Source organism: Chloroflexota bacterium, assembly GCA_026710945.1.
Lineage (GTDB): Bacteria > Chloroflexota > UBA11872 > VXOZ01 > VXOZ01 > VXOZ01.
The window spans coordinates 1-44,352 of the sequence record JAPOQA010000019.1; the positions used below are offsets into that span (position 1 = coordinate 1).

Annotated in this window: 29 protein-coding genes, 1 tRNA gene and 1 rRNA gene; 16 read left to right on the top strand and 15 right to left on the bottom strand. The window is 58.7% G+C overall.

The genetic code is table 11. The annotated features are described in order from the left end of the window. Positions 1–422 precede the first annotated feature (422 nt). The 3 genes from OXE05_03415 (at position 423) to OXE05_03425 (ending at position 6,067) form a co-directional block, all read left to right on the top strand. Positions 423–1,475 (top strand): NAD(P)-dependent glycerol-3-phosphate dehydrogenase, encoded by a 1,053-nt coding sequence (locus OXE05_03415; protein ID MCY4436365.1) that lies wholly within the window; start codon positions 423–425, stop codon positions 1,473–1,475. A 229-nt stretch (positions 1,476–1,704) separates the two neighbouring features. Next, positions 1,705–3,264, top strand: coding sequence for a polysulfide reductase NrfD (nrfD, locus tag OXE05_03420; protein ID MCY4436366.1), 1,560 nt, complete (start codon positions 1,705–1,707; stop codon positions 3,262–3,264). 19 nt (positions 3,265–3,283) lie between these two features. Further along, positions 3,284–6,067 (top strand): molybdopterin-dependent oxidoreductase, encoded by a 2,784-nt coding sequence (locus tag OXE05_03425; GenBank protein ID MCY4436367.1) that lies wholly within the window; start codon positions 3,284–3,286, stop codon positions 6,065–6,067. Between the two features lie 160 nt (positions 6,068–6,227). Here the strand turns inward: OXE05_03425 and OXE05_03430 are convergent, their stop codons facing one another. After that, positions 6,228–6,941: a cytochrome c biogenesis protein CcdA gene (locus OXE05_03430; GenBank protein MCY4436368.1), complete on the bottom strand. Its 714-nt coding sequence runs from the start codon at positions 6,939–6,941 to the stop codon at positions 6,228–6,230. A gap of 433 nt (positions 6,942–7,374) precedes the next feature. Further along, positions 7,375–8,817, bottom strand: coding sequence for an extracellular solute-binding protein (locus OXE05_03435; protein MCY4436369.1), 1,443 nt, complete (start codon positions 8,815–8,817; stop codon positions 7,375–7,377). 387 nt (positions 8,818–9,204) lie between these two features. Between OXE05_03435 and OXE05_03440 the strand changes: the two genes are divergently transcribed. Next, positions 9,205–10,557: a S8 family serine peptidase gene (locus OXE05_03440; GenBank protein MCY4436370.1), complete on the top strand. Its 1,353-nt coding sequence runs from the start codon at positions 9,205–9,207 to the stop codon at positions 10,555–10,557. A gap of 158 nt (positions 10,558–10,715) precedes the next feature. Here OXE05_03440 and OXE05_03445 read toward each other — a convergent pair whose 3' ends face one another. The 10 genes from OXE05_03445 to OXE05_03490 form a co-directional block, all read right to left on the bottom strand. Then, on the bottom strand, positions 10,716–12,152 hold the full coding sequence (locus tag OXE05_03445) for an extracellular solute-binding protein (GenBank protein MCY4436371.1): 1,437 nt from the start codon (positions 12,150–12,152) through the stop codon (positions 10,716–10,718). A 254-nt stretch (positions 12,153–12,406) separates the two neighbouring features. Beyond that, positions 12,407–13,567: a M14 family zinc carboxypeptidase gene (locus OXE05_03450; protein MCY4436372.1), complete on the bottom strand. Its 1,161-nt coding sequence runs from the start codon at positions 13,565–13,567 to the stop codon at positions 12,407–12,409. Between the two features lie 219 nt (positions 13,568–13,786). Next, positions 13,787–15,121: a type III glutamate--ammonia ligase gene (gene glnT / locus OXE05_03455; GenBank protein ID MCY4436373.1), complete on the bottom strand. Its 1,335-nt coding sequence runs from the start codon at positions 15,119–15,121 to the stop codon at positions 13,787–13,789. A gap of 152 nt (positions 15,122–15,273) precedes the next feature. After that, positions 15,274–16,539: an FAD-dependent oxidoreductase gene (locus tag OXE05_03460; GenBank protein ID MCY4436374.1), complete on the bottom strand. Its 1,266-nt coding sequence runs from the start codon at positions 16,537–16,539 to the stop codon at positions 15,274–15,276. Continuing rightward, entirely contained in the window at positions 16,536–17,210 is a 675-nt protein-coding gene (locus OXE05_03465) for a hypothetical protein (protein ID MCY4436375.1), read from the bottom strand. Before OXE05_03465 ends, OXE05_03460 begins: the two co-directional genes overlap by 4 nt. Before the next feature lie 8 nt (positions 17,211–17,218). Then, entirely contained in the window at positions 17,219–19,993 is a 2,775-nt protein-coding gene (locus OXE05_03470) for a 2Fe-2S iron-sulfur cluster-binding protein (protein ID MCY4436376.1), read from the bottom strand. Then, the gene (locus tag OXE05_03475; GenBank protein MCY4436377.1) at positions 19,990–20,250 is read right to left on the bottom strand and encodes a sarcosine oxidase subunit delta; all 261 of its coding nucleotides are present in this window, start codon (positions 20,248–20,250) and stop codon (positions 19,990–19,992) included. The genes OXE05_03470 and OXE05_03475 overlap by 4 nt, the downstream gene beginning before the upstream one ends. Before the next feature lie 157 nt (positions 20,251–20,407). Continuing rightward, positions 20,408–21,757, bottom strand: a complete 1,350-nt coding sequence (locus OXE05_03480) for an FMN-binding glutamate synthase family protein (protein ID MCY4436378.1) — start codon at positions 21,755–21,757, stop codon at positions 20,408–20,410. Between the two features lie 234 nt (positions 21,758–21,991). Beyond that, a complete protein-coding gene (locus OXE05_03485) occupies positions 21,992–22,705 on the bottom strand; it encodes a glutamate synthase (GenBank protein MCY4436379.1) in 714 nt (237 codons plus the stop codon). After that, a complete protein-coding gene (locus OXE05_03490; protein MCY4436380.1) occupies positions 22,690–23,601 on the bottom strand; it encodes a glutamine phosphoribosylpyrophosphate amidotransferase in 912 nt (303 codons plus the stop codon). Before OXE05_03490 ends, OXE05_03485 begins: the two co-directional genes overlap by 16 nt. A gap of 390 nt (positions 23,602–23,991) precedes the next feature. Here OXE05_03490 and OXE05_03495 point away from each other — a divergent pair, with 390 nt between their 5' ends. The 6 genes from OXE05_03495 to OXE05_03520 all read left to right on the top strand — a co-directional run bounded on the left by OXE05_03495 (position 23,992) and on the right by OXE05_03520 (position 32,783). Next, positions 23,992–24,822, top strand: a complete 831-nt coding sequence (locus OXE05_03495) for a methyltransferase domain-containing protein (GenBank protein MCY4436381.1) — start codon at positions 23,992–23,994, stop codon at positions 24,820–24,822. Positions 24,823–24,997: 175 nt separating this feature from the next. Beyond that, a complete protein-coding gene (locus tag OXE05_03500; GenBank protein MCY4436382.1) occupies positions 24,998–26,419 on the top strand; it encodes an extracellular solute-binding protein in 1,422 nt (473 codons plus the stop codon). Between the two features lie 306 nt (positions 26,420–26,725). Next, on the top strand, positions 26,726–27,679 hold the full coding sequence (locus OXE05_03505; protein ID MCY4436383.1) for an NAD(P)/FAD-dependent oxidoreductase: 954 nt from the start codon (positions 26,726–26,728) through the stop codon (positions 27,677–27,679). 62 nt (positions 27,680–27,741) lie between these two features. Next, positions 27,742–28,257 (top strand): hypothetical protein, encoded by a 516-nt coding sequence (locus OXE05_03510; protein MCY4436384.1) that lies wholly within the window; start codon positions 27,742–27,744, stop codon positions 28,255–28,257. Positions 28,258–28,502: 245 nt separating this feature from the next. Next, complete coding sequence (locus tag OXE05_03515) at positions 28,503–30,866, top strand: DUF3604 domain-containing protein (protein ID MCY4436385.1); 2,364 nt, start codon at positions 28,503–28,505, stop codon at positions 30,864–30,866. Between the two features lie 333 nt (positions 30,867–31,199). Then, positions 31,200–32,783 carry a PrsW family glutamic-type intramembrane protease gene (locus tag OXE05_03520; GenBank protein ID MCY4436386.1) on the top strand — a complete coding sequence of 528 codons (1,584 nt, stop codon included), beginning with the start codon at positions 31,200–31,202 and terminating at the stop codon, positions 32,781–32,783. Positions 32,784–32,815: 32 nt separating this feature from the next. On the opposite strand, the gene OXE05_03525 is transcribed toward OXE05_03520, so the two are convergent. The 3 genes from OXE05_03525 to OXE05_03535 all read right to left on the bottom strand — a co-directional run bounded on the left by OXE05_03525 (position 32,816) and on the right by OXE05_03535 (position 36,344). Next, positions 32,816–33,631: a TlyA family RNA methyltransferase gene (locus OXE05_03525; GenBank protein MCY4436387.1), complete on the bottom strand. Its 816-nt coding sequence runs from the start codon at positions 33,629–33,631 to the stop codon at positions 32,816–32,818. 1,037 nt (positions 33,632–34,668) lie between these two features. Further along, entirely contained in the window at positions 34,669–35,139 is a 471-nt protein-coding gene (locus OXE05_03530; GenBank protein ID MCY4436388.1) for a RidA family protein, read from the bottom strand. A gap of 152 nt (positions 35,140–35,291) precedes the next feature. Continuing rightward, complete coding sequence (locus OXE05_03535) at positions 35,292–36,344, bottom strand: Gfo/Idh/MocA family oxidoreductase (protein MCY4436389.1); 1,053 nt, start codon at positions 36,342–36,344, stop codon at positions 35,292–35,294. An 80-nt stretch (positions 36,345–36,424) separates the two neighbouring features. On the opposite strand from OXE05_03535, the gene OXE05_03540 reads away from it, so the two are divergent. The 6 genes from OXE05_03540 to OXE05_03565 form a co-directional block, all read left to right on the top strand. Then, positions 36,425–36,500, top strand: a tRNA-Ala gene (locus OXE05_03540). Between the two features lie 487 nt (positions 36,501–36,987). Further along, complete coding sequence (locus OXE05_03545; GenBank protein MCY4436390.1) at positions 36,988–37,356, top strand: hypothetical protein; 369 nt, start codon at positions 36,988–36,990, stop codon at positions 37,354–37,356. Positions 37,357–37,367: 11 nt separating this feature from the next. After that, entirely contained in the window at positions 37,368–38,402 is a 1,035-nt protein-coding gene (locus OXE05_03550) for a hypothetical protein (GenBank protein MCY4436391.1), read from the top strand. A gap of 109 nt (positions 38,403–38,511) precedes the next feature. Continuing rightward, a complete protein-coding gene (locus tag OXE05_03555; protein MCY4436392.1) occupies positions 38,512–39,555 on the top strand; it encodes a Gfo/Idh/MocA family oxidoreductase in 1,044 nt (347 codons plus the stop codon). Between the two features lie 580 nt (positions 39,556–40,135). Beyond that, positions 40,136–41,818, top strand: coding sequence for a von Willebrand factor type A domain-containing protein (locus tag OXE05_03560; protein ID MCY4436393.1), 1,683 nt, complete (start codon positions 40,136–40,138; stop codon positions 41,816–41,818). A 420-nt stretch (positions 41,819–42,238) separates the two neighbouring features. Further along, positions 42,239–44,352, top strand: a 23S ribosomal RNA gene (locus OXE05_03565); the annotation flags it as partial.

Sequence of the window (44,352 nt, forward strand, 5' to 3'; positions counted from 1 at the left end):
CCAATGTAAGCGCGAACCTCGTTAACAAGCCGTAGCGCGGGGGCTTGTCCCCCGCTTTTTGGCACGAGTAGCGCAGGATTGCAACCTGCGGCCGTCGCATGTTTGCGAGCCAAAGTAAGCGCGAACCTCGTTAACAAGCCGTAGCGCGGGGGCTTGTCCCCCGCTTTGTGGCACGAGTAGGGCAGGTTTGCAACCTGCGGCCGTCACATGTTTTCGTGCCAAAGTAAGCGCGAACCTCGTTAACAAGCCGTAGCGCGGGGGCTTGTCCCCCGCTTTGTGGCACAAGTGGTTAGACAGTATTTTGGATAAGGCGCTTTGAGGCCAGTATTGCCGTGTAACACGTGTAGATACGTCGGATATGTGCGGCTACGCGTGTGTCAGTTTGCCTCAGTCTGCTGGCAGAAGAGTGTGAGAGGCTTAGTATGACGAAAAGCGCCCATCGGCAAGTTGAAAGCGCGATCACCGTTGTCGGCACAGGCATGTGGGGCACCACGCTGGCCGTGCAACTCGCCCTTGGAAACCGCGCCGTCCGCTGGCTGGCTCGCACTGATGATGAGGCGAAGCAACTGCGGGATTGCGGAGAAAACCGGCGTTTCCTGCCGGGAATTCCCATACCGCCTGCCGTGGACATCACCGGCGACCCCCTGGCGGCGTTGCCGGGGAGCGAGATTGTCCTGCTTGTGGTGCCTTCGGAAGCAATGCGCCGGAACCTGCGTTGGATTGCGCCGGGCGTAACGGCCGACTCTCTCCTAGTTTCGGCGACAAAGGGTCTTGAGACCGCAGCCGGCAAGACGATGTCCGCGTTGATCCGGGAAGAACTACCGGAGCTTGCTCCAGGTGGCGTGTTAGCGCTTTCGGGTCCCAATCTTGCCCGCGAGATTGCCAGAGGCCAGCCCGCTGCCGCCGTGCTTGCGGGCACGGATGCCGAATTGACTCGCAGGGCGCGGGAGAGGCTTATGCTGCCGCGCTTTCGCATCTATACGAGCACTGATGTCATTGGTGTCGAGCTGGGCGGAGCGCTCAAGAATGTCATGGCGATCGTAGCCGGTATCTGCGATGGGTTGGGCCTTGGTGACAACGCGAAGGCGGCACTGTTGACACGCGGCGTTGCGGAGATGACGCGGCTTGGCGTGGCGATGGGCGCGCAGCCGCTCACATTTGCCGGACTGGCAGGGCTCGGCGATCTCATGGCGACGTGCGCCAGCCGGCAGAGTCGCAACCGGCACGTTGGCGAACAATTGGCGCAGGGCAAGTCGCTCGATGAAATCCTCGATTCGATGGACAACGTAGCTGAAGGTGTGCCGACCACCCGTGCCGCCGTGCGGTTGGCGCGCAGTCTCGACGTGGAATTGCCGATTACGGAGCTGCTGCATGAAGTGCTCAAAGGCGGCACCACGGTGGCCCAGGCAACGGTGGAACTCCTGGAACGCGCGCCGCGTGACGAACTTGATAGCGCCAGTCTTGAATCCCTTTGAATCCAGTTGCATTGGCGGAGAAGGATAGGACATAGTGCATTTGAAGCTGAGACCGTTCAATGGAATTTCCCACCAAAGCCTGAGGGCTTGCCCTGGCAATTTGAATCCACCCGCTGCGGGGAGAGAGTTTTGTAGGCCGAACTGTGCAGGCTTTCCAAATTGGTAGCCCGGCAGGCTCTGTTGTATAATTGGGCACCAGAATGACTCCTTTACGTGCACAGGAACCGCTATGAGATTTGGCTTTCTAATCGACAACCGCAAGTGTATTGGTTGTCATGCATGTACGGTTGCGTGTAAGTCCGAGCATGACGTGCCGTTAGGCGTCTACCGCACCTGGGTGAAGTACGTCGAGACAGGCCAGTTTCCTGATAACCGCCGCCACTTCACGGTGCTCCGCTGCAATCACTGCGATGATGCTCCCTGCATCCCGTCTTGTCCGGTCACGGCGCTGTATCGCCGCGAGCAAGATGGCATCGTCGATTTCGATCCCGAGCGGTGTATTGGCTGTAAGGCGTGCCTGCAGGCATGTCCGTATGATGCGCTGCATATCGATCCTGATACGCATACCGCCGCGAAGTGCAACTTCTGCGCGCATCGCGTTGAGGTTGGGTTGGAACCGTCGTGCCAGGTGGTTTGTCCCACCCAGGCCATTGTATCGGGAGACTTGGACGATCCGACGAGCTACATCTCCAAGCTAATCTCACGCGAGCCGGTGCAGGTGCGCAAGCCCGAGAAAGGCACGGTACCGAAGCTCTTCTATATCGATGCCGACGAAAGCAGCCTGACCCCTTCGGCCGCGACTCCGGTCAAGGATTACGGCATGTGGAGTGAAATGCCGAATGCCAACGGCAACGGCCAGAACCCGAACATGCTCCAGGACAGTGAGTTCTTGCTCCAGGACCTGGTGGCAAAGTCGGCTAAAACGGTGTACGACGTTGATCACCCGACGCCCTGGGGATGGAAAGTGAGCGCGTACATTTGGACGAAATCAATCGCCGCAGGCGCATTCTTGCTGCCCGCTGCGGGCCTTGCGCTGGGCCTGGTAGCTGACAACCCGCTGCTGGCGTGGGGCGGCCCAATTCTGGCCTTGATATTCCTCGCAATTACGGCCGGCTTACTGGTTTGGGACCTTCAGCGCCCCGACCGTTTCTATACCATTCTCATTCGCCCGCAATGGCGATCTTGGGTTGCCATCGGCACGTACATCTTGCTGTTCTTTGCCGTAGTTGTAGGTCTAAGCTTACTTGCTGCGCTGGCCGGAGCGGGAGGTCTGATGCAAGTGCTTTGGTGGCCGGGAGGCGTGTTGGCAATCCTCGCTGCCATCTATACGGGCTTTCTCTTTGCGCAGTCGAAAGCGCGCGACCTGTGGTTGAGCCCCGCGTTGCCGGTGCACCTCTTGGTGCAGGCCGCGTTGGCCGGCGCCGCATCACTGGCAATCCTTGGCACAGTAGTCGAGACGACCGTACAAACCGAGGAGTTCTTGCGCACCGTTTTGCTTTGGGGCCTGATTGCCAACCTCTTCATCATCTTGGTTGGCGAGCTGTGGTTGCCGCATGGCACGAGGGATGCTGCCAAGGCCGCGCAAATGATCTTGCGGGGCCAGTACTCGCAGCGCTTCTGGGCCGGTGTGGTCGGTGCTGGGCATGTATTGCCGGTAATACTGCTTATCGCGATCCCATTGGGACTTGCACCGGCTGCAGTGATCGTTGCAGGCGCGTGCGCGCTCGTTGGGTTGCTGCTATTTGAAGACATTTGGGTAAGAGCCGGTCAAGCGCTGCCGCTGAGCTAGCGAGAGGAGCAACCGCGCAATGTCGGTTTTCAAACCACAGTTTCCCGAGTCAGGCCAGCTTGCGAACTACCCTCCGGTAGAGCAGTGGGACGACTGGACTGAATACGACCCGGAAGCCTGGCCTCAGAAAGTCCCGAAGAACTACATGCTGGTCCCGACCGTATGCTTTAACTGCGAGTCCGCGTGCGGCCTGCTGGCGTACATCGACAAAGAAGACATGCGCATTCGCAAATTCGAGGGCAATCCGGCGCATCCCGGCAGTCGCGGCCGCAACTGCGCGAAAGGCCCGGCGACTATCAACCAAGTGCATGATCCGGAGCGCATACTCTATCCCATGAAGCGCACCGGGCCCCGTGGCTCCGGCGAGTGGGAACGGACCACGTGGGATGAAGTGCTCGATTCGCTCGCAGCGCGCATTCGACGCGCACTACAGGAAGACCGGCGCACTGAGGTCATGTATCATGTGGGTCGTCCCGGACACGACGGTTACATGGACCGCGTGCTCCAGGCCTGGGGCGTGGACGGACATAACAGCCATACCAACGTCTGCTCGTCAGGCGCGCGTCTGGGATACACGCTCTGGCAAGGCGCGGACCGACCCTCGCCCGATCACGCCAATTCGCGGTTCATGCTGCTAATAAGCGCTCACCTGGAGACGGGGCACTACTTCAATCCCCATGCCCAGCGGATCATTGAGGGCAAGCTCTCAGGGGCCAAGATAGCCGTCATCGATACGCGGCTTTCAAATACTGCCTCGCGGGCAGACTACTGGCTGTCGTCATGGCCGGGTTCTGAGGCAGCAATGCTGCTTGCCATGGCAAACGTCATCTTGCAGGAAGACGGATACAACCGCGACTTCATGGAGAAATGGCTGAATTGGCACGAGTACATGCGCGCTGAGCATCCTGACGTGGATGCAACATTCGACAATTTTATTGCCGCCATCAAAGAGTTCTATGCCTCGTACACAGCGGAGTTTGCCGAGCAGGAGAGTGGCGTAGACGCTAGCCAGATCGTTGCGGTGGCGCGCGAGATCGCCGCGGCGGGCACAGCTTTTGCCAGCCACGTGTGGCGCAGTGCGGCCTCCGGCAATGAAGGCGGCTGGCAAGTTTCCCGCTGCCTGACTTTTCTCGGCGTGTTGACGGGGAGCATCGGCACGCGCGGCGGCACGTCGCCAAATAGTTGGAATAAGTTCGCGCCGGCGCCTTACATCAAACCCCCGCCGCAGCAGGTATGGAGCGAGCTTTTGTGGCCGAAGGAATTTCCGCTGGCGCACCATGAGATGAGCATTCTATTGCCGCACTTTCTCAAGGAAGGACGCGGCAAGGTGGATACCTACTTTACGCGGGTCTATAACCCGGTGTGGACCAATCCCGATGGGGCCTCGTGGATCGAAATGCTGAGCGACGAAGATAAGGTGGGTGTCCATGCCGCGTTGACGCCGGTGTGGAGCGAGACTGCCTGGTTTGCGGACTACGTGTTGCCCATGGGCAACGGCGCCGAGCGCCACGATCTCATGAGCCAAGAGACTCAAGCCGGGGCTTGGATCGGCTTCCGCCAACCGGTGCTGCGGGTGGCGCGTGAAAAGAGCGGCGATGCCGTCGAGTTTACCTACGAAGCCAATCCCGGTGAGGTGTGGGAAGAGGATGAGTTCTGGATTGAGCTTTCCTGGCGCATCGACCCCGATGGCAGCTTGGGCGTGCGGGAATTCTTCGAGTCTCCATACCGGCCCGGTGAAAAGCTGACGATTAGCGAATACTACCAGTGGATATTCGAGAATAGTGTACCGGGACTGCCGGAGGCTGCGGAAAAAGAGGAGCTTGCGCCCCTGGCGTACATGCGCAAGTACGGCGCATTCGAAGTGAAGCGGGACACCTACGCTGTGCATGAAAACCCGCTGTCCGCAGAGCAGCTTGACGGGGCAGAGGTTGATCCCGTTACCCACCAGGTGCGGAAGAACGGCGAAGTGCTTGGAGTAGAGGTGGATGGCACGGCGGTTGAAGGGTTCCATACGCCTTCCCGCAAGCTGGAGTTCTTCTCCGATACAATGCGCGAGTTCAAGTGGTCGGAATACGCCGTGCCGACCTACATCAGGAGTCACGTGCATCGAGATAACATCGACCACGGCAAGGGTGAATACGTCCTGTTGCCCACGTTCCGTCTGCCGACACTCATCCATACGCGGGCGGGAAATGCCAAGTGGCTGTATGAGATTTCGCACACCAATCCGCTCTGGGTGCACCCAAAGGACGCCGAGCGGCTTGAGTTTGAGACCGGCGACCTTGCCAGAGTAAGTACGGAAGTGGGCTATTTCGTCATACGTGTCTGGGTCACGGAGGGCATACGTCCCGGGATTGTGGCATGTTCACACCACCTGGGGCGCTGGCGACTCTCGAAGGAGAGTGGCGGCGAGCGCTGGTCGACCGCCCACGTGGACTTGAAGCAGGTAAAGGACGGGCAGTGGTTCATGCGGCAAATTGAAGGCGTGAGGCCATTCGAGAGCCCGGACCCGGATTCAGACCGCGTCTGGTGGAAAGATTCCGGCGTGCATCAGAATATGACCTTCCCGGTGCACCCGGACCCGGTGAGCGGCATGCACTGCTGGCACCAGAAGGTGTGTGTCGAAACGGCAGGCGCCGACGATCAATACGGCGATGTCTTTGTGGATACTGATAAGTCTCACCAGGTGTACCTGGAGTGGATGAAGAAGACCCGCCCTGCAGAGGGTACGAATGCGTTGCGCCGGCCGCTGTGGATTCCACGCCCGGTAAAACCGGCGACAGAGGTGTATCGCATGCCGTGATGCGGCTGAGTATTTTGCGGGAGAAATTTGAAAGCGTGGGAACATCGTTCCCACGCTTTTTCGTTCTTGGTCGATGGCGCATGCTCGAGCCGTTTCCGCACCATAGGATGCAGGTTGCAAACCTGCGCTACCGGACTAAGCGGACTCTGTTACCCCATGGCTAGAAAACCGGGATCCACGCAAAGTAGGCATTGAGGAGGGCAAACGTGTTCGTAAATAGCATTACGCCCACCACGATCAGGAAACCGCCGCTGACTACCTCCACGGTATGGCCGTGCCGATTCATCCAGCGTATGGCGGGCACCGCGCGGGAGAGTCCGACCGCGGTAAGCAAGAACGGGATGCCAAGTCCGGCTGAGTAGAGTGCCAGGAGTAATGAGCCTTGCCCCACCGTCTCCCGTGTCGTCGCCAGGGCAATGATGCCGGCGAGGATGGGGCCAATGCAGGGCGTCCAGCCCGCCGCAAAAGTGAGGCCGACAAGCCACGACGTGAGATAGCTGCGCGGGCGGCTGCGGTCGACATAAACACGGCGCTCCTGGTTGAGCCAGCGCACGCGAAAGACTCCGGCAACGTGCAGCCCGAAAATGACGAGAATCACACCTCCGATGTAGCGCAGATAGAAAGTGTACCCCTGTATCGCCCAGCCCACCAGGCCGATGAGTGTCCAAAGCAGCACAAAGATGGTAGAAAAGCCGAGTACGAAAAAGGCCGCGTGGGCGACGGTGCGCATCGTTGCTTGGGCGTCCTGCTCCTCAGATACACTCGTTCCCGCCAAATGACCAATGTAGGCCGGTACAAGCGGCAGTACGCACGGTGAGAGGAACGAGGCAATGCCGGCGCCGAAGGCGACGAGGGCGGTGAGGAGCGGTGTCATCTCGCAGTTGTACTCCTGACTTCACGTGCGTGCTGCTGAATCAGCAATGTTTCAACTCTCGAGCAAGGTCTGATAGCTAGACTCTGCCTTGGCGAAGGCATGAATCGGTAGGGTTTCACCTCTAGAGTGAGTGAGGCAGCGCTTAGGATGCGCAATCTTCTTATGGGCATCGAGCATGGCTGGGCATCACTGAATTGTCTGCGTGCTCTCATCGAATGAAGGTCCCTTGTTAAGTCCAGAATACCTCAGTTTCTCACAGTCGTGTGTATGCTTGCATACGTTTGAGGGTGTAATGGCCTCAATTTGCCCATGCCGGCGCTATGCGCTGCATAGTGAGAAAAACCGGTAACTGCACATGCGTTGTGTGCCTTGCAAGAAAAAGCGAGGAGGGCCACAAGACCCTCCTCGTTGCTATGCCAAGTACAGATGGAATCTACTCTTGGTTTGCGTAGTACTCGTCCAGCACAACCTGTGATTCCTTGCTTGCCGTCTGCATGGCTTCCTCGACGGTGACCTCTTGGGCCCACGCGCGGTTCATATTGCCACGGAACGCGCGCCACCACTCCAGCCACACACCATTGACTTGCCAGTACTGGCCGCGGCCTTCTCTGAGGGGCGCCATGTACGCTTCCACCTCACGCGGCGGTCGACCGCTCTTCTCGAGCAGGCGAGCGTCATCCCAGGTGTTGGTATTGGCCGGCAGACCGTCACGGAGAATAGTGAAGACTCCCACTTGAACTTCATGGTCGATCAAGGGGAATTTCATCACTTCCCAGGCCTCATCGGGCACTTCAGTGCTGCCCCACATTTCCACCACACGTCCACCGCCAGGTACCTTGTTGTTTGCCGGGCCATGGATGTACTCCACGGCGACAATGGGAAGACTCTCTGGATCCGGTGAGCCCCAGGAACCGGACTGGCCCAGGCCGAGATTCATCATGGCCGACCGCTGCCAGGCAAAGGGTCCGTGGTACGATGTTCCTTCAGGTATGGAAGCATTGAATTCCGCGACGGCGTCGGGATCCGGTGCAACACGATTCTTGAATTCCAAGTCCCACAGGAATTGTATAACCGCAATGAATTCCGGTTCGTGCGCGCGGGAACGACGGTAGTCATCGGAGAGGAAATTCGTGCCGTTCTGAAGCAGCATCCCCAGAATGTCGAAAGTGGCCTGCTTATTGTTGAACCAACCCCACACCCTGGGATCTTCGTTTTCGCCGCGGCCCGTAATTTCTGAAGCGATCTCCAGCAGCGTGCCGCCGTCATTCGGGTTCCAGTCGATGCCTTCGGCAGGCAAGCGGTTGATGCCGTAGCGATCGAAATGGTCGGTATTGTAGGCAAGCGCTGCGCCACCGACACCCATGGAGACGCCGTAGACATCCTGCTTCTCGTCCGTAAAGAATTCAGGACCGCGGACCCCCTGGAGCTGAGCAGAATCCCGCTGGACATACTCGGTGATCGCCCGAGCAAACCCTGCGTCACGGTTGCGGGCGAAGAAGACACCGTCGTTGTGGAATACGTCCGGAGCGTCACCGGCGGCCAACTGCGTATTGAGCTGGCTCATGGTGTCGCGGTAGGTGTCGCCTACCCAATCAAGCTCGATGTTGTCGTAGTTTTCGTAGAATCGCGCCACAACGAGATTCTCGTAGAATGGCTCAACGCGAGTAAGGTCGTTGGAGATCCACCTAACCGAAACCGTGACCTTCTCTGCTGGTGCCGGTTCTTCGGCCTTGGTCTCCTCTGCAGCCTGCTCCGGCATTTCGCCGGAATCGGCCGGCATGGCGGTGCCGCACGCTGCCAGCGCGATCGCGCCAAGAACGCCGCCACTGCCTGCGAGCATGCGCCGACGCGTAATACGACTTCGTGCAAATGACATTTCTTTCCCTCTCTTAAACTTTGGTTTCAATCAGTCGGATCGCCAGAGCGGATATTGGGCACATGGCCACCCGCCATGGACACAATCCTGCCAATATCTCTTGTGGAACCCCCCTTTCGAAACAAACAGAGTTGGCGCTCTGCAGAACGCTGATTCTTATACCGATAATGTACTATTCAATACCTTGTCGTCAAGTAGAAAGAAGGATTCCCACCATAAAGGGATTGACAAGGCTATTGAAGAAAGTTATAGTGAATGCAGGTTGAGCCTCTCCAACACCAATCTGTATACACTGAGCGTAAGCCATGTGCCAAGCGCAAATTAAGGATAGAGACTATGGTGCCAGTTAATGACCCACTGTTTGCACAGCAATGGGGATTGCAGCTCATGAGGGCCCCAGACGCCTGGGAAACAACGCGCGGCAGCCCGGACGTGGTGGTGGCTGTCATCGAGAAAGGCATTGACGTCGGGCATCCCGACCTGGAGGGCCAGATTCTGCCGGGATGGGACTTGTGGGAGGATGACGAAAGCCTCGACGACACCTCGCGACCGCGCAAACACAAGGACTCTACCGATCACGGCACCCACATTTGCGGCATTATTGCCGCGCGCGCTGACAACGGTATCGGCATTGCCGGGGTCGCGCCGGAGTGCCGTATTCTCCCCGTGCGGGTCAATACTTACCATGATGGCGAGCTCGCGCGCGGGATCCGATTTGCCGTGGACAACGGCGCGCGGGTCATCAATCTGAGCGACGTGGGCTACATGTACACTACCAAGCACGGCCTGCCCACGATCTACAGCGCCTGGACTCCGCCGCATTCGGAGGAACTGCTGGAGGCCTGCCGGTATGCCCAGCAGCACAATGTGCTTATAGTCAATGCTACCGGCGGCAATCAGGCCCACAATGTCGCTAAGTATCCCGCGCTCTGCCCGGGTGTAGTCAATGTGGCTTCCGCGGACAAGAGCGGCCGCATGGCAGACTTTAGCGACTATGGCGACCTCACGGAGGTCGCGGCGCCGTCCGGCTGGCGTGACTACGACCTTGCGAATGATCCCTCGCGGCGCATTCTGCCGCTGGCGGAAGAATGCGTTATGGCAGCCGCGCTGGGTGCTCATCCCCAAGCGGAATACGGCGTTCTTAGTACGATTTCCGGTGAGCACGGCGGCTACGTAGAGTGGTCGGGCGGCTGCATGGCAATAGGACATGTCTCCGGCCTCGCGGGGCTCGTGTGGTCGCGACATCCCGGCCTTACGGCCGAGCAGGTCAGGATGGTAATACGCAATACCGCAAAGCAGCCGGCCGGTGGCAGCGGCTGGAATCCGTTTATGGGCCACGGCATTATCGATGCCCATGCGGCTGTATCAGTCGACCGCGTGGAGTGTGACCTGGAAATTGCAGCGGTGGAGGTTGCTGAGTTAAATCGAGAGATCGGTCGTGTACAGGTAACTGTGGCGAACAGAGGGGTGATTGACGCACACGACGTGGCACTGATGGTCTTTGATGGGCCGATTGACGAGGGTGGCGGCATGCAACTGGGACATGCACTAGTGCCGACAGTAGTCGGACGCGAGGAAGCGGTGTGTGAGGTGCCCTTCCGAATACCGGAAGGTAAGGACAGCCTGGTGGTCGTCTGCGATCCTCGGGGCCAACTCTCCGAGCGGCAGCGGCAAGAGGGTAGGCTCTGCCTGCAGGCGGATGTACGATTGGCGGCAATGGCACAGAAAGTGCCGATTTAGATTAATGGAGAGAGAGTGATGGCTACAGGCTTCATTTGATGGAGCATGTGTGCCGGCAAGATGGAATTTAGAAGCATACGCGCCGCTTCTCATTGCGAGAAGCGGCGCGTATGACATCTTGCGTATCAATAGACAACCAAACAAAGGCCGCAGCCTCGCTAGCCGTAATACTCGTCCAGCGCCGCTTGCGCCTCCTTGCTGGCTTGTTGCATCGCTTCCTCTACCGTGGCTTCACCGGCCCAGATCGCGCCCTGACCGGTGCGGTAAGCGCCGATCCAGGCGCTCCAGACGCCGTTCACCTGCCAGTAGTAGCCCTTGCCCTCGCGCAGCGTGGCCATGTAGGCCTCGATTTCACGCGGCGGTCGGCCAGACTTCACATAGAGCCGCTCGTCGTCCCAGAAATTCGTATTGGGCGGCAGACCGGACTTGAGTATGGTGAAGGTCGCGATGTTCACCTCGTGGTCTGTCAGGAAGAAGCGCATGAGGTCCCAGGCTTCATCGGGCTGTTGCGAGCTGCCCCAATGCTCCATGACCCGGCCTCCGCTTGGCACCTTGTCGTTCTGGGGACCGCTCAGGAACTTCACGGCCACCACCGGCAAGCTCTCCGGATCGGGACCGCCCCAACGGCCGGACTGACCCATGAGCAGGTTCATCATTGCCGTCCGTTGGAACGCGAACGGCGCGTGATAGGTCTGCCCTTCTGGTATCGCCTCCAGCAGCAGCGCGACGTGCTCGGGATCTGGGGATACCTGCCACTTGAATTCCAGGTTGTGCAGGAATTCCACAACTTCCATGAACTCCGGTTCATGGATGCGCGAGCGACGGTAGTCGTCGCTGAGGAAATTTGTGCCGTTCTGCACGAGCAGGCTCAGCACGTCGCCGGTGATTTGCTTGTTGTTGAAGAAGCCCCAGACCGGGTCCGCCTCGGTGCTGCCGCGCTGGGTGAGCTCTTGCGCTATTTCTAAGAACTCACCGCCATCGGTCGGATTCCAATTGATTCCGCCTTCAGGCAGGCGGTTGACGCCGAACTTATCGAAGTGGGCGGTGTTGTAGGCCGTGGCGACGCCGCCGATGCTGCTGGAGATACCCCATGTGCTGCCGTCGGGGTCGCGGAAAAATTCCGGGCCGATCACGCCTTGCAGTGCCCCGGCGTCGCGCTGCAAGAAGGGCGCGAGGTCGTTGATGTACCCGGAGTCGCGGAAGAGCGCGTAGCGAACTCCGTCACTGTGGAAAACGTCCGGCGCTTCGTTGGCCGCCAACTGGGTCGCGAGCTTGGCGTGGTGTTCTCTGGCGGGCGCGCCTTCCCACGCCACCTTGATGTTGGGATGCGCCGCTTCGAAGCTGGCGACAAGCAGATCGCCGTAGAAGGGCTCGATCACTGAGGCATCGTTGGAAATCCAACCGGCGCGCACCGTTACCGTCTCCATCACAGGTGCTTCTTCAGCCTGCTTGGCCTCCTCCTCAGGCTCAGACTCTTCGGCAGGCATCTGCGTTGCCGTTCCTTGCGCGCACGCGGCGATTGCCAAGACGCCTAATGAACCGCCGATGCCGGCGAGGACGCTTCTCCGTGTGAGATGACGATTGTGAATTGCCATTCCTCTCGTCCTTTCTCTATCGTTCCACTGTTGCTACCGGGCACAGGGAATACGGTGCGATGCTGCCGTCTTTAGCGCCTCCATTCAAATTGTGCTGAAGTATTTTGATCAAGAGATGCGGTGCCGCCGCCGTGTTCCCTACTCACTTTAGTGTCAATCACCGCGTGTCTGTAGGTTACACCAGGTAGCCGTACCTGTCTAGACATATTAGCTGAAAAGCAACCCAGTACTGTGAGTTTTCTTGGGAGGCCGGTTCAAGCGTTTTGCAGGTCGAGTGCGGTGGCGGCCTGCACTCCGTTGACCGTCGCCCGTACCACGTCCACGGCATGGGCGCAGGCGGCTTCAACGGTTGGGGCGTAGATCTGGTAGACATAAGCCAAAGTGCCGAAGTCTCGCGCCAACGTGCCGTCAAGGGCATTGCGAAAGGTCTCGCTCTCCGCCTCGATGAGGCGCGCCCGCCAGTTGCTGTTGAGCTTAAGGAGCTCGCCCCAGAGCACCGTTGCCGCGGGCAAGGCTACGACGCCGCGTTCATCCGAGGGTTCATTGACGGTGACGCCTACCAGCTTGTGCGGGGCGTGTACGAGGTAATGGATGTGGAATTCGATAAACGCCGTGGGTTTCTTTTCCGCCAAGTATGCCCAAGTCGTGGCGGCCTCAGCGGGGACCGGTTTGCCCAATTTGGCGTCCTCAAAGTGGCAGCGCGGCACTTCTCCAGCCGCATTCGTCACCGAGTGTCCGTGGGCCGTGCCGTCCGGGTTCGTCAAGGGCATGAGGCAGAACTGGTATTCTTCCAAGAGCCTTTCCGCCTCGGCGGAGCGACTGCTCAGCCAGTGGGCGAGGAAGAGAATCGGCACGTCGCCGGGTTCGGCCGGTTGCATCGTGTCGAAGACAATGACGGTCTTGTCGCGGGGCTGGGACTCCAGCGCCAAGAGCGGACGGCCTTCCGGCGTCCGTCCGAATTCGCGCACGGAGAAATCGTCCAGCGCAGCGGCAGTGGCATGCATCGCGGATTCCACTTCGGCCGGTGTGGGAAAGGGATGGTTGCCGAGTAAGAATTCGTCGCCTGCAGCAACGTCGAGGGTGACCTCGACGTATTCCTGCGTCATGTGCGTTTGGGAACGAGGCACGAGGCCCCACTTGCCGTTGCGCTTGGCGAAGTGCGGCCCATCCAGGTAGCTGATGCCGCCCCGCCCCTTCATGATGCGAAACGTCACCGATTGCGTCTGCTCAGATTGCGACCGCACCCGGAAGCAGAACATGTACTCCCAAACTACCGGGTAGTCTGGGCTATAGTTCTCTATGAGCAACTGCACTTCATAGTGCCCGGGGCCGATCCTGCTGAATTCTCGTGCGCTGGCGCACTCGAACTCGTTGTCCAAAGTAATGCCGGCATCTGAATCGTGGAATCGCGCCATTGTTTCCTCCAGTTTTTGCTGACCACCATACGCGTGCTAACGACTATACATTTGATAGAGAGTATACCCCATTGATATTGACGCCATGCCATGCTTACGCAAAAGGCCGTACTCTGGCAAAAGGCCAGAGTACGGCTTGTTCGTTATGCGCCACATACGTCTTAGACGCATGGCCTAAACGTGGCCGTGATCAATTGCCACTAGAACGGGAGACACCGACTAGAACACGCCGATGTAGTTATCCAGTTCCCACTGGCTCACGCTGAGGTGGTAGCGGTTCCATTCGTCGCGCTTGACCGCGATGAAGTAATCGGCGTACTCGCGGCCCAGGGCTTCCTTAAGAACGTCGTCCTTGTCGAGTTCGTCCAGCGCCTCGGGGAGGCTGGTGGGCAGGAACGTAATGCCGCGGCGGTGAAGTTCCTCTTCCGAGAGCTCGTAGAGATTATCGTCGTTGCGCACGCCGGGATCAATCTTGTTGGCAATGCCGTCGAGGCCGGCGGCAAGCAATACGGTGTACGCAAGATAGGGATTAGTCGCGCCGTCCACGATGCGGTTTTCGATACGTCCCGGATCGGGGATGCGGATCATCTGGGTACGGTTGGAGCCGCCGTAGGTGCCGTACACCGGCGCCCAGGTAGCGCCGGAGCGCGGCTGGCCGCGGATTAGGCGCTTGTAGCTGTTTACGATGGGACAGGTCACTGCCGTAAGCGCGCGAGCATGGTGCAGGACGCCGCCGGTGAACCAGTACGCGAGTTGCGATAGTCCATTCTCGTCGTCTTCGTCCAGGAAGAGGTTCGTCGTGTTGTCGTTATCCCAGAGACTCACGTGGCAGTGCGCGCCGTTGCCGGTGAGGTCTTGGAACGGCTTCGGCATGAACGTGGCGGTCAGGCCGTTTTCCTCGGCGACGGTCTTGACCATCCAGCGGAAGAAGGTGTGGCGGTCGGCCGTCGTCAGCGCATCGGAGTAGAGCCAGTTGAGCTCGAATTGGCAAGTAGCGTCTTCATGGTCGGATGCATAGGGCTCCCAGCCCAGGTCTTGCATATGACCGACCAGGGTCGTGATGACGTCAAGGTTCCGGTACAAAGCGCGCACGTCATAGCAGGGCTTGTCGAGCGTGTCGAGCGCGTCCCAAGGCGCATAGCCGCCGTGCTCGTCTTGCTTGAGCAGCATGAACTCGGCTTCAGTGCCCACGTTCATGAGATAGCCCGCCTTTTCCGCCTTGGCCAACTGCTGTTGCAGTATCGAGCGGGGCCCGTAATGCCACGGCACGTCGTTGACGTGGATGTTGCCCGATACCCAGGCGATGTCCGGCCGCCACGGCAGGACAAGCGTCGAATTGAAATCAGGATGACAAAGCATGTCGGGATCGTGGGGACTCTGCCCCATGTCGCCGGCAGCGAAGCCGGCGAAGCCGGCGCTGCCGTCCGCCATGTCATCGATGTGCGTTGCCGGGATCAACTTTGCTTTAGGCGCGCCGCTCATCTCCACGTACGAGCAGAGAAAGAACTTGATGCCGCGCTCTGCGATCAGAGATTTGACCTCGTCGAGTGTCATGGGTGTGCCTCCTTACGTGCAATTACCGTTTCCAAGTGTTGCTGATACAGCAACCAGTCTAATCCCCACCCACCGCTGGATTCCTGCGAAAGCCGGAATGACGGGCTGTGTTCGTTGATCTGTGTCTACATGATACACAAGTAGCGCACGTGCTAATGTGAAACTGCCGCTGCGGCTTTTTCACCGACCAGCGCCTCTTCACGGAAGCGCGAGAGCCGGAACGGCTCGATCAATTCTGGCGTCTGGCCCGTCGCGATGAGCTCCGCCAGGTACTTCCCGGCAACAGGGCCGGCCTTAAACCCGTACGTACCCCAGCCCACGTCCAGATGATAGCCTTCCAAGCCTTCGACTCCGCCGATGATGGGCGAGAAATCGGGAGTCATATCGCAGATGCCGGCCCATTGCCGCAGGACGCTCACACTGTGCAATTGTGGAAAGAGCTCCAAGGTGTAGGTGGCCATTTGTTCCAACGTAGGGAGCGTGCCCTGCATGCTGTAGGATTGGAGCGGGTCAACTTCTGCTCCCATGACGCAATCGCCTCGGTCGGTTTGACTGACGTACACGTGCAGATTGGCTGAGACGATCACCTTGTCAAGAAATGGCTTGAGCGGCTCCGTGACGCAGGCCTGCAAAGGCTGAGTCACTATCGGCAAGGGAACTCCGGCCATCCGAGAGACCACTGTGGCCCAACCGGCAGCGCAGTTAATCACGGTGCCTGTGGCAATGCTGCCATTTGTGGTCTCTACGCTAGTTATTTTGCCCTCCGGCGTACCGATGTGCTGGGGCTCATTGGCGTGGTCACTCGCGGTTGAGCCGTCAATGCCAATGCTCGTCGCCTCCGTGAATGGGTGAATCTCGATACCCATGCGGTCGCAGGCGCGGGCGTAGCCCCACACCACGGCGTCGTGACGAATGATGCCGCCCGGCGGGTGATAGAGCGCCGCCATCACGGGTAAGCGCGGTCGGTCGCTCATGTCGAGCGCGGGGACGAGCTTCTGAATTTCTTCCGTATAGATTACGCGGCTGTCCACGCCCATGATCTGGTTGGTCTCTGCGCGCACGCGCAGCCCGTCCACGGATGAATCCGTGTGGGCCAGGGTCAGATGACCGCATTGGTTGAAAAGCAGGTTCCACTCAAGCTCACGCGACAGGTCTTCATACAGTTGAAGCGAGCGGGCGAAGAAGGGGACGCCTTCCGGCGTGCGGTAGTTTGCACGTATGATGGCGGTGTTGCGCCCGGAATTGCCGGCGCCGAGGTAGCGCTTTTCCAGGACAGCCACGTTGGTGATGCCGTGGTCCTTGCCCAGGTAATACGCTGTAGCCAGACCGTGCACGCCCGCGCCGATAATGACGACGTCATAGCTTTTCTTGAGTTCATGCGCGCGCCACATGCGCTCCTTGCGAAACAACTGGATCATGGTTTGGCACTCCGCATGCGTTGCGCGGCCTCATGGCCTACGGGCACTATGCCGAACTGATGCCCGGCGTGCATGATTGCTTCCCAGGCGTAGGCGGCGTACTCGGTGCCGACAAAGAGCCAATAGGCCAGCGTTGCGTCAAGATCGTCCCGCACAATCCGCGCGTGCAGACCGGCGACTCTGGCGCTAAGGCAGGCTCCGTTAGCAAAGGCAGAATCGGAAACATCGGGAGCTGTGAGCCGCTGCAACACATCGCGGCTATGGGGGCCCGCGAGGAGGATGCCCACAAGGGTGGAGGTCACGTCTACCACGTGAACGCAGCCTGCCCACGCCGGGTCTGTGCTTTCTCGTTCTGAAACTTGTCGTTCTATCGACGCGATAATTGCGTCTCCGCTCATCGGATCACAGGCAATAAAGTAGTGCCCCCGCGCCAGACGCCATGTCTTGCCTGCGTCAATTGTGATGGATTCCAACTCTTGCTGGCGACCCTTGAGTTCCAGCTTGCCCAGCCAACTCGCGTCCGCGATGCCGACACCGCTTTTGAGGGCCGCTACTTCCGCGTCAGGCGTTGCGAATTGCGCCGCTATGTTCCAACCGTGGCGGGAGCTAAACGTCGCGCCTAATTCGGAGGCAACATGGTGGAGCGGAGACTGTCGAAGTGGTGCTTCCATTGATTCTCTTACTGGCGGAGTCGCGCCTGCGCGGGATCGTAAAATGGTTCGTCTTTAATCTTGGCCGTTACCGGGCGGCCGTCGACACGCATTTCTATTGTCTGGTCGGCGACCGCAAGGCTTGCAGCAACCCAGGCCAAACCTATGACTTTCTCATTCACCGGCGAATAGCGCACGCTCGTGATGCGCCCCGCCGGCTGACCGTCGGCAATGATCACGCAACCGTCCGGCGGCAGCACATTCTCATCCATGGTGAAACCGACCAGCTTTTCGCGGGGAGGACGTTCTTTCGCGCGGCTGATGGCTGCTTTGCCGATGAAGTCTTCTTTATCAAGTTTTGCTACCCAGGCCAGGTCGGACTCGATGGGGTTGCTCGTGGCGTCGGTATCGACGCTGACGATCACGTGTTTCTTTTCGAGGCGAAGCACGCGTTGTGTTTCCACGCCAAAGGGCAGGATGTCGAACTCCGCGCCGGCTTCCATGATGGCATCCCAGATGTGCTCGCCGTATTCCGCCGGAAAGTGAATCTCCCATCCGGTCTCTCCCACGAAACCGATGCGCAGCATGAGGCTGGGCACACCCGCCACGTCGGCTTGGCGGCAGCGCATGTAGCCAAAGCGCTTGTTGCTGAGGTCCCGGTCGGTAAGTTTGGCGATTGTGTCTCGGGCCTTGGGGCCGGCCACGTTTACGGCGCCCATGCCGCCGGTGACATTCGTGACGTGCACGCACATGCCGGAGCCCGCGAGCCACCATTCCAGCCACTCCTCCACAAACTCGATATTGCCGGTGGTGGTGGTAATGAAATAATGGTCTTCGCCAAGGCGGGAGACGGTGCCGTCGTCCAGGATAATGCCCGCCTCATCGCAGATGACGCCGTAGCGGGCGCGACCTACACGCAGATCGGAAAAGCGATTGGTGTAGACCTTGTCCAGGAGCTTGCCGGCGTCTGGGCCGATAACGTCGAGCTTGCCGAGGGTGCTCAAGTCGATCAGACCGACGCGCTGGCGTACCGCCCAGTACTCTTGCTCCACTGATTCCTCTTTACTATCCGGCGTACCGTAGTAGAGCGGACGTTTCCACTCGCCCATGTCCATCCAGACACAGCCGAGTTCGTCGTGCTTGGCATGCATGGGTGTACGCTTGACCGGATGGAGGTGCGGCCCTGCCAGCGCACCGAGCGGTACGGGAGATGTCGGTGGCCGCGATGTTGTTCTGCCGGTTTCTTGTATTGTCTGCCCGGTCTGCTGCGCGCAGATCCCGATGGCGGCTTGATGACACATCTTGCCTTGGCAGGGCCCCATCGTGGTAGTGGTGTACCGCTTGAGCGTTTCGATGTGATCGAAGCCTTCATCGATAGCTGTACGCAGGTCGTGAAGCGAAACGTCCTCACAGGGGCAAACGAATGTCTTTTTAGGGTTCGCATCGGAATTCTGGGGGAGGGTTGTAGCAGGAGGCAGCGTTTCACCGGTCACTGCTCCTACTGCCGAGACGCCATCCGGCAAATCACTTGTGACAAAAACGGCCCGCTCATCATCCCATGCCACGTTGCCGCCAGCCTGGGCGACGAGGCCTGCGTCCGGCACCCAATCGCCGCACATGACGACAAGATCGCACGCAAGTAGTTGTTCGGAAGTCTGAAGACCTGAGACATGCTTGCGACCGACGGCTTTGACAACTTGGTCCAAGGGGACTGTTCCTACAATCGCTGTGCCTGCAGCCTCTAGCGCGCCGCTTACTGATCCCGCTGCTTCTGCCGTGCCAACCACAACGGCACGTTCGCCCGGTTTCACTCCATGCAGGCCGATGAGGCGTTGGACGCCGCTACTGAGCATGACTCCGGGCACATCGTTATTCTCGAACAACAGCGGGATTTCATGGGCGCCCGTGGCGACGACGATGCGCTCCGTACGCAGTTGTGTGAGACGCTGGGCTACCGGAGATCCAGGACCCTGATGCACGATACCCAGCAGATTGTCTTCATAGATTCCGAAGCAGGTGGCGTCGGTGAAGACGGTGACTTTGGGATGCTCATGCACACGCTTCACCAGTGCTGAGAGTTCATCAGTGGATTGGCCACCGGATGAGGCTTCTGGGAATGAGACTGCGCTCGAACTGTCGCTGCCGGAGACCGAATAGCGTGTGTGACCGCCCAACTCCGGCTGATCGTCGATCAGAACCACTTCTTCGCCCTGCTCTGCCACGTCCAGGGCGGCCCGCAATCCAAAAGGACCTCCGCCGACTACGGCGGTAGCCGTGTGCAGAAAGACGTGCTCGTAGGGGTGTTCGGCATCTGGCTGCGGGTCGCGCTCGATCTTGCCCAGGCCGGCCGCGCGCCGGATTAAGGGCTCGGCAAGATGCCACATCCAGGGATGCGTAAAGGTCTTGTAATAAAACCCTACGGGCATGGCCCAGGCAAAGCGTTCGGCAACGGCCATGAAATCGGATTCTAAGGAAGGATAGGCATTCTGGTGAGTGATCTGCATGCCGTCTTGGACCGGCTGCGTGCACGCGCGCACGTTGGGCGTGCCGTCCACGTTTATCATGCAGTTGGGACACCTACCCGAAACGCACAGCAGGCCGCGCGGGCGATGGTACTTGAAACTGCGGCTGAAGATGCGCTGTCCGGAACGATAAAGTGCAGAAGCTACTGTATCTTGGGGCTGGGCTTCGATGGGCTTGCCATTGAAATGGAAAGTGACGGCGGAATGCCCGTTACGTTCCGAGGCGGCCGAAGATGGATTCCCGCTTTCGCCGGAATGACGAGATTCAGAATTGCGGCTCACAGCGTGTCCTCGGGCAGGCTGGTCTCAGTCACGTCATTGGTCAGCGTGTCGCGCACGGCAAAGAGCCACTGGCGGCAGCCGTAGGTGTGGAACCACCATTCCTTCTGAGAGCGCTCGGAGTTACCTGTGGCGTAACTATAGCCCAGCCACGCCTCGTCGCTCGAACCCGCTTCCGGCCGGGACTTCACTTCACCGCCAAAGCGAAACTCGTAGACGCTGCGCTTGCCGCAGTTGGGACAGGGTATCAAGAAAGACATGCAAATACCTTACCGAGTTTACGGTCAAGGGCCTGTTCAGGACTCAAGGTCTCTACCATCTTGGAGGAAGGCCACAAGACAAATGCGCTCAAATCACCCACACGTGTATTCCAAAGATGAGCGAAAGACTCAGGTACTTAGTTGCAGGGCATCCCGGCTAGTGTCCCCGCTCTTCCCAGCCAGGTCCGCCGCCGACGATGCGGTTCGTGCCGACGAGGGGGATGCCGCAGATCATCGAGGCTTCCGAGGTCAGAGCACGCAGGTCGTCCGGGTCCAGGTCGTGTACGTCGGCCTTGCCGCAGGCACGTGCCAACATCTGCATTTCCGAGACCATCGCGCGCAGATAGCTGGAGACCCGTTCGGCGGCCTCGTCGATAGGCAGTCGCTTCATGAGTTCCGGGTCTTGGGTCGTAATGCCGACGGGGCATCTACCCGTATGGCAGTGGTGGCAAAAGCCCGGTTTCGTGCCTAGCGCTTCATAGTCTTCTACGTATAGAGACTTATTACAATTGAGCGCGATGAGGGCGGACGTACCAATATAGACGGCGTCCGCGCCAAGGGCGAGGGCTTTCGCGGCATCCACGCCGTGCCGGATACCTCCGGCTATGATGAGTTGCACTTCGCCATAGAGGCCCAAGTCTTCCAAAGCAGCGCGTGCCTCGCATACTGCGGCCAACGTGGGAATGCCCGTGTGTTCCTGGAGCATTTCCGGCGATGCGCCGGTGCCGCCTTCCATGCCGTCCACCACTACTGCGTCGGCACCCGCTTTGGCGGCCAGGCGCACATCGTCGAATACGCGCGTTGCGCCCATCTTGACGAAGATCGGCACCTTCCAGTCAGTGGCCTCGCGGAGTTCCTCGACCTTGATGATCATGTCATCGGGACCCAGAAAGTCCGGATGGCGTGCGGGGCTGCGTTGGTCCACACCGACAGGGAGATCCCGTTGCTCGGCAATTACGTCCGAGACTTTAGAGCCGAGCAGCAGACCGCCGGTACCCGGTTTTGCACCCTGACCGATCGTCAACTCAATGGCGTCGGCGGCGCGTGCGTGGTGGATACTGACCCCGTAGCGGGAGGGCAGGACTTCGTAGACGAGGGTCTTACTGTTTTCCCGTTCTGCCTCCAACATGCCGCCGTCGCCGGTAGTGTTCGACGAGCCGACGGCAGCCGCGCCCTGCGCCAGCGCTACTTTGGCATTGTAGGATAGCGCGCCCCAACTCATGCCCGTAATCATAACGGGAATGTCGAGTTCGATCGGATTCTCAGCGTAGCGACTACCGATGACAGTCTTCGTCGAGCAGTGCTCGCGATAGCCTTCCAATGGGATGCGGGTCAAGGTGCAAGGGAGGAAAGTAAGGTCATCAAATGTCGACCAGTTGCGCTCCCGCAGTGTGCCGAAACCGCGCATGATGTAGCGCCCGAGTTGCGCCTTCTCTTGAATTTCGGCGATTACTTCAGGGGTATATGTTCCGCTAGGTCGCAGGCGGCCGTTTTCGCCGTCTGTCATAGTCCCTTGCTCCTCCTACCAGGATTTCTTGTTTTCAATTGGGAATGCGGCTAATGTTATCTGTTCTTGTTTCCTAAACCAGTCTATGGATTAGCTTTTGGATCTCCCGATCGTGGGATCTTGTTGCGGTTGCTCTCCGTTGATGCCATACCCCATGTGTAACGAAGAGCAAGAGCGGGCTAGTTTCTTTATTGCTGCGAGAACTGCTCGCGAACACCTAAAGCGTCTCTTCGGTTAGACCACCTGCTGCCAAACTTCCCAGTCGGTCTTATCGAAGTTCCACAGGCGGCGACCGGAGACGATCTTCTTGAAGTCCGCCAGGCGCGAAGTCAGTTCGGCCAAGCGCTCGGGAAGATGCGCGGCGAAAGTGGTTTCGAGAAACGCAGTGTCTTCCGAACTTAGGTTCTCTATAACGGCATCGTTGCCCAATTCGCCAATCTTGCCGCCCACATAGCACTTGGTCTCATACATAGAGTCTGCAAAGGCATCGCCCACGTCGCCGCAAACGACTATGGTACCGCGCTGTCCCATGAAACCGGCCATGTAGCCGCAGTTCCCGCCAATCAACAGGAGGCCGCCCTTCATAGCCACGCCGGCCCGCGCCGCTGCATGTCTGTGTATAACCACGGTGCCGCCGCGAATTGTCGCTGCCGCACCGTTGCCGGCGCTGCCGCGGACCGTGACCGTGCCGGAGAGCATTGACTCCGCCAGACCCCAGCCGGTGCTCCCATTGACTTCCACCGTGGCGCCATCCATTAAGCCGCCGCAGAAGTAGCCTACACTACCGTCGAAAGTTACGGTCGAGGGCTGGAGCAGCGCGACGCCGAGGTTGTGCCGGGCGCCGGGATTGCGTACCAAGACCTCTTCTTCTCCGCTGGCAATGTGCGCTTTGATGGCAGTGTTGATCTGGCGGACAGTCTTGCCGGAGCAATCTAGTTCAACTGCCATACCTGTATTTCCTTCGCTTGTGCCTCACGCACGCCGCCTATGCCCGGGAACGCATTCTCAATTGCGATCTCCTCGGTGGCGACCACAACGGAGTCGTCCGTTTCGGTAAAGAGGAGCGGTTTGAGAGCGAAGCGGTCTTTGGCAAAGCCCAGCTCATGTTGAGTTGCGGCCAGATAGCTAAAGGAGCCGTCCAGGTCGTACAAGGAGGCAGTGAGCGCCTCTTTGAGGGACATGCCTTGCGAAATGCGGTCTGCCAGGTAGACACCGATGACTTCAGAGTCATTTTCCGTATAGAACCGTACGCCGTGCTGCTCATAGAGCCGGCGCAAGTTGTGGTAATTAGTGATGTGCCCATTGTGGACCACCGCGAGGTCAGGCATGCCGTGTGCCCAGAATGGCTGCGAATGACTCAGGTCTACGCGTGATTCAGTGGAGAGGCGGGTATGCCCAATCCCGTGTGTGCCGGTGATGCGCGAGACGCCGTGAGTCTGCTCAAGATTTTCCGGAGTACCTACCTGCTTGACGATTTCCAAGGCATTGCCCATGCTTACGACTTCGACGTTTTCTGCCTCTGACTCGATGAGCGCACTGAGCTCCCGGGGATCACCCTGAAAGTCGAGCTCAAGGCGAAGGTACTCTTCGGTGGTTGACTCACCATGTATTTCGCCCAGAGATTGTACGCGCTCGGTGATGTTCTCGCGGCGTCCCTCAAAGGCGCCATTCTCGCCCAACTTAACGCGCAGTACGGTGTGTCCGTTGCTTGCGCCGGTATAGAGCGCGACACCCGCAGAGTCCGGGCCGCGGCACGCCAGGGCGTTGAGCATAGTGAGCACCGTGTTGCCAACCGGCGCGGCGCCCTCGCCAGCCTTATCCAGAAAGCCGATTATGCCGCACATGCGACGTTCCTTAGACTACTGCTTGGGATTCGTATGTGTCCATTATCCAACCATTTGCGTAGCGCTTCTCGCGTGGAGCGCGATATCAACACCCGCATGTGGCTGCACAGGAGATCATCCCATACTATAGCATTCTTGAGCACGCAACGTACACGCTAGCGCTTGGGGGTTGCGAGGGAATGCGATGTTGGGCTGCTACCTGCAACGACTGCTGTTGTGTCACGCGATACATTAGTTGCGTACTAGATGCTCTCTAGGTTGGATGTCCCGACTTCACGCTACCTTTGTCTCGGGCGGATGGTACCGACGGCGCCGCATCTTGGAGAGAGTCATGGCCGGCTTCTCTCGCTACAATATTGTTCGTGTAGGCTAATCATAGGGGGGCAAGCTATGCCGGGCCGCAGTCAAGACAACGTCAGTGAATTCTATGAATTCGAGAGAGCGGGATGGGAGCGAGTAGCGGGAGACTATCACCGTTACTTTGCAGCCCTCACAACACGCTTCATCGAACCATTGCTGGACGCCGGTGGTGTAGAGGCCGGATGCCGAGTGCTGGACGTTGCCACAGGTCCCGGCTACGTCGCGGCAGCGGCAACGGGTCGCGGCGCTCAGGTGGTCGGCATTGACTTTGCGAAAGCGGCAGTCGACGTGGCACGCCAGCAATACCCCGATATTACGTTTCAGACAGCCAGTGCCGAAAGGCTGCCCTTTCCTGATGCCCAGTTTGATGCCGTGCTTATGAATTTCGGATTGCTGCACGTTGCTCAGCCGGAGTTGGCGGTGGCGGAGGCGCATCGCGTGCTACGCTCCGGGGGCCGTATCGCTTTTTCCGTGTGGGCAGATCCCCAGATTAGTTTGGGCTTTCAGATAATCCTCGATGCCATTGGCGAGCACGGCAACATGGACGTGACCTTGCCGGACGGACCGCCCTTCTTTCGCTTCAGCGATCCGGCTGAGAGCAGGCTCGTCCTGACGGAGGCCGGATTCTCATCTCCTCGTGTGGAAGAAATGCATACCAAGTGGGACTTTCCGCATGTGGACACGCTCTTTGATACATTCCTGCACGGCGCTGTGCGCACTGGAGCGCTTCTGCAGGCGCAGTCAGCGGAAGCGCTGGCTGCCATACGACAGAAGGTGCGCGACGGTGTGGCCGGTTTCGAGGAGGATGGAGTTTACCGATTGCCTATGGCGGCAGTACTATCGTCGGCGAAAAAGCCTTAGGCGTGCGGAATTGCCGCTTTACTTAAGTGTTGTCACTATGGGATGTGTCTTAGCGTGGTATACTCTGCACCAAGAGGAGGCTGCCACTCTTTGCAAACGAGGTAGCATGATTGCGGTAAGGAGGTAAGCACGGCTAAGTCTGGGTTATCTGTAGTTCAGGTGAGAGGAAACGCTAATGTCCAATAAGGTGGAGACGTTGACACGACGAAAGCTGCTAGTTGCAGCCAGCAGTATTCCTGTCGTGGCTGCCCTTGCAGCTTGCGGCACGGCAACAGTACAACCTGAGATGGCGGGTGAAAAGCCAGCGGAGCAGAAGGCCGAAGCAGCGCCGCAACCGGCCGAGCCGGTGGACGTGGTATTCGTGCCGAATCCCGCATTCAGGTTCCATGAAGAGGGCCACGTATCCAACGGCTTGATGGAGGCGTTCAGCGCAGAATTCGCCAACATCAATCTGCTCGTAGAACCCTATACGGGCAACCGTAATGAGGCATTCGCGGCGGCTGCCGCCGGGAACATTCCGTATGACGTGGTGACCGGCGGCGAAGGCACGCCGATTGACCGGGGACTGCAGGGCACCGTCCTGCACCTGAATGACTACATCAAGGCTACCGCCCTGGATATGGACGACGTCTGGGAAGGCTTGATGGAGCCAGTAATCTGGCGCGACGGCCGGGTGTTCGGCATGCCGTACGGCCCAGACATGCGCGTGCTTTATATGAACATCGATCTCTATCTCAATGGCGGACTGGACCCGGCGGTCGGACCGCAGACGTGGGACGAATTTGAGGAAGCCATTCAAAAGACGACGCAGAAAGACGCTGCTGGCAAGCTTACGGTCGCGGGTTTTCCGCCGGACTGGGGCTCAAACGGCACGTGGCTCTTCATGCTCCCCCTATTGCAGCTTGGCGGTAGTCGTACGAACGATGACCGCACCAAGATGACCTTCAATACACCTGAGGGTATTGAAGCCTTTACGTTCGTTAAGCGGTTGTGGGACCTGCAGGATGGATTCGCTGCCATCAAGGAATTCCAAGAATCAGCACGGCCCTCCGGCAGAGATCGGGGTGCAGCGCTCGTCAATGCGAAGTGCGCCAGCATCTACATGACGTATGCCGAGCGCAAGCAGCAGATTCGCCCGATTGACCCGGACTATGAGTTTGGGTACACGGGATTCCCCTTGCCGGCCAATGCGGCGCGCCAAGTAAGCCTCGGCGGCGCCTGGATCCATATGGTCTCCGGCTGGACGGAAGTGGCGGAAGAGTCCTTTGCGTTGCTTGAGTTCTTGGCGCGGCCCGAAAACACGCTGGCGTTCACCAAGACCTTCGACCGTGTGCCGGTGCGCAAGTCGGCGACGCTGTCCGAGGAATTCCACGAGAACGACCCGTTTGTGCTCCACATGTCTGAGAACATGCAATATCGCACCTCGACCCTGGGCTTTGGCGTGCCCGGTTCCGATCAGATGCGCATCGAGGTGCTTACAGGCGGTTGGGTCGGCTCAATCTGGAACGGCGAGGTGGGCATTCAGGAAGCTCTTGCCACGGCTGAAGAGCAGATGAACATTATCGCTGAGGACTGGCGCAAAGAGCTTGGGCTTTAGGCTAGCAGCAGGTAACTGCTCATAGGCGGCCCGCACGCTCGTCTATGGTTCGGTTGGCAAGTCCAACGGGCGAAGCGAGGAAGGGATACTCGATGGGAATCCTAGATTCCTCGCTTCGCTCGGAATGACATTTGAGTGAGCGGCTAAACACTATGACAGTTGGGTGAATGGCTAGACACAATGACATTTGAGTGGGTGGCCAATCACTTGGAATGGAATGAGGTCCAAGACCGGCCACGTGGTTACTTTGCTCACGGCAAATAATTGCGCGACCGGAGTCAAATTCAACTACTGAGGGAGCGTTTGGTGGCAGGTGATATTGACGTAGCAATAGTCGGCGGCGGCCACAACGGTCTCGTTGCCGCGACCTATCTGGCGCGTGCCGGACTTGCGGTGCATGTATTCGAACGCCGCCCCTTTACCGGGGGCGCCGCGATCACGGAAGAGTTGTGGCCGGGCTTCAAGTTTTCCACCTGCGCCCATATGGTCCACGGTATACACCCAAAGATTTATAAGGACTTCCGCCTCCTCGAACGCGGCCTGGAGGTGATTCCCCGCCAGGGCATCCAGGTGCTGCCGGACAATACGTACTTCGGGCCGACCACCCACGATTCGCCCCGCAATCGCGCGCTGCAACTGACACCGGCGGAGCGCGAAGGGCAGCGGCGCTACGGGGAGTTCAAGAACACACTGCAGCGCGCGATTTCACCCTACCGGCTGCAACCGCCACCTACGCTGGCAGAGGTGCGCGCCAAAGTCGCTGGAACACCCGCGGCCGATGTGCTGGAAAAAGCTTTGACCACGCGCATTTATGACCTGCAGGACGAGTTTCTGCCGGACGGTCATTTAAAGAACCGTCTCGGCTATGAAGCGGGCGCTATCGGCAGAAATCCGTGGGGCTTTCAGCTTGCTTACGCATCACTCAATGCCGCGGATGAGAAAACAGGCATCAAGCCGCCAAACGGCTACGTGCGCGGTGGCGTTGGGGTGGTGAGCCAACTCTTCAGAGAATCCGCAGAGGATGCCGGTGTGACAATCCATACCGACCACGAGGTCGAGGAATTTCTGGTAGAAGGCGGTAAGGTCGTTGGCATTCAGTTGGCAAATGGCGGCGAAGTGCGGAGCCGTGTCGTTGCCTCCAATCTTGACCCCAAACGCACCTTCCTGCGACTCATGCCCGAAGAGCACTTGGACGCCGGTTTCCGCCACCGCATTCAGGGACTTACTAGCACGTCAGTTGCTATAAATTCCTTGCGGTGATTTCTGAGTTGCCGCAATGGACCGCCTGGGACGGAGAGCCTGAGCAGGCAAGCAAAGGCGCCGTGGTCATTAGCCTTACACGTGAGGAAATGTCCGCCTGTTACGATGATTTGGAAGCCGGACGTCCCCCGCGCAGACCTCTGATTAGTTTCTCGATACCGTCTGGGGTTGACGACAGCATTACGCAGCCGGGGTACCACACCGCGTCCATCTGGATCTATGCGGCGCCGGGGAAGCTGCGGAACGGGACGTGGGACGACGTGCGGGAGCAGGTGGCAGAAGGACTCATCGACCAAATCACGGCGTGTGCGCCGAACTTTCGCCAGTCGATACGCGACTACAAACTGCGCACCCCGCTCGACCTGGAACGCGAGAACGGCTTGACGGACGGTTGCATCTGGCACGTTCAGCATGCCGGCGAGCACCTGGTTTGGAATCGGCCGCTGCCGGAGATTTCTCATTACCGGGCGCCCTTAGGTGGGCTCTACCTCTGCGGAGCCGGACAGCATCCGGGCGGCGAGATTAGCGGTGTGCCCGGTCACAATGCGGCGCACGAGATTCTGAAGGACCTCGGATAAATGCTACAACAAACTAGAACCGGGTCGGCAGTGGGGATTAGCCCCGAGAAGGCGTGACTGAGTGCACGACCGATAGCCGTGCTGCGCCTTGTGAAATGGGGCTGGTAATGGCTGCGGCCAGTGTTGTGGAGATAGAGTTTGGTCGCCGTAATGGTTTGGGCGGAGAGACTTCACCTTGAATACAGGTCTATTGTAGGAGAGGCAAGAAATGTGGGTACCGACACCTTGGAAGTCATGGCAATAGGATGACGAACTTTAGCGCGCACACGGTACTTTCGACGGAGCTTGATGGCCGTGAGTGCCACACACCCCACGCCGTGCGCAGCGGTAACACAGTGTGGGCTGTATGGCAGGGGTACCAGCAAGACAAAGAGCACATTTACGCACGAGCTTCACATAGTGGTGAGCTGACTCCCCTTGAAACGGTTACCCCAAAGGAAGGTAGGAATCACTCGCCCTACATTGGACTAGTGCAGGACGTGCCGACGAGCGTTTGGATTTCCCAGGATCTTTGGGAAACCTATGCCGTTTACGGGTCTACACGTTCTATTTCGGGGTGGGAAACACCACAAAAGCTGGAAAGTGAAGGTTTTGTCGTCTCCTTGCACGCAGATTCTGCCGCAGGACGCATGGCCGCGGTGTGGTGTGAGGCCGCAACGCCAGGAGCATATAAGGTTCGTTTCGCCGCCAACACGGGTAGCGGCTGGTCGGATCCCATAGACATAACTACTGCCGCCGGTTGGGTGCAGCGGCCGGAAGTCGCTGTTACCAACGACGGTTACTGGGTTGCCTGGGATGCCTATATAGACGGAAAATTCGGAATCTATTGTGTTTTCGTTGAGCAAGATGGATCAATTGGCGCGCGGGAGGTCGTAACCGACCGGGCTGCTGAATCGGAAATGGTAACGGCGGAAGCTTGGCAGCTTGTGCCATCCCTCACGATAGACAATGACGACAACCCTTGGATCACGTGGCTCTGCAGGCAGGAGGTTGTAAGCGATGGGAATGTGCTCGACCAGTGGCCTGTGGCGAGAGTGGCGCGGCGTGCAGACGGTCAGTGGCAGCTTGTAGAAGATGCCAACGGATCGCCGGACCTCGGAGTCTTAGCCTGGGGCATGCTTGAATGGCAGGGCTTGGGCGTATGGGGGTATCTCGGTAGACGACGTAAGCCATTGGTTGTTGCAAGCCCGGATGGTGGCGTCTGGTTGCTCTGGGAGCGGAAAGAACTGCCAAACGGTAGTACCACCACGACAGGGGGCGTGCTCTGTGGACGCTATATTGATGCCACCAAGGGCCAATCTGCTCCCGATGTTCAGGAAACGCGGTCTATTGCAGTTGGGCCTCGATACTATACACCGGTTGCCAACGAGGCTGTTGATGGGCGCAACGAACTATGGGTAACTGCGCGTGTGGCCCCTGAGATATCTGTGGAAGACGTTTGCCTGGTCGCTCTTACTCTTGGTGATGCACCTCGCTTCCTCGACGAAGGGCGGTGGTTCGGATGGAGTCCGGCCTCACCGGGTGGGCCGCGAACCGATACCCGGCCTGGCGGGGGAATCCAAATCAGCAGCGAGAATGCTCGAGCAGGTACAAGGGAACCGGAACTCACCCTCTTTTGGGCAGACTTGCATGTCCACTCGACTCATTCCGCCGATGCGGAGGGGTATGTTGACGAACTGATAGCTTATGCGCGCGATGTAGCTCAGTTGGACTGTGTGGCGTTCTCGGATAACGACAAGCACCTCCTCAGTCTTACGGCATCGGAATACGATTTGGACTATCACTTTGCGCTTCACTTCAGGCACTTAAGTGACCTCCTGGTGCTGCCGGCGTTCGAATGGTCGCAGATGAGTCGTGCTTCCGGCTCTAGGACTTCGAATCACCGCACGGTGATAGCCGGAAGAGAGCAACTGCCGCTCTTGCGCTATACCGAGGTAGAAGGGGAACCGCTTGCGGCACTCGCCGCGCATGCTGAACGGTACGGCGCGATCCTGCACCCACATCACGAGCATTGGGAGTTCTTGTCAGACTCGTGGACCGAAACGAATATGGAGGTCTGCTCGGGCTGGCGCGTGCACATGCTCGATCCGGCGTACCGGGAGAAGATTCACCAAGTGCTGAAGAGCGGGCGCAAGTTGGGGTTCATTGGCTGCAGCGACGGTCATCGTCGTACGGCAGGGACTGGCGGCGGTCTGACCGGCATCTATGCTGAAGACCTGAGTCGTACGGCAATACTCGATGCCTTGCGGAAGCATCGGTGTTTTGCGACCGACGGTTCCCGCATTGGCATTCAGCTTTGGGTTAACGGCGTCTTCATGGGAGGCGAAGGCAGAACTCAGGACGCGCCGGAAATCCAGTGGAATGTACAGCTTACGGAATTGCCCGCAACCATCACGCTGGTGCGCGACGGCGAGGCGATCAGGTCGTGGGAGGCAACCGAACAACAGGCTTCCGGCCGGCATACGGACGAAGAGGCGGCACCTGGCGAGCACTTCTACTATCTCAATGTAGAACAGTCCATGGGCTGGCGGAGCCATATCTCCAATGTTGCGCCCGCTTGGGGTCCGAGAGCGTGGTCAAGCCCCGTCTGGGTGGAATTCAACCCGTAGAGGCGCTCTGACCTGACTGCCTGATTTCTATGGTGGGAAGTGTAGGCATATCGGTCGGGTACAGAAGGGCAAGCTGGCAGCTTACCCTATGTCCGGAGGAGCCGGAATAAGGTCCTTCGGAGCCCAATCTTGCCAAAGCCAATTCCCATTTAGTTTCATACTGCACCAGTATCTGTAGTACATTTGGTAGGTGTCTGTAGGCTGGAGGCCTATCGTTCACGACTCAGAGCAGAAGGCAAAAGTAACGCAGTTGCGTGGACGAAGTCTTAGTGACGGAGCTTCCCTGCGTAACATGAGGTCGCAAGTCGCTGCGACAAGACCAGGGAGGCTGTATTGCAACCACTCTTGATGTTCTCTTCCGCAGTGGTGCCGGGACTCATTCTGATTTGGTTCCTGCACGCGCGGCCGGATTTTCCCCAACCCCGCATTACCCTTTGGGCGACGTTTGGTCTGGGAATCGTGGTCACGCTGCCGGTAATCATATTGGCCTTTCCTGTTTCAATCCTCTATCCAGTGTTGGGCGATTTAACAGGCAGCCTCCCACTGGTACTGTTTATCCAGGCGTTTCTTGGCGCAGCGATTCTCCAAGAATCGTTTAAGTACGTAGTGCTTGCCAATTTCTCCTGCCAGCGTAAGCGGCTGGCGGAACCTTTCGATGGGGTGGTTTACGGCGTAGTCGCTTCGCTTGGCTTTGCCGCGCTGGAGAATATTGCCTACGTGGGGGAAGGAGATGCACTGGGAGCGGCGGTACGCGGGCTCACCTCGGTGCCGGTGCATGGCGCGCTCGGTGCCATTATGGGTTACTACATCGCGCAGAGCGCATTCAATCCCGCGCGCCGGGGTCGCTATGCTCGTTTGGCGTGGGTGATTCCGGTAGTGCTGCACGGTTTGTATGACTTCCCCTTGTTGCTTGGCGAACTATGGATTCTCCCGCTTTCAGCTATAGTCTTTGTCGTCTCGGTGGCGTGGGCATTCCGATTGGTCCGCCGAGTCCAGTCGAGTCAGCGTCGCCGCAGCCAGGCGATTTGGGGAGAGCTTGGATCGAGGCCCGGTCAGTTCAGTTCTCCGCATGACGTAGCAATCGATCAGCAGGGAAATGTCCATGTGGTCGATACGATCAATAATCGCCTGCAGAAGTTCTCAGCCGACGGGGATTCACTAGCACAGTGGGGGAGTACGGGACAAAAAGCAGGCGAATTTCGTTCGCCGCGCGGTTTGACCATTGACATAAGTGGACAGGTACTCTTGGCCGATACGCTCAATCATCGGATTCAGAGACTCTCCGCAGAAGGTCAGCCGTTGACGCAATGGGGCGAGCAAGGCGCAAAGCCCGGCCAATTCCGTTCGCCCAACGGCGTTGCAGTGGACTCTACAGGCAACATCTACGTTGCCGACACCGGCAATAACCGCATTCAGAAATTCTCCTCTGACGGCGAGGTGCTTGCAATGTGGGGTTCCCACGGCGACGGTCCAGGGGAATTCCGCGCACCGGTTGGAGTTGCTCTGGATGACGCAGGGTGGGTTTACATCACCGACTCCGGAAACCATAGGGTACAGAAGCTCACTCCCGACGGTGAACCCAGCGGACAATGGGGTGAGGAAGGGGAGGAACCAGGTCAGTTTCGCAATCCAAGCGGCATTGCCCTAGACCAGCGCGGCAGAATCTACGTTGCGGATACCTGGAACAACCGCATTCAGGAATTGTCACCCGATGGTGAACCGCTTTCGCAATGGGGCCTCCAGGTGGCCGGCCAGCAGGGGCAGTTTTCGGATCCCTATGGAGTCGCCGTTGACGATCGCAATCGCGTATTCGTTGCGGATACCGGAAACCACCGCATCCATAAGCTGCATCCATTTAGCGTCCTGATGGCGAGCCCCCCACCTGAGGATTCCGGCTCTGCCGACGAGCCGGCTTGATAGTGTTGCCGCCTGCTTTGCGCCGCCTATTTCTAAGCTAATGGACGTGACTGCCGCTCTCTTCCAGACTCCTTCGCGGGAAAGAAACTCGCAACCGAGGCGTGATTGAGATGGAGGAAGAATTCGCGGGTGCCATGTTTGCCGCGAATCGGGCTCTCTACTTCGCCCTTGACCACCAGGTCGTTTGCAGCGCACCAATCGACAAAAGCATGGCGAATGGCGCGCTGCGTTTCTCGATTGTGAATGGATCCGCCTTTCGTCAGTTCAATGGTTGCCACCTCAAACTGCGGTTTGAGGAGAACCACAATGTCTGCGTCAGCGCGGGTAAGCGTGCACACATGGGGCAAGATGAGGCGCAACGAGATAAAAGAGACGTCTACCGCGGCAACGTGCGGTGGCTCCGAGAATGCGGTCAGGCCGCGCACGTCAGTTTGTTCGTAGGCCGCAACCCTGGGATCTGCCCGTAGTTCGTGATGAAGTTGATTGGCGCCTACGTCAACCGCATAGACACGCTTCGCGCCTTGTTGTAGGAGTTGCCACGTGAAGCCGCCGGCGCCACTGCCCACATCGAGGGCTATCTTCCCGGCGCAGTCTATGCCAAACTCTTCCAGCACCCCTGCAAGTTTGTGTTCGCCGCGTCCAATGCGGAGCGTGCTCTGCGTATCAACGAAGACTTGGGCGTCGAAATTCACCGGAGCAGCCGGTTTGGTTACCGTCCGGCCATTTACCTGGACGCCGCCGGCGCGAATGGCATAGGCGGCCTTTTCGCGGCTTGGGAAGAAAGTCTTTTCGACGAGGAGACGGTCTAGTCGCATAGTCGCTGTGGTGCGATTCTGTGGTTCAGCCATGCCCGCGCTCACATTTTAAGGGTGGCCTGAATGCGGTCTCTGCTACTACCGGCTTCCCTTGCGAGCCGAACAAATCGGGCACTTGCCAACTCTGACCCCTGTTGTATTGAACGCCTAAGTGGGTGTTTGCAAAGGTGCTGTCGCGCACTTGCCGTCCGTTCGCCCTGTGCGTGTCAAAGGGTGATCGGATGATAGTGACCCCCAATCCAAACCCGTTTGTACTGCGACAGGGGCCGCGCGCAGCCCTCAGCACGAACGGTTCTTGCTGACTTTGGCAACTTCCTCTCAGGGAGCGTACCAGCTAAGAACAGTGGTGAAATAGCGGTTTGCCTCGCGATGGAAAGCCAAGCACAGGCTCTAAGCCCGCGTTTCCGGGAGATTCCACACTACCGTCACGAGAACCTTGCGAACCCACCTACAGGCGAACAAACGTCCCTCTCCCTGGGGAGACCTTTGCATAACGCCACTTTCAAGCAGGGGCACTCCCTCTCCTGGGGGAGAGGGCCGGGGTGAGGGGAATTCTGCTCAACCTCTCCTCCTTAACGGCAAGACCGATACGCATGAGTGCGATAACGGGGATAGACTCCCAGACTGCGGGGACTTTCCCCCTCACCCTAACCCTCTCCCCCAGGAGAGGGGACCGGAACTGCGACGTACTCTCCCTCCGGGAGACATTTGCATATCCCCGGCCAGAGGAGCAAGATTTACTCCCTCTCCTTGGGGAGAGGGCCGGGGTGAGGGGTCTTATCTGCTTTGCTAATCGTAAAACTTGTACAGTCAATCATATTAGAACCAATCCGGTCAAGAAGATGCTCGTGCTCAGAGCACTTTCCCTCTCATCCTAAGCCTCTCCCGTCAAGGGAGAGGGGACAATCTCCTTTCCACATGGATTTTGCAGGGGTCTCCGGCGGGAGAGGGGACATTCCCCTCCCGCAAGGGATATGCAAAGGTCTCCGCCGGAGGAGGGGACACTCCCGCACCGGCAAGGTTTATGCAAAGGTCTCCGTCACGGAGATGTTGGTCCTCTTGCAGTGCTGTTAGTCTTCTACTTCTGCAATAAACTCGATCTCGACAGGGATGTTGTTCGGCAGTGCGCCCATGCCCACCGCTGACCGGGCGTGCTTCCCCTTGTCGCCGAAGACTTCTACCAAGAGGTCGGAGCAGCCATTGATCACTTTCGGCTGATCGGCAAAGTCGGGCGCGCTGTTTACCATGCCGAGGACCTTCACAATGCGCGATACTTTGCTGAGGTCGCCGGTCGCGGCCTGGAGCGCGCAGAGGAGATTGTAGGCGGTTTGCCGGGCCGCTTCGTAGCCCTCCTCGATGCCGTAGCGCTCGCCCAATTTGCCGTCGTATACGGTGGCTTCAGCGTCGCCCGCGCGATTGGGGCCCTGACCCGACAGGTAGATCAGATTGCCAGTGCGCACCCACGGTACATAGTTAGCGATGGGTGCATTTGGCGCTCGGAGTTCGAGTCCCAACTCTTTGAGTTTATCTTCCGGTGACATTGTGTTCCTTTCCTTAAAGCCACAAGAATATTCGTCCACTTTACTAAGCAGAGATTACACGTTCTGCATTGTACGGTGACAGTACTTCAAGGTCAAAACTGCCGCGATTTGGCCTCCAGCCTCCGGCAACCTCACCGGTTAGGAGAGTTCTCTTATTCTTTGACTGGGAATGTGACCGGCGCCCCGCCCTGGGCGGCGGACTGCACTGCAGCGACGAGGATTTCTGTCACGCGACGTCCGTCGTAGGGACCGGAAATCTGAGGCAGCGTACCACGTCCCTCAACCAGCGCGATGAGTTCTTCGATCGCGGCGGCACTACCGGAGACCGCGGCCGTAGCCGGCTCCAGCGCCTGCACGCCGTCGGCGGTCTCGATTGTGGCGGAAACGGCATTGCCCAAGCGGATTCGGCCGGTCTCTCCCAAGACCTCAATTTCGAAACCAGTGGCGACCCCTTGCGAGCCGCTGTAGAAGGCACGTACACCGTTCGAGAAGAGATAGAAGGCGCAAATGCCCGGGTCGGTGGCGGGATCGTGTCCGCCGTCGCCGGCGTAGCGCGGGCCGTAGTCCGCAAAGCGGTCGTCATAGCGGGCTGTCAGCCACGCCGGCTCACCATCGGCGAAAAAGCAAATCGCGTCCGTCAGGTGCGTGCCGTTGCGAAAGAGCATGGCGCGGGCGCCACCGAGCTTGGCGACAATCGTGCGCACGGGGCCGATGGCGCCGTTGCGGATGGCTGCACGCGCCTCGTACCACTGGGGCTGCCAGCGGCGGCTGTGATCGACGGACAGGAAGACGCCGTGTTTTTCAACGGCCGCGATCATGCGGTCGGCGTCGGCGAGGTTGGTGGCAAGCGGCTTTTCGCAGAAGATGGCGCGTGCACCGGCTTCCGCCGCGGCCACCGTGATGTCGGCGTGGCGGTCGTCCCCGGTCACCACGCTGACGATGTCGAGGTTCTCGCGTGCCAACATCTCGCGATAGTCTTGGTGCTGGGTGATTCCCGGCCACCGGTGTTGCCACTTGGAAACAAAATCCTGCGTGCGGTCGGGCAGCAGGTCGCACACCGCGACGACCTCCGTCGCGGGCACGCAGTTGTAGCCCGCGGCATGCGAATGCGGCGCGGCAACGCCGTAAATGGGATGAGACAGCGATCGAGCCGGTTGACTGGCAATGCCGGTGCAGCCGACGATACCAACGCGGTAGGTAGCCATCAGTGGACTCCTTTAGTCATTAGCCCGCTGGCTTACGTTTACGCGACTCCTCGTTCGATGCTACAATTATAGTCGAATGCGGGCCCGTAGCTCAGTTGGGAGAGCGCGTGAATGGCATTCACGAGGTCGTCGGTTCGACCCCGATCGGGTCCACCAAGCTAGAGAAAGCCGAGAACCTTCGCATTGAGGTTCCGGTTGGCGGTGTAGGCCGGCTTCTGGTCATGAGCCGACAGGCAAATCCCCCCCCCCCACCTCGAACTCCGGCATTCCGACGGATACCCTTGCATAACCCGTCATTCCGGCGAAAGCCGGAATCCAGAGGCATTGGCATTCGGCGTCGGCATTGCCCGTGCAGAGCTATACGTCAATTCTTTCCACCCCTATCCCGGCCCTCTTCCATCAAGGGGAAGGTGTTTCGCAAAGTTTCCTCCAGGCGAGAAGAACTCCGGACACCCCTTCACGCGCAGACCTACTTGTTGCCCATCATAGCCAGCTTGAGTAAAGTACCACCAAGCTGTGGCGAGAGGTGTTGCGTGCGCGGCGTTCAATGACGTTGCGTTTGCACTGGTCAATTCCGGCAAACGGAGTTTCCTGCGGCCCAACTGCGCGGCTTCTCCATAGAGAATTAGGGAGCCACTAGGAAATGACACTAAAGCTTACGGAGTTGATAGCCCGCGCGCCCTGGCGGGAGGCGGTTACCTACCGGGATACGTGGCCCCACGAGTACGTACTGATCGAGACGGACGGTCAGCAGGAGTTGCTGGAGGCCGTCTGCGAGCGCTTCCGCGCTGGAGAGGGCGTGGCGTGCCGCTTCTTTCGCATGAACAACACCTATCTGTTCATCGGCGACCACAAATACTGGTTGATGACCCATTGGGATGACCTGGAACCTGGAGTGGACTACGTCCTGAACCGCGCACGTCTCTACCGGGACCGCCGCGATTTCGTCATCCAGCCCGGTGACACAGGCAAGCCGGAGGACTACCCAGCGAATCCGGCCCATCAGAGCTGAGGGAGAGTTCGATGCCCGACAACGATACTCTGCTCGCGTACCTGGTTTCCAGCTTCCCTGGAAACACGGAGAACATCGCGACAGAAGCATTGCGCCACATTTTCGATCACTCAGACGCCTGCGGGGTGGCTTTGAACGACGTCATTCAGTCCGGTGTCCGAGGTGTAAACGCGGTCACAACTGTAAAGACGCAGGTGACTCAAGAGGATGGAGCGCGTCCGGACTTAGTGGGATTCGACGAAACTGGCGTGGAACGAGTGCTCATCGAGGTGAAGTTCTGGGCAGGCCTCACAGATAATCAGCCCAACGGATACATTGGAGTGCTCCCGGATGATGGTCCGGCGCTCCTGATGTTCCTGGTACCGGAGGAGCGAGTTCAGTCGCTTTGGCCGCAGTTGCAGGGACGGATTAGCCAGGAGTTCAGCACTCTAGTGGAGGTCGAATCAGAGCGGAGATGTGTGCGTGTGGGGGATACGCAGAAGCACGTGATGATCGTAAGTTGGGGAAGTCTTCTCGATAGCATGGCGGCCAGGACCAGAGACTATGCTGAGGCTGGTGTCGAAACTGAAATTCGCCAACTGCGCAGCCTAGCCAAGTACGCCGATGCCGGAGCGTTCAAGCCAATCGGTCGAGACGAGAAAGCCGGCTTGGATTCGGAAATGCGCCTACGTCAGTATAAGCGGCTCATTGACGCTGCTACCGAAAGGGGGATTGAGCAGGAGTGGGCCAGCCGGAAAGGCTTGAATAGAACTCCTCGTGAGTACGGCTACGGTCGTTATGTCGGTCTTCGTGGGACGGTTGTGTGGTTTGGCATCAACGTCGAGCAATTTGAAAGAACTGGTGAAACTCCTTTGTGGGTAAATTGCTACGACTATCTGCAAGATAAGCCCTCCGCGGTACTGGACGCATTGCGCATGCAGGACTCTCAATGGGCCCCGGTCACGCTAAAGAGAGACGTTGAGTATCCGGAAATACTGGATGGCGTAGTAGATAGTTTGAGACAAGTCGCCGATGCCCTCCACCAAGTTCGTTTCCCAGCAACCTAACACCGCATCCACTGTCCGGCTCCGCTACGGAAGCCCCGCCACTTCTCGTAGCTTTTCATCTGCCTCAAGCGTATAGGTGTCAGATTACCGAAATGGGATTGAGGGAATCATGACAGACGAGATGTTACGGGTAGCAATCATCGGCTGTGGTCGGATGGGCCAAGAGTACGCGAAGTTCTATAGCTTGCTCGACAATACTGAGATCGTTGCTATTGCCGAATACAATGACGAGCGGCGCAAGGCCGTCGGTGAGCAGTTCGGCGTTAAGGCGCTGTACAAGGACGCCGAGGAGATGTATGGGCAGCTAGGCGAAGTCCCCGATCTCGCGGTCACTGTTCTCCCCGGCAAGTTCATCAAGGACGCGGTGATTGCCTCGGCCCAGGCGGGTGTGCGCGGCGTATCCACCGATAAGCCAATTGGCGCCCGGCTCTCCGAAGTGGACGCGATGATTGACACCTGCGCGGAACGCGGCGTCGTTTTTCACGGTGGCAATCTGCAAAGCGCCCGTACAGATATTCAAGAGGCCGCGAGCTGGCTGCGGCGCGGCGACTTTGGCGAGATACGGGGCGCAACCGTGCATGCATGGGGCGGTGAGATTTCAGGCGGCGGCTGCCAGCACATCGCCGTGCTCAGGCTGCTCACGCAGGCCGAGATCACCGAGGTGATTGCGTGGGGCAAGCCGCAAGAAGCCCTGGAAGCGGACGACGACACCGGCCTTATTATCAACGGCCGGTTCACCCTGAGCACCGGCATCGAGGCGCCTATTTTCGGCGAGCCAACTCCGTATCGCGGCGTCGACGTCTGGACTGAGAATGCGCTCCTGCGCTGGGACTGGGGCGACGAGATGGACATCTATCAGGGGTTCGATGCAAATGGCGCGCGGGTCAAGTCCGACCGAAAGTTCACGCCATGCGTCTGGCCGCAGTATAGCTACCTTGCAAGCTCGATTTTGTCATTCATCTCGGCCGTTGAAAACGGCACCGAGATGGCTGTATCAGGCCACGACCTGCGCCAGTCCCTCGAGGCCGCGATTGCCGCAAAATACTCGGCCCTGTGGGGGTCGGTACCCCTCACGCTGCCGCTGGAGGACCGCTCGCTGGCGCTCTACCCACGCCCGTACCGGTGGCTGGGTGGCGACCATGCAGCCTTTTGACCTCTCCATGTCGGGCATGCCATAGCAATGAATGTGCTTAAAGGTCTAGACAAGTCTCGGATATTCACCTACTATTGATATTACGAGCTCCGATTGTCTAGTTGGTTTATTCAGTACAGTCCCATCCAATGCTACTCTCTGTTGTGAATTGGTTGTACTTGAAAGGCAATTAGAGGGCGCGTGCGAGCCAGGGGTGGTGCTCGCGTATGGTGTCCATGCAACGCATGGAAGGAGGAGGGCCTAGCGACTTGAACGACTCATATTACCGCGTATTTCTTACCTAAAGCACGATTTCAGGTCCCGCATGTCTATAGAAGGTTGTATCGTCCCTCTAATCTGAATGCCGACAAACAGAAAGTAGCTTGGGAACTGGGTGGCGCTGCCGTCCGGTCTTGATTGCTTGTCTCGTGGAAAGCTGGCTGTGTCCGGCTTTGTTGGCGTTTACCTTCCTCTCTCGTCACCTCTCGCGGGAACCGTTCGTGCTGATGCTTGTCTCCACAGATTGTCCCCAGCTACGCCTTTTTCTATACGAATTGGCGGTACAGTGCTGTGGGGCAAAGGACAACGAGGAGAAACTGTGATGAAGAGAATTCTGAAGTCGATTGTGGTGTTGCTTGCGGGTGTGCTCTTGCTTGCTGCGTGCGGAGCGGCGGCTACGGCGCCATCAGCGGCAATGGAAGAGTCTCAGGCAGAAGAGAGGCAGGCCGCGCCTCAAGCTGAGGCTAAAGAAGCTCCTGCTGCCGAGCGTGCACCTGCGGCAAAGGCTGAGGCTCCAGCATCCAGAAGCCAGTCGTCTCAATCAACGTCAAGCCAACCGGCAGTCCGGCCGCCGCAGCAGACCGCGGGCGCGACCACGTTTAAAGACTATCCACGCGCCACATTTGTTAATACGGTTCGCGACGCGGTTGCTACCTTCAGCCTGGATACCGACCGCACGTCGTTCCATTTGGCCCTTAACTGGGCGCGCGCGGCGTATCGGGTGGAGCCGGATTCCGTGCGAGCAGAAGAATGGATCAACGCGTTCAACTATGACTACGCACTGCCGCTGCGCGATGATAGCTTTGCCATCGCTACGGACGTCATCCGGCATCCCCTGGACAGTGGCTTGCACCTGGCGCGTATTGCCTTCCAGGCCGCGGACCTCGCCTACGACGACACGCCGCTCAATGTAACCCTGGTGCTCGATGCCTCGGGTTCGATGCGCGAGGGCGATCGCGTGGCCATTGCCCGTGAAGCTGCGGAGAGTATCCGGCGCAGCTTGCGCGGCCAGGACCGCATTGCCGTGGTCCATTTCACCACCCGCGTGCTCGATAACCTGACGGTCGATCACCGGGAACCGGATGACCGCGCCGTGAGGCGGTCAATCGACTTGCTGGAGCCGCATGGTTCCACGAACGTGCAGGCCGGTCTCGATCTGGGCGTGCAGCTTGCCGACCGCATCCGGCGCGAGCGTCCCGAAGCGTACAACTACATCATTCTCATGTCGGACGGTGTAGCGAACGTGGACGCCACCGACCCGTTCTCCATTTTGGAGTCGGCGGAAGACCGTGACGACACCAATCCGTTGCGCCTCATCACCATTGGCGTCGGCATAGAGAACTATAACGACTACCTGCTCGAGCAATTGGCGCAGCATGGCAATGGCTGGTACCGCTATCTCAGCACGGTGGAGCAAGCCAGGGCGACGTTTAGCCGCGAAAACTGGCTCGCACTCTCCATCCCCTTTGCCGACCAGACCCGCGCCCAGGTGACGTGGGACCCGGACATGGTCGCGGTGTGGCGTATAGTCGGCTACGAGAACCGCGTTACTTCTGACGAGTCCTTCACCGAGGCGCGCAAGGAGTTCGCGGAGATTCCGGCGGGGGCGGCTACCACGGTGTTCTTTGAATTGCAGCTCACCGACGCAGGCCGGCGGGATACCGCCAGGCTCGGTGAGGTGGAGATACGCTGGGTGACGCCTTCTTCTGGCGAATCCAACCGCCAGCACGCCACGCTGCTGAGCACGAGCGACGCGCTGGAGAATGCCCGGGCTGCGGCGTTCCTGCAATTTGGTTCAATTGTTGCTCTGGCAGCGGACCGCTACAGCAATTTGGACTTCGCGGAGTCGCCGGTGGACCGCGATCTGGCAATTTTGCTGGATGAACTCTGGTCACTGGACCGGCAGTTGGGCGATTTGACGTCGTACAAGGACTTCAGCTACCTGCTGGATTACCTGACGCAGACCGCGCAAAAGGAGCGGCCGGACTCCGGCTACAGCCGGTAGTTCAGGCTTTAGGTAGTCCAACCCGCTTATTCTCAGTCTGAGCGCGGCGAACATCACCCCCTGGAAACCGACGTTAGCGGTATCCAGGGGGTGAATGGATTTCCGGCGTCCGCGGAAGTGAAGGATTTTTAATTGCGAGACATCCTGCTGCGTGTGTCACGATGGCGTCTGTTTGTGCTTCGAAAGGGGCTTGGCGCAGCATCCTCAGCACGAACGGGCGAAGCGGCAGGCCGTGAACACTGACGATGGGTCGCGAAATGCGCAAGGCAACGGGTTGCAAGAGGTCATCACGACCGGCACGTGTTCCTTGACACCGTTGTGCGATGTTTGGTACATTAGGGGATGCGCCCTAGAGATGGGGCGGTACATTAACAAGTGAATATTGCGCAAGCAGAACTTCAATTTTGCCGATTAGAAGCAGGCTAAGTTACTAAGGGCGTACGATGGATGCCTTGGTGCCAAAGGCCGAAGAAGGGCGCGGTTGACTGCGAAAAGCTGCGGGGAGTCGTCAGCAGATTTTGATCCGCAGGTACCCGAATGGGGAAACCCGGCGAGGGTGATGCCTCGTCACCGCATGCTGAATTCATAGGCATGTGGAGGGAACCGCCCGAACTGAATCATCTTAGTAGGGCGAGGAAAAGAGATTATTCCCTGAGTAGTGGCGAGCGAAAGGGGAACAGCCCAAACTCACGCTGTGTGATAGGTTGCAGCCGTTGCAGTGTGAGGGTTGTAGGCCGCAATTGAACCCCCTGCAAGGGGTTCGGAGAGTTGGAGAAAAGCTGTGGTTAGTAGAAGGTCCTGGAAAGGCCCGCCAGAGAGGGTGATAGCCCCGTACACGAAAACCACGGCTCTCTCGTTGCTGTGCCTGAGTACCACGGGACACGTGTAACCCTGTGGGAAACTGGGGAGCCCACTTCCCAAGGCTAAACACCTTTGGCGACCGATAGTGAACGAGTACAGTGAGGGAAAGGTGAAAAGAACCCCGGGAGGGGAGTGAAATAGAACCTGAAATCGTACGCTTACAAGCAGTCAGAGGGCTATGCCGTCTTGCTGGGTCGGCGTGCCTACGCAAAGCGCTTTCTTCGGAAAGTGCGGCGCGCGGGGACGCTAAGCCCGCATTATAGGACGGAATGCCTGATGGCGTGCCTTTTGGAGAATGAGCCGACGAGTTACTATGCGTGGCAAGGCTAAGGTCGGAGGACCGGAGCCGTAGCGAAAGCGAGTCCTAACAGGGCGATTCAGTCGCGTGGAGTAGACCCGAAACTGAGTGAGCTAGCCATGGCCAGGGTGAAGAGAGAGTAATATCTCGTGGAAGCCCGAACCCACCAGAGTTACAAATCTGGGGGATGAGCTGTGGCTAGAGGTGAAATGCCAATCGAACTCAGATATAGCTGGTTCTCCCCGAAATGCATTGCGGTGCAGCCTCAGGTTAGAGTGTTGCGGAGGTAGAGCACTGGATGGGCTAGGGGCCAAAACGGTTACCAAACCCAACCAAACTCCGAATGCCGTATACATGTTACCTGGGAGTGGGACGGTGGGGGATAATCTTCATCGTCAAAAGGGAAACAACCCAGACCCTCAGCTAAGGTCCCTAAATTCAGACTAAGTGGGAAAGGATGTCGGATAGCCCGGACAGCCAGGAGGTTGGCTTGGAAGCAGCCATCCTTTAAAGAGTGCGTAACAGCTCACTGGTCAAGCCGTCTGGCGCCGAAAATTTAACGGGGCTCAAGTCTGGTACCGAAGCTAGGGCAGTGGCGCTCCTTCGGGAGTAGCCGCTGGGTAGGGGAGCGTTCCCTGGGCGGAGAAGCTCGACCGAAAGGACGGGTGGAGCGCAGGGAAGTGAGAATGTCGGCATGAGTAGCGTTAGCCGGTGAGAATCCGGCTCACCGTAAGCCCAAGGTTTCCTCAGGAAGGTTCGTCCTCTGAGGGTTAGTCGGGCCTAAGCCGAGGCCAATATGGCGTAGGCGATGGACATCCGGTTGATATTCCGGAACCGCCCAGGTTCGTTATGAGCGAAGGGGGGACCGGGCAGGGTAGGAGAAGCGTGTTTTTTGGCTATACACGTCCAAGCTGGTAGGCGGGAGCGATAGGAAAATCCGTTGCTCCATTCCAAACGCCGAGAAGCGATGGAGAGTCCGCGACGAAAGTCAACGGCGATTTCTTTGAGCCCAGCCTGCAAGAAAAGCCTCTAGCCAGGATATGGGCGCCCGTACCGCAAACCGACACTGGTGGGCGGGGGTAAAAGTCCCAAGGTGAGCGGGAGACCCTCTGCTAAGGAACTCGGCAAATTAGCCCCGTAACTTCGGGAGAAGGGGTACCGCGACGCGTGCACCGGCCTTGCGCCGGGAAGCGAGTTGCGGTGGCACTGAAGAGGCCCAACCGACTGTTTAACAAAAACACAGGTCTCCGCGAAAGCGAAAGCTGATGTATGGGGGCTGACGCCTGCCCGGTGCCGGAAGGTTAACTAGAGGGGTTCACGCCCCGACGGGAAGCCCCGGTGAACGGCGGCGGTAACTATAACCGTCCTAAGGTAG

Coding starts and splice junctions, on each gene's coding strand:
- OXE05_03415 (MCY4436365.1), top strand. CDS start 423: ATGACGAAAAGCGCCCATCGGCAAGTTGAAAGCGCGATCACCGTTGTC.
- nrfD (MCY4436366.1), top strand. CDS start 1,705: ATGAGATTTGGCTTTCTAATCGACAACCGCAAGTGTATTGGTTGTCAT.
- OXE05_03425 (MCY4436367.1), top strand. CDS start 3,284: ATGTCGGTTTTCAAACCACAGTTTCCCGAGTCAGGCCAGCTTGCGAAC.
- OXE05_03430 (MCY4436368.1), bottom strand. CDS start 6,941: ATGACACCGCTCCTCACCGCCCTCGTCGCCTTCGGCGCCGGCATTGCC.
- OXE05_03435 (MCY4436369.1), bottom strand. CDS start 8,817: ATGTCATTTGCACGAAGTCGTATTACGCGTCGGCGCATGCTCGCAGGC.
- OXE05_03440 (MCY4436370.1), top strand. CDS start 9,205: ATGAGGGCCCCAGACGCCTGGGAAACAACGCGCGGCAGCCCGGACGTG.
- OXE05_03445 (MCY4436371.1), bottom strand. CDS start 12,152: ATGGCAATTCACAATCGTCATCTCACACGGAGAAGCGTCCTCGCCGGC.
- OXE05_03450 (MCY4436372.1), bottom strand. CDS start 13,567: ATGGCGCGATTCCACGATTCAGATGCCGGCATTACTTTGGACAACGAG.
- glnT (MCY4436373.1), bottom strand. CDS start 15,121: ATGACACTCGACGAGGTCAAATCTCTGATCGCAGAGCGCGGCATCAAG.
- OXE05_03460 (MCY4436374.1), bottom strand. CDS start 16,539: ATGATCCAGTTGTTTCGCAAGGAGCGCATGTGGCGCGCGCATGAACTC.
- OXE05_03465 (MCY4436375.1), bottom strand. CDS start 17,210: ATGGAAGCACCACTTCGACAGTCTCCGCTCCACCATGTTGCCTCCGAA.
- OXE05_03475 (MCY4436377.1), bottom strand. CDS start 20,250: ATGTCTTTCTTGATACCCTGTCCCAACTGCGGCAAGCGCAGCGTCTAC.
- OXE05_03480 (MCY4436378.1), bottom strand. CDS start 21,757: ATGACAGACGGCGAAAACGGCCGCCTGCGACCTAGCGGAACATATACC.
- OXE05_03485 (MCY4436379.1), bottom strand. CDS start 22,705: ATGGCAGTTGAACTAGATTGCTCCGGCAAGACTGTCCGCCAGATCAAC.
- OXE05_03490 (MCY4436380.1), bottom strand. CDS start 23,601: ATGTGCGGCATAATCGGCTTTCTGGATAAGGCTGGCGAGGGCGCCGCG.
- OXE05_03495 (MCY4436381.1), top strand. CDS start 23,992: ATGCCGGGCCGCAGTCAAGACAACGTCAGTGAATTCTATGAATTCGAG.
- OXE05_03500 (MCY4436382.1), top strand. CDS start 24,998: ATGTCCAATAAGGTGGAGACGTTGACACGACGAAAGCTGCTAGTTGCA.
- OXE05_03515 (MCY4436385.1), top strand. CDS start 28,503: ATGACGAACTTTAGCGCGCACACGGTACTTTCGACGGAGCTTGATGGC.
- OXE05_03525 (MCY4436387.1), bottom strand. CDS start 33,631: ATGGCTGAACCACAGAATCGCACCACAGCGACTATGCGACTAGACCGT.
- OXE05_03530 (MCY4436388.1), bottom strand. CDS start 35,139: ATGTCACCGGAAGATAAACTCAAAGAGTTGGGACTCGAACTCCGAGCG.
- OXE05_03535 (MCY4436389.1), bottom strand. CDS start 36,344: ATGGCTACCTACCGCGTTGGTATCGTCGGCTGCACCGGCATTGCCAGT.
- OXE05_03545 (MCY4436390.1), top strand. CDS start 36,988: ATGACACTAAAGCTTACGGAGTTGATAGCCCGCGCGCCCTGGCGGGAG.
- OXE05_03550 (MCY4436391.1), top strand. CDS start 37,368: ATGCCCGACAACGATACTCTGCTCGCGTACCTGGTTTCCAGCTTCCCT.
- OXE05_03555 (MCY4436392.1), top strand. CDS start 38,512: ATGACAGACGAGATGTTACGGGTAGCAATCATCGGCTGTGGTCGGATG.
- OXE05_03560 (MCY4436393.1), top strand. CDS start 40,136: ATGAAGAGAATTCTGAAGTCGATTGTGGTGTTGCTTGCGGGTGTGCTC.